This is a genomic window from Methylophaga sulfidovorans (assembly GCF_900114205.1).
GTDB classification, from domain to species: Bacteria; Pseudomonadota; Gammaproteobacteria; order Nitrosococcales; family Methylophagaceae; genus Methylophaga; species Methylophaga sulfidovorans.
Map to the genome: position 1 here is coordinate 114,649 of NZ_FOSH01000008.1, position 50,016 is coordinate 164,664.

The 50,016-nt window shown below is 40.0% G+C and carries 48 protein-coding genes (1 of these 48 only partly in view); 42 read left to right on the plus strand and 6 right to left on the minus strand.

Annotated elements, in window-relative coordinates:
* A protein-coding gene (locus BM232_RS08530; protein WP_091713513.1) for a site-specific integrase crosses the window boundary here: on the minus strand, positions 1-36 show its beginning. It extends 285 nt beyond the left edge of the window; only the first 36 of its 321 coding nucleotides appear in the window; its start codon is at positions 34-36; its stop codon lies off the left edge, out of view.
* Between the two features lie 163 nt (positions 37-199).
* On the opposite strand from BM232_RS08530, the gene rz1 reads away from it, so the two are divergent.
* Positions 200-328: a lysis system o-spanin lipoprotein Rz1 gene (gene rz1, locus BM232_RS15260; RefSeq protein WP_245752860.1), complete on the plus strand. Its 129-nt coding sequence runs from the start codon at positions 200-202 to the stop codon at positions 326-328.
* A 38-nt stretch (positions 329-366) separates the two neighbouring features.
* Here the strand turns inward: rz1 and BM232_RS08540 are convergent, their stop codons facing one another.
* The gene (locus tag BM232_RS08540) at positions 367-1,152 is read right to left on the minus strand and encodes an FkbM family methyltransferase (protein ID WP_091713519.1); all 786 of its coding nucleotides are present in this window, start codon (positions 1,150-1,152) and stop codon (positions 367-369) included.
* Positions 1,153-1,539: 387 nt separating this feature from the next.
* Here BM232_RS08540 and rfbB point away from each other — a divergent pair, with 387 nt between their 5' ends.
* The 24 genes from rfbB to BM232_RS08660 all read left to right on the plus strand — a co-directional run bounded on the left by rfbB (position 1,540) and on the right by BM232_RS08660 (position 27,180).
* Positions 1,540-2,613, plus strand: a complete 1,074-nt coding sequence (gene rfbB / locus BM232_RS08545) for a dTDP-glucose 4,6-dehydratase (protein WP_091713521.1) — start codon at positions 1,540-1,542, stop codon at positions 2,611-2,613.
* Entirely contained in the window at positions 2,610-3,494 is an 885-nt protein-coding gene (rfbA, locus tag BM232_RS08550) for a glucose-1-phosphate thymidylyltransferase RfbA (RefSeq protein WP_091713524.1), read from the plus strand. The genes rfbB and rfbA overlap by 4 nt, the downstream gene beginning before the upstream one ends.
* Complete coding sequence (gene rfbC / locus BM232_RS08555; RefSeq protein ID WP_091713526.1) at positions 3,495-4,043, plus strand: dTDP-4-dehydrorhamnose 3,5-epimerase; 549 nt, start codon at positions 3,495-3,497, stop codon at positions 4,041-4,043.
* Positions 4,043-4,921, plus strand: coding sequence for a dTDP-4-dehydrorhamnose reductase (rfbD, locus tag BM232_RS08560; RefSeq protein ID WP_091713528.1), 879 nt, complete (start codon positions 4,043-4,045; stop codon positions 4,919-4,921). The genes rfbC and rfbD overlap by 1 nt, the downstream gene beginning before the upstream one ends.
* A gap of 92 nt (positions 4,922-5,013) precedes the next feature.
* Positions 5,014-6,909, plus strand: coding sequence for a polysaccharide biosynthesis protein (locus tag BM232_RS08565; RefSeq protein ID WP_245752858.1), 1,896 nt, complete (start codon positions 5,014-5,016; stop codon positions 6,907-6,909).
* 75 nt (positions 6,910-6,984) lie between these two features.
* Entirely contained in the window at positions 6,985-8,850 is a 1,866-nt protein-coding gene (gene glmS, locus BM232_RS08570) for a glutamine--fructose-6-phosphate transaminase (isomerizing) (RefSeq protein ID WP_091713531.1), read from the plus strand.
* Between the two features lie 4 nt (positions 8,851-8,854).
* Positions 8,855-10,024 (plus strand): nucleotide sugar dehydrogenase, encoded by a 1,170-nt coding sequence (locus tag BM232_RS08575; protein WP_091713533.1) that lies wholly within the window; start codon positions 8,855-8,857, stop codon positions 10,022-10,024.
* A gap of 497 nt (positions 10,025-10,521) precedes the next feature.
* Complete coding sequence (gmd, locus tag BM232_RS08580; RefSeq protein WP_091713536.1) at positions 10,522-11,640, plus strand: GDP-mannose 4,6-dehydratase; 1,119 nt, start codon at positions 10,522-10,524, stop codon at positions 11,638-11,640.
* A gap of 69 nt (positions 11,641-11,709) precedes the next feature.
* Positions 11,710-12,780 (plus strand): GDP-L-fucose synthase family protein, encoded by a 1,071-nt coding sequence (locus tag BM232_RS08585; protein WP_091713538.1) that lies wholly within the window; start codon positions 11,710-11,712, stop codon positions 12,778-12,780.
* A 95-nt stretch (positions 12,781-12,875) separates the two neighbouring features.
* Positions 12,876-14,234 carry a flippase gene (locus BM232_RS08590; protein WP_091713541.1) on the plus strand — a complete coding sequence of 453 codons (1,359 nt, stop codon included), beginning with the start codon at positions 12,876-12,878 and terminating at the stop codon, positions 14,232-14,234.
* Entirely contained in the window at positions 14,231-15,664 is a 1,434-nt protein-coding gene (locus tag BM232_RS08595) for a hypothetical protein (protein ID WP_091713543.1), read from the plus strand. The genes BM232_RS08590 and BM232_RS08595 overlap by 4 nt, the downstream gene beginning before the upstream one ends.
* Positions 15,657-16,706: a polysaccharide pyruvyl transferase family protein gene (locus tag BM232_RS08600; protein ID WP_091713545.1), complete on the plus strand. Its 1,050-nt coding sequence runs from the start codon at positions 15,657-15,659 to the stop codon at positions 16,704-16,706. The genes BM232_RS08595 and BM232_RS08600 overlap by 8 nt, the downstream gene beginning before the upstream one ends.
* Complete coding sequence (locus tag BM232_RS08605; RefSeq protein ID WP_091713546.1) at positions 16,703-17,809, plus strand: glycosyltransferase family 4 protein; 1,107 nt, start codon at positions 16,703-16,705, stop codon at positions 17,807-17,809. The genes BM232_RS08600 and BM232_RS08605 overlap by 4 nt, the downstream gene beginning before the upstream one ends.
* On the plus strand, positions 17,806-18,765 hold the full coding sequence (locus BM232_RS08610; RefSeq protein ID WP_091713547.1) for a GDP-mannose 4,6-dehydratase: 960 nt from the start codon (positions 17,806-17,808) through the stop codon (positions 18,763-18,765). The genes BM232_RS08605 and BM232_RS08610 overlap by 4 nt, the downstream gene beginning before the upstream one ends.
* Before the next feature lie 17 nt (positions 18,766-18,782).
* On the plus strand, positions 18,783-19,886 hold the full coding sequence (locus BM232_RS08615; protein WP_091713548.1) for a glycosyltransferase family 4 protein: 1,104 nt from the start codon (positions 18,783-18,785) through the stop codon (positions 19,884-19,886).
* Positions 19,887-20,696, plus strand: a complete 810-nt coding sequence (locus BM232_RS08620) for a glycosyltransferase family 2 protein (protein ID WP_091713550.1) — start codon at positions 19,887-19,889, stop codon at positions 20,694-20,696.
* 4 nt (positions 20,697-20,700) lie between these two features.
* Complete coding sequence (locus tag BM232_RS08625) at positions 20,701-21,453, plus strand: glycosyltransferase family 2 protein (protein WP_091713552.1); 753 nt, start codon at positions 20,701-20,703, stop codon at positions 21,451-21,453.
* Positions 21,450-22,067, plus strand: a complete 618-nt coding sequence (locus BM232_RS08630; protein ID WP_091713554.1) for a DapH/DapD/GlmU-related protein — start codon at positions 21,450-21,452, stop codon at positions 22,065-22,067. Before BM232_RS08625 ends, BM232_RS08630 begins: the two co-directional genes overlap by 4 nt.
* Positions 22,051-22,971 (plus strand): glycosyltransferase, encoded by a 921-nt coding sequence (locus BM232_RS08635; protein WP_091713556.1) that lies wholly within the window; start codon positions 22,051-22,053, stop codon positions 22,969-22,971. The genes BM232_RS08630 and BM232_RS08635 overlap by 17 nt, the downstream gene beginning before the upstream one ends.
* Positions 22,971-24,233: an oligosaccharide flippase family protein gene (locus BM232_RS08640; RefSeq protein WP_091713558.1), complete on the plus strand. Its 1,263-nt coding sequence runs from the start codon at positions 22,971-22,973 to the stop codon at positions 24,231-24,233. The genes BM232_RS08635 and BM232_RS08640 overlap by 1 nt, the downstream gene beginning before the upstream one ends.
* A gap of 1 nt (position 24,234) precedes the next feature.
* Positions 24,235-25,266 carry an EpsG family protein gene (locus tag BM232_RS08645; RefSeq protein WP_091713560.1) on the plus strand — a complete coding sequence of 344 codons (1,032 nt, stop codon included), beginning with the start codon at positions 24,235-24,237 and terminating at the stop codon, positions 25,264-25,266.
* Between the two features lie 21 nt (positions 25,267-25,287).
* Positions 25,288-26,238, plus strand: coding sequence for an NAD-dependent epimerase/dehydratase family protein (locus tag BM232_RS08650; protein WP_091713562.1), 951 nt, complete (start codon positions 25,288-25,290; stop codon positions 26,236-26,238).
* Positions 26,235-26,786: a sugar transferase gene (locus BM232_RS08655; RefSeq protein ID WP_091713564.1), complete on the plus strand. Its 552-nt coding sequence runs from the start codon at positions 26,235-26,237 to the stop codon at positions 26,784-26,786. Before BM232_RS08650 ends, BM232_RS08655 begins: the two co-directional genes overlap by 4 nt.
* A 124-nt stretch (positions 26,787-26,910) precedes the next feature.
* Positions 26,911-27,180 (plus strand): ComEA family DNA-binding protein, encoded by a 270-nt coding sequence (locus tag BM232_RS08660; RefSeq protein ID WP_091713566.1) that lies wholly within the window; start codon positions 26,911-26,913, stop codon positions 27,178-27,180.
* A 42-nt stretch (positions 27,181-27,222) separates the two neighbouring features.
* Here the strand turns inward: BM232_RS08660 and glnD are convergent, their stop codons facing one another.
* A complete protein-coding gene (gene glnD, locus BM232_RS08665; protein ID WP_091713568.1) occupies positions 27,223-29,841 on the minus strand; it encodes a [protein-PII] uridylyltransferase in 2,619 nt (872 codons plus the stop codon).
* Positions 29,842-29,856: 15 nt separating this feature from the next.
* Positions 29,857-30,624, minus strand: coding sequence for a type I methionyl aminopeptidase (gene map / locus BM232_RS08670; protein WP_091713570.1), 768 nt, complete (start codon positions 30,622-30,624; stop codon positions 29,857-29,859).
* A 271-nt stretch (positions 30,625-30,895) separates the two neighbouring features.
* Here map and rpsB point away from each other — a divergent pair, with 271 nt between their 5' ends.
* From rpsB to lpxA, 13 genes are all read left to right on the plus strand, one after another.
* On the plus strand, positions 30,896-31,648 hold the full coding sequence (gene rpsB, locus BM232_RS08675; RefSeq protein WP_091713573.1) for a 30S ribosomal protein S2: 753 nt from the start codon (positions 30,896-30,898) through the stop codon (positions 31,646-31,648).
* Between the two features lie 106 nt (positions 31,649-31,754).
* Positions 31,755-32,636, plus strand: coding sequence for a translation elongation factor Ts (gene tsf, locus BM232_RS08680; protein WP_091713628.1), 882 nt, complete (start codon positions 31,755-31,757; stop codon positions 32,634-32,636).
* 3 nt (positions 32,637-32,639) lie between these two features.
* Positions 32,640-33,365: a UMP kinase gene (gene pyrH, locus BM232_RS08685; RefSeq protein ID WP_091713575.1), complete on the plus strand. Its 726-nt coding sequence runs from the start codon at positions 32,640-32,642 to the stop codon at positions 33,363-33,365.
* Positions 33,366-33,373: 8 nt separating this feature from the next.
* Positions 33,374-33,931 (plus strand): ribosome recycling factor, encoded by a 558-nt coding sequence (gene frr / locus BM232_RS08690; protein WP_091713577.1) that lies wholly within the window; start codon positions 33,374-33,376, stop codon positions 33,929-33,931.
* 33 nt (positions 33,932-33,964) lie between these two features.
* Positions 33,965-34,711, plus strand: coding sequence for an undecaprenyl pyrophosphate synthase (locus BM232_RS08695; protein ID WP_091713580.1), 747 nt, complete (start codon positions 33,965-33,967; stop codon positions 34,709-34,711).
* Positions 34,704-35,534 (plus strand): phosphatidate cytidylyltransferase, encoded by an 831-nt coding sequence (locus BM232_RS08700; RefSeq protein ID WP_091713582.1) that lies wholly within the window; start codon positions 34,704-34,706, stop codon positions 35,532-35,534. Before BM232_RS08695 ends, BM232_RS08700 begins: the two co-directional genes overlap by 8 nt.
* Positions 35,531-36,718, plus strand: coding sequence for a 1-deoxy-D-xylulose-5-phosphate reductoisomerase (gene ispC / locus BM232_RS08705; RefSeq protein WP_091713585.1), 1,188 nt, complete (start codon positions 35,531-35,533; stop codon positions 36,716-36,718). The genes BM232_RS08700 and ispC overlap by 4 nt, the downstream gene beginning before the upstream one ends.
* Positions 36,706-38,043, plus strand: a complete 1,338-nt coding sequence (gene rseP / locus BM232_RS08710) for an RIP metalloprotease RseP (RefSeq protein ID WP_091713587.1) — start codon at positions 36,706-36,708, stop codon at positions 38,041-38,043. Before ispC ends, rseP begins: the two co-directional genes overlap by 13 nt.
* Before the next feature lie 58 nt (positions 38,044-38,101).
* Positions 38,102-40,375, plus strand: coding sequence for an outer membrane protein assembly factor BamA (gene bamA, locus BM232_RS08715; protein ID WP_091713589.1), 2,274 nt, complete (start codon positions 38,102-38,104; stop codon positions 40,373-40,375).
* A 20-nt stretch (positions 40,376-40,395) separates the two neighbouring features.
* Positions 40,396-40,902, plus strand: a complete 507-nt coding sequence (locus tag BM232_RS08720) for an OmpH/Skp family outer membrane protein (RefSeq protein ID WP_091713592.1) — start codon at positions 40,396-40,398, stop codon at positions 40,900-40,902.
* Between the two features lie 9 nt (positions 40,903-40,911).
* Positions 40,912-41,928: a UDP-3-O-(3-hydroxymyristoyl)glucosamine N-acyltransferase gene (lpxD, locus tag BM232_RS08725; protein WP_091713595.1), complete on the plus strand. Its 1,017-nt coding sequence runs from the start codon at positions 40,912-40,914 to the stop codon at positions 41,926-41,928.
* A gap of 88 nt (positions 41,929-42,016) precedes the next feature.
* Complete coding sequence (gene fabZ / locus BM232_RS08730; protein ID WP_007145904.1) at positions 42,017-42,466, plus strand: 3-hydroxyacyl-ACP dehydratase FabZ; 450 nt, start codon at positions 42,017-42,019, stop codon at positions 42,464-42,466.
* A complete protein-coding gene (gene lpxA, locus BM232_RS08735) occupies positions 42,463-43,233 on the plus strand; it encodes an acyl-ACP--UDP-N-acetylglucosamine O-acyltransferase (RefSeq protein WP_091713597.1) in 771 nt (256 codons plus the stop codon). The genes fabZ and lpxA overlap by 4 nt, the downstream gene beginning before the upstream one ends.
* A 28-nt stretch (positions 43,234-43,261) precedes the next feature.
* Here lpxA and BM232_RS08740 read toward each other — a convergent pair whose 3' ends face one another.
* Positions 43,262-44,446, minus strand: coding sequence for an ammonium transporter (locus tag BM232_RS08740; protein ID WP_091713599.1), 1,185 nt, complete (start codon positions 44,444-44,446; stop codon positions 43,262-43,264).
* Between the two features lie 280 nt (positions 44,447-44,726).
* Between BM232_RS08740 and BM232_RS08745 the strand changes: the two genes are divergently transcribed.
* The 3 genes from BM232_RS08745 to der are packed head-to-tail and all read left to right on the plus strand — an operon-like array spanning position 44,727 to position 47,939.
* On the plus strand, positions 44,727-45,368 hold the full coding sequence (locus BM232_RS08745) for a YfgM family protein (protein WP_091713602.1): 642 nt from the start codon (positions 44,727-44,729) through the stop codon (positions 45,366-45,368).
* Complete coding sequence (gene bamB / locus BM232_RS08750) at positions 45,358-46,533, plus strand: outer membrane protein assembly factor BamB (RefSeq protein WP_091713604.1); 1,176 nt, start codon at positions 45,358-45,360, stop codon at positions 46,531-46,533. Before BM232_RS08745 ends, bamB begins: the two co-directional genes overlap by 11 nt.
* Positions 46,530-47,939, plus strand: a complete 1,410-nt coding sequence (gene der, locus BM232_RS08755; protein ID WP_091713607.1) for a ribosome biogenesis GTPase Der — start codon at positions 46,530-46,532, stop codon at positions 47,937-47,939. Before bamB ends, der begins: the two co-directional genes overlap by 4 nt.
* On the opposite strand, the gene BM232_RS08760 is transcribed toward der, so the two are convergent.
* The gene (locus BM232_RS08760; protein WP_091713610.1) at positions 47,936-48,274 is read right to left on the minus strand and encodes a hypothetical protein; all 339 of its coding nucleotides are present in this window, start codon (positions 48,272-48,274) and stop codon (positions 47,936-47,938) included. The two genes, der and BM232_RS08760, sit on opposite strands and share 4 nt — an antisense overlap.
* A 114-nt stretch (positions 48,275-48,388) precedes the next feature.
* Between BM232_RS08760 and BM232_RS08765 the strand changes: the two genes are divergently transcribed.
* Positions 48,389-49,927, plus strand: coding sequence for an ABC transporter transmembrane domain-containing protein (locus tag BM232_RS08765; protein ID WP_245752859.1), 1,539 nt, complete (start codon positions 48,389-48,391; stop codon positions 49,925-49,927).
* Positions 49,928-50,016 lie beyond the last annotated feature (89 nt).

The window sequence follows — 50,016 nt, forward strand, 5'->3', positions numbered from 1 at the left end:
CCCCTTATCATCAAAGAGGATAGGCGGATTAATCATTGTTACTTTAGCTGACTTAAGTAGCTTTTTACGCTTTATTATTAACTTTCTTAAATCTGTGCCACAGCTGAAGCAATTCAACACAGGAAACTACGTGATGCAGAAAATGAAATTGATCAGCTTCGCAATGATGTTGCTTCTGGGGGTAAGCGGCTGCTCGTCAATGCAACCTGTCCAGCCGATAGCGATAGATTGCCCGAAACCAGCGCCAGCACCAGCATGGATAATGGAGACGCCCCCAGACTTACAGAAGATGCTGAACGCAATTATTACGCCCTCAGAAATGGAATAGAGCGAGTAACCAGCCAGCTGCTCGCTTGTCAGGCTAGACTAAGATAATATATCTATTGCTTTTTGTTTTATCTCTTGAATTCTTGATTCATGAACAGCAAAATAATTTGTTGTTCGCCTAGGGTATTCGTGTGAATCCAGAAATCCGTCAAGACTAAGTGGTTTTGCATTGTGAGCTAAGCGGTTCGGAATAAAAATCTTATAACCAATGTCATCAAAAAATTGCCACATTTGTTTTTTTGTATAACCCAAAACTTCACTAGGCGCTGATTCAAACATAATTGTTGGATGACATTTATTGATTAACTTTAACCCACCCCTTAAAGCACCAAGCTCAGCCCCCTCAATATCAATCTTTATTACATCAACATTATCATCATCGACTAGTGTGTCTATAGTGCTAACATCAACATCAATTTCAACTGTGTCAGTAGATTTATTCAACGAGCTATATCCGCTTAGTTTTTCGTTTATATAAAACTTAGCTTTTCCGGAAGCATCCGATACAGCATAGTTAAAAACGGTAACGTCTGGAAATTTTTTAATTAGATTTTTTGCTTTATTTGGTATTGCCTCAAAAGCCATTATTTTTGATTTTCTGTGGTGCTTTACTTCTGATATTACAGATCCTATATGTGAGCCAACATCAAGAAACGTCTTATCATTATCACACAATCTGACAAGTAAATAAGTTGCTAAATAGTCATTAAGCTCAGTACCTATTGATGGCGATGATTTCAATGAACTAGCAACTAAAGACAATCGCGATCTCATCTCAAGTAGAAAGCAATCAAACCCAGTACCAATAACCAATTCCTTAAACATATTAAATCCTTATAATTTAGTGCTTAATTACTTTCGCCACAAAACAAATAAGCATTATTAAACAAAATGATAAAAAAATGAAACACTAACTTTGGCGAAAGTGGATTAGTTACTAACTATCTAATTTTGTGTGAATACTTGGCGGCCTTCTAAGCTGAGGGTAGCAGGTTCGAGTCCTGCCGGGCGTACCATATTCTTTTCTCTCCATCACTAGACCTTTATTCTCAAAAAATCAACCAAATATGATGGTGGTTTGATGTGGTATTCTATTACCAAAATTTAATACGTTGACTTATGTAAAAAGACGGCTTCTGCGTTGCTTCCAAGTCCGACTAATGCTACTTTTAGCTGGCAAATATTCAATTCACTCAAATAGAAGAGCTATCTGTGTCAAGGAAAACACTTTTTGTTACTGGGGGGGCTGGATTCATTGGTTCAGCTTTAATTCGTCGTCTTATTCAAGTCAGTGATTACCACATTGTTAATATTGATAAACTGACCTACGCAGGTAATCTGGAATCGCTTCTTTCTGTTGCAGACAATGCTCGTTATCACTTTGAACAAGCTGATATATGCGATGCTGAAAAAATGACTGCATTGTTTAAACAACATCAACCTTCTGCCATTATGCATCTAGCAGCTGAGTCTCATGTCGATCGCTCGATTGATGGGCCGGCTGATTTTGTGCAAACTAATTTAGTGGGTACCTACGTTTTATTAGAAGCCGCGAGACAGTATTGGAAAACACTCGATAAAGAAGCGGCGACGCAGTTTCGTTTCCACCATATTTCTACCGATGAGGTCTATGGCACTTTAGGTGAGTCAGGATTATTCGAAGAGACAACGCCTTATCAACCTAACTCGCCATATTCTGCAACCAAAGCAGGTAGTGATCATTTGGTTCGTGCTTGGCATCATACTTATGGCCTGCCTGTCGTTATGACCAACTGTTCCAATAATTACGGGCCTTATCAGTTTCCTGAGAAATTGATTCCACTGATTATTAATAATGCCTTGGTTGGTAAACCCTTACCGGTTTACGGAAAAGGCGATAATATCCGTGACTGGTTATTTGTCGATGACCACGCTGAAGCCCTACAAGTTGTTCTGGAAAACGGTAAGTTAGGGGAGAGTTACAATATTGGTGGTTTTAACGAACACACTAATTTGGATGTGGTACACCGCGTTTGTGACATCTTGGATGAATTATTGCCAGACTCTGAGTTCTGCCCTCATCGTAATTTGATTACCTTTGTTACCGATCGGCCAGGTCACGATCAGCGCTATGCGATTGATGCCAGCAAAATTAATCGTGAGTTAGGCTGGAAACCTAGAGAAACATTTGCCACAGGCTTAAGAAAAACAGTTGAATGGTATATCAATAACCGTGAATGGAATGAACGCGTTATGGACGGTAGTTATCAGCAAGAACGTCTTGGTCTGGGAGAGCATGAATCATGAGTCAGCGCAAAGGTATCATCTTAGCCGGAGGCAGCGGTACGCGTTTACATCCTGTCACGCAATCTATTAGTAAACAGTTATTGCCTGTTTATGATAAACCTATGATTTATTACCCGCTGTCGACATTGATGCTGGCAGGAATGAGAGAAATCTGCATTATTTCAACGCCTCAAGATACACCACGACTACAGCAATTATTAGGTGATGGTAGTCAATGGGGGCTTGAGTTAAGTTATGTCGTACAGGAAAAACCAGAAGGTATTGCTCAGGCATTTACCTTAACAAAATCGTTTATAGGTGATAGCAGTACTGCCTTAGTTTTGGGTGATAATGTCTATTATGGACATGACCTTGCAGATTTAATGTCTGAAGCGGACGATAGACAGGATGGAGCAACCGTATTTGCCTATCCTGTATTTGATCCTGAACGTTATGGCGTTGTTGAGTTTGATGATGCTGGAAAAGCGTTAAGTATTGAAGAAAAACCGACCAAACCTAAATCCCGTTATGCCATTACCGGACTGTATTTTTATGATAATCAGGTTGTTGATATCGCAGAAAGTCTTAAACCGTCAGCGCGTGGCGAATATGAGATAACGGATGTTAATCAGTGTTATCTCGACATGGACAAGCTACATGTAGAAGTAATGGGCAGGGGAATGGCCTGGCTGGATACAGGTACACATGATTCTCTACTAGAAGCATCACAATTCATTCAAACCATAGAAAAACGCCAAGGTTTGAAAGTGATGTGTCCGGAAGAGATTGCCTATCGCCAAGGTTATATTGATGCTGATCAGTTATTAGCCTTAGCAAAACCCCTGGTAAAAAGTGGTTATGGCGATTATCTGATGAATCTAATTCACGAAAAGATTTATTAAATGCAAGTGATAGAAACGACTCTAACTGATGTAAAAATTCTTAAACCCAGAGTGTTTGGTGATGAACGTGGGTTTTTTATGGAAAGCTTTAATAAAAAACAGTTCGCAGCCCTCACTGGCGTAGAGACTGAATTTGTTCAGGATAATCATTCACGCTCTTCACAAAATGTATTGCGTGGACTGCATTATCAGATTCAACATGCACAAGGTAAATTAGTACGTGTTACCGCCGGTGAGGTTTATGATGTTGCTGTCGACCTGCGACAGTCATCATCGACATTTGGTCAGTGGGTCGGTGTACACCTTAAGGCAGAAAACCATGAGATGCTATGGGTACCACCAGGGTTTGCCCATGGCTTTTTTGTGTTAAGTGAATCTGCTGATTTTTTATATAAAACCACAGATTATTATGCGCCTGAGCATGAACGCTGTTTGTTATGGAATGATCCTGCTTTAGATATTGATTGGCCTTTATTAGGACAATCGCCCTCCCTATCTGCAAAAGATCAGCAGGGATCACATTTTAACGAAGCGGAATTTTACGATTAATGCGTATTTTAATAACTGGAAAGAATGGTCAGGTTGGTCATGAGTTAATAAGAAGTCTGTCGTGTCTTGGTGAGGTTATTGCTACAGACAGTCAAACGCTTGATTTAAGTAAGATAGATGAGTTAGCTGAAAAAGTAGAACATCTGGCGCCAGATTTAATTGTAAATGCTGCAGCTTATACGGCTGTTGACAGAGCAGAAACTGAACAAGAACTCGCTTATAAGATCAATGCACTTGCCCCCCAAATATTAGCTGAAGTCGCCAAAAGTCGTGATATCCCGCTTATTCATTACTCAACCGATTATGTATTTAATGGCAGTGGTGATAAAGCCTGGATCGAAGACGCGGAAACGCAGCCTCTCAATGTTTACGGCAGAACTAAACTGGCTGGTGAGTTAGCTATCAGCAGCGTGGCAGATAAATATCTGATATTCAGAACCAGCTGGGTCTATGGTGAGAGAGGCGCTAACTTTCTTAATACTATGAAAAGATTAGCGATTGATAAAGTTCAGCTATCTATAGTTCATGATCAAATAGGCACACCAACTTGGTCTCGACATATTGCAGATGTGACGGCACAAGTGATTTCACAAAGTTATCAGCAAGCGGATTTTTGGCAAAAGCATAGTGGTATATACCATTTATCTGGTGCAGGTCGCGCCAGTTGGTTTGATTTTGCCCAGCAGATATTTAATTTGATGGCTGCACAGGGACATTCTGTGCCTCAAGTACATCCAATTACTACTCGTGATTATCCTACTCCGGCCAATCGTCCTGCTCATTCGTTATTGGATAATACAAAGTTAAAACAGCATTTTGGTCTCAACTTACCAGACTGGCGAATCAGCCTTGAGTGGGTGATGAGCGGACAGAACTGATAAAATTCTGCTTCTGCACGTGTCAGTAAAACTTATTTGAGTGTATTACTTTGACTTATCCTTCAATTCTTAAAAAGCTGGGTTTATGGTTTTTGAATAAACCTCGACCAATAAAAAGAACGATCAGTGTCATACTGGACTTTTTAGCCATTCCATTCTCATTATGGTTAGCTTTTTCTTTACGATTAGGTGAGCTTTATATTCCACCTAGTAAGCAGTTGTGGATATTCTTTCTTGCACCACTTATAGCTATTCCAATTTTCATAAAATCAGGTTTATATCGGGCTATTATTCGCTATATCGGTATGGATGCTATATGGACAATTGCCAGAGCGGTGCTACTGTTTACCTTGATTTTTTCTGTCATTGTTTTAACGGCAAATGATCTGGCAGGGCTTGTTCCAAGAACAGTTTATGCCATTCAGGCAATTATCTTAATGTTGTTTGTGGGTGGTAGTAGAATGATGGCAAGATGGTTGATTGTTAAAAGCGATCACCACCTCTGGAAAGAGCTCAATTCGGTTCGTTATATTCCCCCTGTCCTGATTTATGGTGCTGGGCGGGCGGGGGCACAAGTGGCAGCGATGATGAAACTAAGTAATCAAATGCGTCCTGTGGCTTTTATTGATGATAACGCAACATTATGGCGACAACAAATTAACGGCATGACGGTTTATGGTGTTGATCAGCTTGCCAAGTTGATTGAACGTTTTAAGGTCAGAGACATCTTGCTGGCGATGCCATCGGCTGGTCGTCGTCGTAGGAGTGAGATATTAAAACTGTTGGAACATTATCCGGTTCACGTCAGAACATTACCTGATTTGATGGATATTGCTGAAGGGCGTTTGGAAGTTTCTGATATTCAGGAAGTCGATATTGCTGATTTATTGGGGCGTGAACCTGTCGCGCCGAATAATGATTTACTAAGTGAAAATATTACTGGGAAAGCGGTTATGGTGACCGGCGCTGGTGGTTCTATTGGCTCTGAGCTCTGTCGGCAAATTATTCATCTATCACCATCGTGTCTGGTTCTTTACGAAGCCAGCGAAATTAATCTTTATCAAATCGAACGTGAATTGGAATCATTGAAATTAGATATTCCTGTTTACTCAATTTTGGGATCAGTGCTGAATCAGCAGCGTGTTGAGATGGTATGTCGACGTTTTGGGATTAATACGATTTATCATGCTGCAGCGTATAAACATGTTCCTATTGTAGAAAGAAATACCAATGAAGGTATCCGCAATAATGTGTTTGGCACATTGCATTGTGCTCAGGCTGCGATTGATGCTGAAGTTGAAACCTTTGTGCTGATCTCAACCGATAAAGCTGTGCGACCAACGAATACTATGGGCGCTACTAAACGCTTGGCAGAGTTAGTACTACAGGCTTTTGCCGAATCAAAAACGTTGTATAACAAAACACGTTTTACCATGGTGAGGTTTGGTAATGTATTAGGGTCATCGGGATCTGTGGTGCCATTATTCCGAGACCAGATTGCCAAAGGTGGCCCGGTAACAGTTACTGACCCTGAGATCATTCGTTATTTTATGACCATTCCTGAAGCTGCAGCTTTAGTTATTCAGGCAGGCGCCATGGGCAAAGGCGGCGATGTTTTTGTTCTTGATATGGGCGAACCGGTTAAAATCCTTGATCTAGCCAGACGCATGATTCATTTAAGCGGTTTTACCATACGAGATAATGATAACTCTGATGGTGATATTGAAATTGCCTATACCGGTCTCAGACCGGGTGAAAAGCTTTATGAAGAGTTACTCATCGGCGATAATGTGTCAGCAACCAAGCATGAAAAAATTATGCGGGCAGAAGAATGTGTTATTGAGTGGTCAGCACTGGTGTCAATTATTAGAGAACTGGAACTGGCTAATAAACATGATGATAGTCAAAAAGCGCGGGCTATATTATTAGACACGATTGACGGCTTTATCCCTCAATGTGAGTTAAGTGATTGGCTTGGGGAAAGGTAAAGGCAAGATCATTCTTTATGATTAGAATCTCAGTTAAACTCTATATAGTGCTATATTTCAAGAGGATTTAATTAAGTGTGTGGAATAGTCGGCGGAATCGCTGAAAGAAATGTTAGCCCTATCTTGATGGAAGGGTTACGAAGACTGGAATATCGCGGGTATGATTCGTCTGGAATGGCGCTACTCGACGATACCAACGCACTTCATCGTGTTCGATCTCTAGGTAAAATACAGCAACTACAGGATAAGGTGGATCAGTTAACCGAGCCTTTCACTGGTCGAATCGGTATAGCTCATACACGTTGGGCAACGCACGGAATACCTTCTGAAAATAATGCACATCCCCATATTTGTAATAACCAAGTGGCGATCGTACATAATGGAATAATTGAGAATTACCAATCATTAAAGCAAAAACAGCTCACACAAGGCTACCGCTTTACTTCTGAAACGGATACAGAAGTCGTTGCCCATGAAATCCATGCTGAACTGCAACAGGATAATGATCTTTTACAGGCGGTTCTGCGTTCTCTGAAAGTTTTTGATGGGGCATACGCTTTAGGCGTAATGGATAAGTCTCATCCTGATATGTTAGTGGCTGCCAGAAAAGGTAGTCCGCTGGTTATCGGTATCGGCATAGGCGAACACTTTATAGCCTCTGATGTTTCGGCATTGCTTCCCGTTACACAGAATTTTATTTTTCTAGAAGACGGTGATGTTGCCAAGTTAACCCGGGACAAGGTCGAAATTTATAGTGCGGCAACAGGTGAATTAGTTGAGCGCCCTGTTAAACAGTCAAGCCTCAATATTACGTCGGTTGAGCTGGGTGAGCATCGCCATTACATGCACAAAGAGATCTTTGAACAGCCCCAAGCTGTGATTGACACGTTAGAAGGGCGTATCACTCAAGAGCAGGTTTTGGTATCGAGTTTTGGCCCCAAAGCTGAGCAAATCTTTAAAACGGTTGAACAAATTCACATCATCGCTTGTGGAACAAGCTATCACGCAGGTATGGTCACCAAATATTGGATGGAAGACATTATCGGTTTGCCATGTCAGGTTGAAGTGGCCAGTGAGTTCCGTTATCGCAATCCGGTGATTCTGAATAACACCTTGTTTGTAATGATAAGTCAATCAGGCGAAACCGCTGATACACTGGCTGCACTGCATCAGATTAATCATTACAGAAAAGCTCATGAACTTGATGGCATTACTACATTGAGTATCTGTAATGTGGCTGAGAGCAGTCTGACACGTGATGCTGATATGACTTATCTGACGCATGCCGGGCCCGAAATTGGTGTGGCGTCAACCAAATCATTTACTACTCAGCTTGTTGTACTGGCTTTACTACTCACCAGCTTAGGTAAAGTCCAAAAAAGATTAAGTAAAGAGCGTGAATCTATGATCGCAGGTGGTTTGCAGAAACTACCTAATTTGATTCGTATGGCCCTCGAACATGAAGAGGAGATTCGTGATATCTCCCAGTTATTCGCAGATAAACAACATGCTTTATTTCTAGGGCGTGGAACGATGTTCCCCATAGCTCTGGAAGGGGCTTTAAAGTTAAAAGAAATCAGTTATATTCATGCAGAGGCCTATCCTGCAGGTGAATTGAAGCATGGTCCTTTGGCTTTAATCGATGAAACCATGCCCGTTATTGCTATCGCCCCTCTAGATGATTTATTGGAAAAGTTAAAATCCAATTTACAGGAAGTCAAAGCGCGTGGCGGGCAGATGATTGTGTTTGAAGATGAACGCAGTGATATCAGCTCAGAAACCAGTTTCAAAGTCGTGAAAGCCACGACCAATGTCGGTCGTATTACCGCACCAATCACATACAATATCTTATTACAGTTACTGTGTTACCACGTTGCCTTAATCAAAGGCACTGATGTGGATCAACCGAGAAATTTAGCCAAATCCGTTACAGTTGAGTAAAAATATGAAAATAGCAATCGCAGGGACAGGGTATGTTGGCCTCTCTTTGGCCGTCTTATTAGCTCAAAAGCATCAAGTCGTGGCGTTAGATATTATTGAGGAGAAGGTAAACCTACTCAATAACAAAAAATCGCCAATCGTTGATGCTGAAATTGAAGATTTTTTACAAAATAAAACCCTAGATTTTAGGGCAACACTGGATAAAGCGGATGCCTATAACGGTGCTGATTATGTCGTCATTGCCACACCAACCGACTACGACCCAGATACCAACTATTTCAATACAAAGTCTGTAGAAGCGGTTATTCAGGATGTAAAAAGCATTAACCCTGATGCGGTAATGATAATTAAGTCTACTGTGCCAGTTGGGTATACTGCAGAAATCAAGCAACGATTTGGTGTTGAGAATATTTTCTTCTCACCAGAGTTTTTAAGAGAAGGGAAAGCGCTTTACGATAATTTATATCCTTCACGGATTGTGGTGGGAGAGAAAAGTGAGCGTGCAGAAATCTTTGCTAATTTACTTGTTGAAGGCTCGCTAAAACCTGATGTCCATGTTTTGGTGACTGATAGTACCGAAGCCGAAGCGATTAAGTTATTCTCGAATACTTACCTTGCTATGCGGGTGGCGTACTTTAATGAGCTTGATAGTTACGCAGAAGCCCACGGTTTGGACTCACGTCAGATTATCGAAGGTGTCGGTTTAGATCCACGCATTGGTAGTCACTATAACAATCCTTCTTTTGGCTATGGTGGTTATTGCTTGCCAAAAGATACTAAACAATTATTGGCCAATTACGAAGATGTGCCTAATAATATTATCAAAGCAATTGTTGATGCCAATACTACGAGAAAAGACTTTATTGCCAACTCTATTATCAACAGAAATCCCAAAGTTGTCGGCATTTACCGATTAGTGATGAAGTCAGGTTCTGATAATTTTAGAGCTTCAGCTATTCAAGGTGTAATGAAACGTATTAAAGCCAAGGGTATCGAGGTTATAGTTTATGAGCCTGTACTTGAGGATGCTGAGTTTTTCAGATCAAAAGTCGTGAATGATCTCAATCAGTTTAAATCTCAGGCGGACGTAATTTTAGCTAATCGCGTCACTGAAGATATTATAGATGTGAAAGATAAAATTTATACCCGAGATTTATTTGGTGGTGATGCTTAGAATGAGAAACTCATCACTGAGTTAATATTTCACTGGTCATAAAATATTTAATGGCACGGATGCCAATACGAAATATCTGAGTAGACTGCCATGGATGGCGGGGAAAGTTTATTTCTGGCATCTGTGCCACCTTCTTAAATCATCAAGTCAGCTTATCCTAATGAGTTGGCGCATGGATGAGTCTAGAGTCTACACTTCCTTTTGAAGTTATTAATTAATTTTTTTCTGCCAGTCAATTATTAAAGATTTCTACTTATCCTCGGCATGATACCTGAATCGAGTTTCGCAAAAGTACATTAAGACGACATGTTTTTGTGATGGCTTTAGTCTGATTTTAATTTTAAATAGATCATAACTATCTATTTTGTATATAAATATGAAGTTAAAACTTGATTGTTAGGAGGTATTATTAATACTAAGTTCTGTATGATAGAGTCTTTCCGTTTATACTTAGCCGTTATTTTTAATAAGTTTCAGAAGAATAATCAGGATAGTCAATGAGTAAAGTCGCATTAATCACTGGCATTACAGGGCAAGATGGATCTTATTTAGCCGAGTTTTTACTTGAAAAAGGCTATATCGTTCATGGGATAAAACGACGTGCGTCAAGTTTTAACACACAACGTGTCGATCATATCTATCAAGATCCTCACGTCGACAATAAAAACTTTATATTGCACTACGGTGATTTAACAGACTCCTCTAACCTGACTCGTATCCTGCAACAAGTTAAACCTGACGAAGTCTATAATCTTGGCGCCCAATCTCATGTCGCAGTCTCTTTTGAGTCACCTGAGTACACAGCTGATGTTGATGCGATGGGTACGCTTCGACTCCTGGAAGCTATCCGATTGTTGGGGCTTGAAAAGAAAACACGCTTTTATCAAGCCTCTACTTCTGAACTTTATGGTTTAGTTCAAGAAATACCCCAAAAAGAAACAACGCCTTTCTACCCTCGATCTCCTTATGCTGTTGCTAAACTCTATGCCTACTGGATTACGGTCAACTACCGGGAGTCTTATGGTATGTATGCCTGTAATGGCATTTTGTTTAATCATGAATCTCCCCGTCGTGGTGAAACCTTTGTCACCCGTAAAATTACCCGTGGTTTAGCGAATATTGCTCAGGGGCTCGAAAAGAAACTCTATATGGGCAATATGGATGCATTACGTGACTGGGGGCATGCAAAAGATTATGTGCGGATGCAATGGATGATGTTGCAACAAGAGCAGCCAGAAGATTTTGTTATAGCGACCGGAGTGCAATACTCTGTCCGTCAATTTATTGAATGGGCAGCCAATGAGTTGGGTATCACTCTACAATTTGAAGGTGAAGGTGTTTCAGAAAAAGGTATTGTTGTTTCTATAGAAGGTGACCATGCTCCTGCTCTCAGTATAGGTGACGTCATCGTTGAGGTCGATGAACGTTATTTCCGACCTGCAGAGGTGGAAACTTTACTAGGTGATCCTGGAAAGGCTAAACGAGATTTAGGCTGGGAGCCTGAAATTACCATACAAGAAATGTGTGCTGAGATGATTGTTGAAGATCTTAATATTGCTAAGCGTCACGCATTACTTAAATTACATGGGCATGATATTCCCGTTAGTATCGAGTAAACAAATCAGTAGATTTTTGTTATTGCTAAACAATATGGCGTTGTCAGTCAGCCCTAATTGAGTTTAAAAATGAATAAAAAAGATAAAATTTATGTGGCAGGTCATCGCGGCTTAGTTGGTTCGGCATTAATGAGAAGGCTTGAACAACAAGGCTATGAAAATTTGATCGTGAGAACTCATAATGAATTGGACTTGACAGTTGAATCAGACGTTGCAAGTTTTTTCCAAAAAGAAAAACCTGACTATGTATTCTTAGCTGCAGCTAAAGTCGGTGGTATTCATGCGAATAATACTTATCCGGCTGAATTTATCCGTGATAATTTGGCAATTCAAACTAATCTTATCCACCACGCGTATCTAAATGATGTAAAACGTCTACTTTTTCTTGGCTCTAGTTGTATTTACCCTAAAAATGCTCCACAGCCCTTAAAAGAAGAATGCCTCCTAACTGGTCCTCTTGAAGAAACTAATCGACCGTATGCTCTGGCCAAAATTGCCGGCATTGAGATGTGTTGGAGCTATAACCGGCAGTACGGAACACAATTTCTTGCAGCTATGCCAACTAACCTTTATGGACCTGGCGATAATTATGATCTCAATAATTCTCACGTTTTGCCAGCACTCATCCGTAAATTTCATCTGGCTAAACTAGCTGGAGAGGGTAATCAAAACGCAATACTGCAAGATGAGAAAAATTACGGAAAGCTGCCTGAGCCTCTTAAAACAGAGTTACTCGATTGCTGTGCCTCACAACGTTTGCCAAATGTGGTCATATGGGGAACAGGCACCCCAAGACGAGAGTTTATGTATAGCGAAGACATGGCTGATGCGTGTATACACTTAATGAATCTTGATGACGAACGTTACAAGCCGCTATTGGGGGGGGATCGTAATGATGGTGTGGCGCCGGTAGTGAATATTGGTGTAGGTGAAGATCTCACCATTAAACAACTGGCTGAAATGATTAAAGATGTAGTTGGGTTTGAAGGTAATTTGAGGTTTGATGAAACGAAACCTGATGGAACTCACCGAAAGTTAATGGATGTTACAAGATTAGAAAAAATTGGTTGGAGCCAAAGATGCTTTCTTTTTGAGGGGATTTCTCAAGCCTACCATGAGTATGTGAAATACTTTAAATAACATTATTAATGTTAGAGCTAATTTGATACGCATTAATGTCAAGATTTTGTAAACGTATAAATGAAAGCTATAAGCAATATTTCAAGGGAATTTAATTGCAATCAGAAAAAGATAGTTATAAGAATTCCGGAAACTCAAAGATAGATCATGCTTTGATATCTCATGGGGCTAAAAAATATTTGTCTAATGCTTTTTTATCATCAATAGAGCAAGTCCTTAGGCTAGTAGTTTCGTTTTTCATATCAATTCTCATAATTCGTCAATTAGGGCCAAGTGATTTTGGGCTTTATGCATATGTCACTTCTTATGTGGCAATATTCAGTATTTTGGCTAGACTTGGATTGAATAACCTGATAGTTAAAGAGCTTGTTGAACAAAATAAACGTGTTAGCGAAATAATGAACACGGTTTATACACTCAGAGTATTAGGTGCACTACCAATTATATTTTTAATGGTAGCTGTATCGTATTTTATTGAAGATGATATTAATACAGTAATTTTAGTATGCATAACAAGTATTGGCTTGATATTTCAGAGCGCAGAGATCGTTGATTGTTTTTTTCAATCTAAAGTTATCGCAAAACCTGTTGTGGTGCTAAAAATTGCTCAACTAGTGATATCTAGCCTCACAAAATTATACCTTTTGACGATAGATGCTGGTGTTGATGCATTTTTATATTTAGTGCTGTTCGATGTGATCATTTTAAGCATTTTTTATTTTGTATCTTATCGTAAACAAACCAACCAAAACCTTTCTTTTAACTTCAACTGGAAATACTTCAGGCAACTTCTTAAATTAAGTTGGCCAATTGCGATTTCAAATTTAGCTATGATCGCATACTTTAAAATGGACATGATTATGTTGTTTTCAATGGTGGATAATGAAGCTGTTGGAATTTATGCTGCGGCAAGTCGTATAAGTGAGGCTTGGTATTTTATTCCAACTATTCTGACTACTACACTCTTCCCCGCAATATTGCATGCCAGATCTCAGTCCATTTTAGATTATAAAAAGAAAATACGAGGACTCTTCAGTCTTTTGATATGGATGGGAATTACGATTGCCATTTTGGTAACATTAATGGCTGACTGGATAATAAACACCCTATATGGTGAAAGTTTTGAGGAGGCTAGTAAAGTATTAATGATTCATATATGGGTAGGAATTTTCATAGCGCTTGGTATGGCGGCTAGTAGATGGTTCATTGCAGAAAATTTACAACATTTATTTGCATTAAGAACTTGGTCTGGTTTAGTTGTGAACATTTTTCTAAATATGGTTCTAATTCCTAAATTTTCGATCATTGGAGCTGCAATTGCTACTTTGATCTCGGTAATATTCGCTAACGTAATTTCATATACATTCAATAAAAAACTATGGCCAATTTTTAATTTAACAATGGTTTCTTTTAACCCTTGGCATTTGGTGAAATCACTTAAGGAACTGAGATGAAAATGTTTATTTTTGGCATTGATGGCCTTGGGCACGAATCAATCAAAGGGCTTGGTCTAAAAAAACTAGCTACTCGGATTGAAAGTGGGATTATAGGTACACCAAAGATTCTCAATGTGGTAAGCAGAGGATGGCCAGAAATATATTCAGGAAAAAATGCATACCAAACTGGTGCATTCTATCAGGTTCCTGAATACCAAGATGGCAAAATCTACGCTAGTCAACGAACAGGTTTATCTCTAGTAAAAAAAACGATTGGAAGTGGCGAGCTATTATGGAATAAGTTGGAGAAGCTTGGTTATAGTGTTGGTATATTTTCAGTTCCAACGGTGACTGCCCCAGAAAAACTAAATGGATTTTCTGTTGGGGCGACTGGTGCTGGGAAGTTTGGAAATAGTATGTCTGATGAAGATGTTTTTCCGAGTGAGTTGCTTAAAGGTCTTCACATAAAAGATATCGACCTTGGTTTTAGAATGGGGTATGGGGCATTTATCCCTCAATCAATATCAGAGTTTGAAGCTACTGCGAATAAACATTTAGCAGATTATTTTTACATGCTTGAGAGACTTTTAGATAAGAATCCAGTGGACATATGTTTTGCTGCAACAAGATTTATTAACGAGATGGCTTATAAATTCTTAGGTCTTTGTGAGAGAAATCCTAAAAATGAATTTGAGAAACAGCTAAGAAATACTGTATTGGATCTGTGTGAAAGTTTTGATGAACAGCTTGATGCTCTGATAAATAAAATTGAACCACAACAGTTATTCATCGTTTCTGATCATGGCATTGGTAAGTTTGAGTATGAGCTAAATTTAAATGAGTTGCTTGTAGATATTGGTCTGCTTAAGCGAAATAGTGAAAGGCAAAATATCAAAGATTTTATCAGGCCAGCTTACCATTGGTTTCGTCGAAAATTGTTGAATAACAAGATTCCAAAATTTGCACCACGATATTTACTTGAAGATTCAAAGCTGTTTTCGATTGGTTTTACCAATGTACTCTATTTAAATGACCATCGCTTTGGAGGGTGTACATACTCAGAAAAAGAGCGAGAAATACTAATAAAAGGATATGTTGAAGAGCTAAATAATCAAGTTAAATTGTTGTCACTTGATAGCCTAATAAGCTTTAGAGCAATAAATAATATTAATAGAATGCTAGATGAAGTAAACATTACTATTCCAGATATTTTATGTGAGATGTCATCAGGAATAACGAATACTCAGAGACAAAGAGAAGTTTTTACACCAAAACAAAATGACTTCGAAAGTATGTTCGTAAAAGGCTTTCATGGTGAGTATTCGGGTTGTAAAACTGAGGATACCATTGCGGCCTACATTGGAGGTTCAGGTTCATCTATTAATTTTAGCAATTTGACAAATGTTTATGATTCTATTATCGCAGTAGCTGAGGTGACACTTGATTAGGACGGTCCAAATAGTCAGTTTTGTAAAGGGCGGGAATCATGGACAGTATCTTCAAGCGCTGGGATTGAAGGTGTTATTGCAAAGTGTTCTGCCTGAATCTAGTGTGAAGCACTTGAATTATGAAAACCATTTTTGGAAAGAGTTAAAGCAGCAAACAAAGACCGGAATGTTGCCTAAGTTTATAATGATGAGATGGTTCTGGCAGAGAAATTTCTGTTTTGGTCAGATGGGTGAGCAAATAGATTTAGCGGTTTATGGCTCGGATATGATATGGCATATGGGATCGACACTTTTTCCACTGGATAGAAACTTCTTTGGTTTTATGCAAAATGCAAAAAAGAAAATTTCATATGCGCCATCTGTGGGACCAAGAGTCTCAGATGAACCATATTGGCTTGGAAACCAGTTTAAAAATTTCTTCGCGCTGAGTGTTCGTGATCACAATACTCAAAATTTAGTTTTGGAACATTCGAATATACATGCTGAATTAGTAATAGATCCTTGTTTTTTTCTAATTGACTCACCTTACTCTGAATGGTTTGTTGGCCAAAAGAGGTATGATAAGGTTTCTGTTTACTCACCATCTGCAGCCGTTATTGCCGAAGTTATAAACTCTAACAGTGCTTTAAACAAAACGCTCAATCTAAAGAGTCTCAAACCACAACTCCTTGGTTATTTCCCCAGAAAAAGTTTTTTTCGCCACTTAGTGAAACAATTGAAAGATCCGCTTTGGACAGTCCAACAGGTTGCACAGTCAAAGTTATTAGTTACCTCTACTTTTCACGGTGTCATGATGGCACTAATGACAGGAACGCCTTTCATTGTAATTAAAAATCCAAGTTTGGTGGCAAGGCTAGAAAGTCCAATAAGTAAAACCTTTTCTTCAGAACGAGTTTTGAATATTGATGAGCTGAGTGTCATTGACTCTAAGAAATTGGACCTTCTAATGAGTACAGATGATCTAAATTTTCAACTTATAGATAGTTATATCAAAAGTTCAAAGGCCTGGATTTTAAGTGTGTTAAGTAGAATCAAAGAATGAAAATAATATTTGACAACCAGATTTTTAATACTCAAGTTCATGGAGGCATTTCAAGGTATTTTTGTGAGCTAGTAAATAACTTGGACAAACTTAATTCAATGTCACATATTTATGCTGGTATTCATATTAATCAATATCTGATGGGACTATCGCGAGACTTATATACGGGTCAAAAGATAGAGTCATATTTGCCAATGACTAGGCGTTTTTTTCGGTACATAAATGCTTTATGCGCAAAACGATTTGCAAAAAAATATCTTCCAGACATTGTTCATGAAACTTACTATTCTCCTAATACAATCGCTCCCAAAAGCGTAAAAAAAGTGGTCACCGTCTATGACATGATTCATGAGAAATTTCCAAATCAATTTTCATCAAATGATAGAACTAGTGAATTAAAAGCGGTTTCAGTTTCTAGAGCTGATCACGTCATCTGTATTTCTGAGCAAACGAAAAAAGATCTAATTTGTTATTTTGGCACTCCTGAAAATAAAATATCGGTTGTGTATTTAGGTCATGAGTTATCTGTGGATAAAAGTGACGTGCCCGCAAATTTTACACAAACATTACGCCCTTTTTTATTGTATGTTGGGCAACGAAATGGTTATAAAAACTTTATGACGTTTATAGAGGCTTATGCTGAATCTCAAGATTTGAAGACGAATTATGATGTTGTATCTTTTGGGGGAGGATGCTTCAACGATGTGGAAAAAAAAACATTTGCAGATCTGGGACTGTCTGAAAATCAGGTTAGACAAGTTTCAGGTAATGATGAATTATTAGCCTCTTACTACAGTCAAGCGAGTTTATTCGTTTATCCATCATTATATGAGGGGTTTGGGATTCCTCCACTCGAAGCAATGAATTACGACTGTCCCGTAGTCTGTAGTAGTACTAGTTCTTTGCCAGAAGTAGTTGGGAATGCTGCACATATGTTCATTCCAGAGAGTTCAAAATCTATAAGACTAGCGATGGAATCCGTCATTAACGATCCCGAGTATAGAAGTCAACTCATTAACCTTGGCAGAGAGCGAGTTAAAATGTTTTCTTGGGAAAAGTGTGCTTTGGAGACTGCTGCTGTATATAAGATGGTGACGTCATGAGGGCGCTTATTTGTGGTATTAGTGGGCAGGATGGCAGCTATCTAGCTGAGCTATTGCTAGGAAAGGGCTATGAAGTTTGGGGCAGTTCACGTGATGCTCAAGGAACGGGTTTTTTGAACCTAAAAAAACTCGGCATTTATGACAAAGTCAGGCTTGTTAGTATGGTCCCAGAAGATTTCAGAAGCGTTTTAGTTGCGTTGAATCGCTCAGAACCGGATGAGGTTTATTACTTAGCCGGACAATCATCAGTCGGACTCTCTTTTGAGCAGCCAGCAGAAACAATTCAAAGCATCGCATTGGGCACGTTAAATGTGTTGGAAGCATGTCGCATGCTTAATCCTTCACCCAAAATTTATCATGCTGGTTCGAGTGAATGTTTTGGGGATACTGGCCGTTTATCAGCAAATGAATCCACCCCCTTTCATCCACAAAGTCCTTATGCTGTGGCAAAATCCTCGGCATTTTGGTTAGTGGATAATTATCGAAATGCGTATGACATGTATGCCTGCACCGGTATTCTTTTTAATCATGAATCGCCACTTCGACCTAAGCGTTTTGTTACACAAAAAATAGTTTCTACAGCGTCAAGGATTGCCAATGGCTCAAATGAGGTCCTTGAACTGGGACGAATGGATATTTCAAGAGACTGGGGATGGGCACCGGAATATGTGGAAGCAATGTGGTTAATGCTTCAAACGGATAACCCCGAAGATTACGTTATTGCTACCGGTGAAACAAACACGCTAGAACAGTTTGTTAGTGCGGCATTTGCATATTTTAATCTTGATTATAAAGAGCACGTGAAGCAAAACGATGCATTTATACGTCCATCGGAACTGTTATACAGCGTAGGCGACCCAAGCAAAGCAAAAGAGAAATTAGGTTGGGGAGCACGATTTGATATGCAGGCTGTAATAGCAAACATGATCAAAGGTGGCATTGATGATAAAGGCTGAGTAGGACGTCTCGTTGAATGAAAATTTATTTCGATCATCAAATTTTTGCTTGGCAAAAATTTGGTGGAATATCGCGTTATATTGCTGATTTGTCGGTGAGTCTCAGTAAGACTAGTCATAAAATTTCCGTTATTAATCCTTTATATGTCAATCATTATCTAGATGAATGTCGTAAAAAAGCAGCATTAAGTGTAACTGGTTTGAAGGTGCCGGTATTTCCGATAAGTGGTCGTATCTATCGGCTCATTAATTATGTTCTAACTGCGCCTTTTTATTATTGCTTTCCCCCAGACATTGTTCATGAGACATATTATTCCGCATTACGCGTGGCTAAAAAAAAGACAAAAACAGTTTTAACTGTCTACGACATGATTCATGAGCGTTTTCCAGAAAACTTTTCGCAAAAAGATCCAACCTCAAGAGAAAAATATCAAGCGGTTGAAAGAGCGGATCATGTGATTTGTATTTCGAATCAAACCAAAAAGGATTTGATTCGTTTTTTTCATGTGGCAGAAGAAAAGATTTCGGTTATTTATTTAGGGTTTACACCACTCCCCACGCCATCGGCTCAGCTGAATAGAAAGCCTTATTTACTTTATGTGGGCAGTCGTAAGACATATAAAAACTTCAAGCAATTCCTAGTTGCATATTCATTGTCTAAATTTTTGAAAGAACAATACGAAATTGTTTGTTTTGGCGGTGGTGCGTTTACTCAAGATGAACTTTCTTGGGCAACGCAGCATGGAGTCAATATCAATTCTATGCATCATGTTTCCGGGGACGATAAATTACTTGCAAGTTATTATGCGGCAGCATCTTTATTTATTTATCCTTCCCTATACGAGGGGTTTGGAATTCCGCCATTAGAGGCGATGAACCTCGATTGTCCGGTAGTATGCAGCAATATTAGTTCTATTCCAGAAGTGGTAGGAGATGCAGCAGTACTATTTGATCCTGAGAGTCATGAGTCAATGACGAATGCGATGGAAAAGGTTTTGACAGGAAAGAAATTAAGAGAGGCATTGATAGTTAAAGGTAAAGAAAGAGTGAAACACTTTACGTGGCAGCGATGCACACGAGAAACGCTGCAAGTCTATTCCGAAGTTCTTCGTGATAATTAAATGATTAAATTTACAATCATTACATCAACCTACAATTGCGCTGATCTCCTTCGTAAAACGGCTGATTCAATACGAAATCAAACTTATCCATTTAAACAGTGGATTATTGCTGATGGTGCCTCTGAAGATAGAACGCTTGAGGTGGTTAACCAAAATAACGATGTTGTTACAAATTTAATTAGTGAGCCTGATACGGGAATTTATCAAGCATGGAATAGAGCTTTAAAGCTCATTGAGGGAGATTGGGTCATTTTTTTAGGGGCGGGGGATTATTTTTATAGTCATCAGACCTTGGAGAAGATCGCTGGCAAGTTGACGAATATCGACCAAAATATTCATCTTGCATATGGTGATGTGCATTTAATCGATAAAAATGACCAGCAGTTATGTGTTTATGGCCAGATATCGGAGGGATGGGAGTTCTTGCGACCTAAGCTTCCGCCCCATCAAGGTACCTTTCAGAGAGCAAAGTTATTTGAATCTGAAAAGGTGTTTGATGAGAGCTATAAAATTGCGGCAGATAGTAAATTTCTAATTAAAGCCTTGGTAATTTCAACTTTAGAGTATTTATCTGAACCTATAGTTTGCATGGATGCTTCGGGGGTTAGTTCGAATATTCCTAACACTAGGAATACTTATATCGAGTTGAATAGGTTACGAAAGGAAATGAATCTGTCTACACCCTATTCACACCGGATTTTTTTCTGTACATACATATACGCAAAAATATTGGCTTATAGAATTTTCCCTAAGCGATTGTGTTCCATGTTATTACAGTTAAAAAGAAGGATATTTGGGTTTCGGTTTTAAATAAATGTTAAAAATATCTATCATTACTGTCTGTTTCAATGCCGCTGAAACAATAAAGTCCACGATTGAATCAATCGCTTCACAGAATTATCCGATTATTGAGCACATCATTGTTGATGGAGGATCTACAGACGGTACACGGGAGATAATCAATAAATCTACATCCGTTTCAAAATATATTTTTGAACCTGATGATGGTATCTATGATGCAATGAATAAGGGGATAAAAGCTGCTACAGGCGATATTGTCGGTATTCTCAATGCTGATGATTTTTATGAGAATGAAAATGTACTCAGTGATGTTGCTGCCGCCTTTTTTGATCCCTTAATTGACGTTGTATATGGTGATCTTGTTTATGTTGATAAAGAAAATACGGATAAGATCATAAGATACTGGAAGTCACGATGCTTTGTTCCTGGGCTTTTCCAACGAGGCTGGATGCCAGCACATCCCACATTTTTTGTTAGAAAACATTATTTTGATGAGCTTGGGTATTACGATACCGAATATAAAATTCAGTCTGACTTTGAGCTCACCATGCGCTTTTTAGAAATTTACCGTCTTACATCAGTGTACCTTCCTAATATAATGATAAAGATGCGAATAGGTGGAGCGAGTAATAACTCGTTAAGAAATATTATTAAAGGGAATATCGAGTCTTTTAAGGCATGTAAAAAAAATAACCTGAAAATTCCTTTTTATTTCAATTTAATAAAAACAGCATCACGACTACCTCAGTTCTGGCAGCGTCCATGAGACATTTATTGAAGCGTTATGGTTTTTTTGGCTCTATTAGGTTAGCGAGTGCATTAGTCGTAACCAAGATTTTTTATAAACCTGCTCGCCTTATACGCTTGCCTTTTTATATTCGCGGACGTTCTGCCGTTAAATGGGGGAAACATTTTACAACGGGTGTTGGGGTCCGAATTGATGCGCTTGGAACAAAACCACATCAGATCGTAATTGGTAATCGAGTGCAACTTAATGACTATGTTCACATTGGTGCTGTTGATCAAGTGGTGATTGGTAATGATGTTTTGATTGCAAGTAAGGTCTTCATTACTGATCATAATCACGGCTGCTACAGTAATGAACATATTGAATCATCACCAAGTGAGAATCCAACAGACCGGGAACTGTATTCTGCCCCGGTAATTATAGAGGATAAAGTCTGGATTGGAGAGTCTGTGTCAATCATGCCTGGAGTAACAATAGGTCAAGGTGCCGTCATAGGGGCTGGTTCAGTTGTTACTAAGGATGTTGATAAAAATACTATTGTAGTAGGTGTTCCAGCTAGAATAGTCAAAAAATACTGTTTCAATACAAAACGATGGATCAAAGTAAGAAATCAGGATGAATCTACCAAATAAAAAAGTAGCAGTGCTTCTGGCTACTCATAATGGAATAAACTGGATTGAAGAGCAAGTTCATTCAATACTGGAGCAAAGGGATGTTGATGTCAGACTGATCATATCTGATGACGGTTCAACTGATGGGACATATCCCCTTGTAAAGCAGCTTGCAAAAACTGATGCAAGAGTGACTCTGTTATCAGACCATTCTGCAGTAAACGGTGCCGGGAAAAATTTTTATCGGCTAATTAGGCAGGCTGATATTTTAGATGCTGATTTTGTAGCTTTTGCTGATCAAGATGACATATGGCTGAGTAATAAACTTGAATATCAGATTCATACATTAATTAAACGAAGTGTTGATGCGACATCTGGCAATGTGGTCGCGTTCTGGGATGATGGGCAGCGCGCTTTTATTAATAAAGCACAACCTCTCAAGCAATTAGATTATCTATTTGAGTCAGCTGGACCTGGCTGTTCCTTCTGTGTAACTAGAGCATTGTTTGATGAGCTTCATAACTTTGTTCAGAAACATGCAGATGAAAATCTTCCAGATCTTCATGATTGGCTAATTTATGCGTATGCAAGAGCGGCTAATTATCAATGGTATATTGAACAAAGACCACTCTTAAAATATCGACAGCATCAACACAATGTGGTGGGTGTACATAAAGGCTTCCGAGCATCTATAAAAAGATTAGTAACTGTAAAGCAGCGATGGTATAGAAATCAGGTTCAATTACTTTCATACTTACTTTTAAGCTATTGTCAGGAAAAAAAAACATCTTCATCTCTTATGCAGCGTATGGTTAGATTAAATTTCTCTGACAGGCTTGTACTGGCATTTAATGTCAGTAAGTTCAGGAGGGAACGCTCTCATCAATTAGTATTATCATTAATGCTAATTACATATGTATTCTGATGAAGTTATTTGATTTTATTAGTAAAAACTCATTGTGGAGTTTATTGGGTGGTGTTTTACCCGCATGCGCAGCTGTTATTTGTCTGCCTGTATTAGCTCTTCTACATGGAACTGAGATTTTTTCTTATGTTTCTCTTTTGTGTTCTATTTTTTTGTTCTTAGTTGTGTATGACTTTGGTTTATCGAGAAGCCTTCATCACTTTATACCCTCATTAGAGTCAGAGAAGGATATTAGTGAGTATCTCAAATCAGGGATGTTTATCGGGGGGCTCGTAGGACTCGTAGGAATGGCAACAATTTATTTCTTCTCTGAGCCTTTTATAACTGGCTGGTTAAAACCTGCCGAAAAAATTCAGAATGAGTTGATTAACTCATTCAAGATTGTTGCTCTTGGTCTCATCCCATCAATCTTAATTTCGGTGTATAGGGGAGCTTTAGAGGGAAAAGGTGAATTCAGAGTAGCTAATATTGCAAAAATGGTGTCTGGATGTAGCCTTTTTTTATTTCCCCTTCTTGTATATCCGCTCTCATCTTCGGTTTTTGCAGTAGCTGTTGCCTTGGTGACCTCTCGAATCTTTTCTTTCTATTTTTATTATTTATTATCCAGTAATTATTTACCTTCAATATTTAGGGTGGGAGGTGTTAAGAAGTTAAAAAATATAATTAATTATAGTTTTTATGCCGCGATAGCTGGATTTATATCATCAGGTTTTATTTTCTTAGATAGATTCTTTGTCGCAGGATATCTTTCAACGAGTGAATTATCTGTTTATATATTAAGTCAGGACATTATGAGCCGTTACCTTCTTTTACCTTGGTCTCTCGCTATTGTTTTAGTGCCCATTATGGCTAAGCCTGATAAGAGTCGTGAACAAGCGTATGCAGTTACTAACTGGTATAAAAAGGTTAGCTTGCTCAACTTATTTTACCTTTTAGGATTACTGTTGTTTTCTTTCATTATCACCACTGTTTTTGCTATGGAAGTGATTGATAAATCAGCTAGTATTATTGTACTTGTCTTAGCTGTCGGTGTTATGGCTGCGGCCTATTCGCAGTTACCTTTAGTCAGTTTGTTTGCGAAAGGTAAAGTTAAATTACTCATGTTCGTTTTTTTGTTTGAGAGTTTTCTATATGTGTTGATCGCACCTAATGTATTTCAGACTTATGGCGTCCTAGGTGCTAGCTTTGTATGGTCAGCGAGACTCGTTTTTGAAGCTTTGCTTTTGCGTAGCATGCTAAATAGATATATCCGGAATAAATAAAGTGGAATTTATAAAGTTTCAATTAAAGCGAAATCAAGTACTAACTAATACCATCTATCTCACCTTGGGTCTTATTGCATTTTTATTAATGATCTCTGCGTCAAAAGACTGGAAAGATTACAAATGGTTATTTTTGTTTATTGAAGAAAAAAGCTGGATGGACTTGATTCTCTCATTTTCATTAACTCATGAAGTTGTATATTTCTGGAGCAGTAAGTTTTGGGGTGAGTTGATCGGTTTTAAATCATTTATCTTATTGACGACGAGCGCCCTGTTAACGCTAAAGTTAAATTTCTACCAGAAAATGAGTGATAGAGCATGGCTAACCATTTTCTTTTATTGCTGTTTCTACCTTTTTTTATTGGAAGGAACTGTTCTCAGAGTTGCTTATGCCACCGCTCTAGTGATAATGGCGATTTATACTTTGTACGATAAGAAGCCAGTATTAAGCTTCTGCCTAATTCTCTTGTCATCACAAATTCACTTCACTTGCTTAGTTTTCTTGATTATATTTCCAATTTTCTATAGCAAACATTTTTTTACTGCTTTGGTAATAGTCTTCGTGCTATCACCCTTATTTATTTTTTTTAATATTTCACTCTTCCAGATAATAGAATTATTGTCGGCTTATATTAATCAAAAATATTTATTTTATGCTGATCCTACTATCGTTAGTGAGCAGAACCGCACTGGGCTATTCTTCTACTTTTTAGCGATATTTTATGCATTAAACCTTTTTGTGGTTTATACACTTAGAAACTCTATTTTTTCTGACCCTAAAAAGAGAGTTTTAGTTGGAACAGGACTTATGGGTATTATATTTATGTCAACGATGTATACTCATGTCGCTCCTGCCACGCGGTTAGCGGAGTTGATGATGATTACGCTACCACTCTATTTGACGAGTGTTTTTTTGGAGTGGCAGAAAAATAAATATTATTGGGTATGTTATTTAATAATCACCTTTGCAGTGCTTTACGCTTTAGCAAGATTTGTTTATCTGTACCCCTCACTAATTCCTTTTCTCAAATAAAACAGTTGTTACATTAAATAAATGCGAATTTTAATTACGGGTGCAAATGGCTTTATTGGGCAGAATGTACTTGCTTCATGGTCTAAAGAGAAGGAAGTTGAGCTTGTCGCATTACAGCGAACAGCCTCAGATAAATCTATCCCCGAAATTGAATATTGGCTTTATCCAGAAATAAACAGCGAAACTATTTCATCACTGGATTTGAGTTCAATTGATGTGATTATTCATGCCTTGGCTGCTATAGATATTCCGAATAAAAACGAGGATAAGGCAAGAGCCGTATATCAAAAAGTAAACGTGGAGTTAACTCGAGTTTTAGCAAGTAGAGCTGCTATTGTGGGGGTAAAACACTTTATTTTTATAAGTTCAATCAAGGTAAACGGTGAAGAAACGAGTGATACATTAAAGCCTTTCTGTGAGACTGACATACCATTACCTGAGGATGAATACGCTCATTCGAAATTAGCCGCCGAAAATCACTTAAAAACTATCTGTCATGCATCCAATATGGCATACACGATAATACGTCCACCTTTGGTTTATGGGCCTGGGGTTAAAGGTAATTTCGAGAAACTGATAAAGCTTGTAGGAAAAGGAGTCCCACTTCCTTTCGCAAAAATGAAAAACTGGCGATCAGTACTTGCAATTGACAATTTGACTGACTTTATATGGACCTGTATTGAAAAGCCAAAAGCAAAAAATGAGACTTTTCTGATTGCTGATAAGGATGATGTGTCTACAACGGGTTTACTCATTGCCATTTCTGAAGCCTACAAGAAGTCGCTAAGGCTTTTTTATATACCAAAAACGCCGTTGCGATGGTTACTGGTATGTATAGGAAAAAACAACATATATAGAAAGTTATATAGTTGTCTAATAGTCAGAAAAGACAAGGCAAAGGTGTTACTTGGCTGGGAACCGATCTCTGATTTACCTAGCCAATTAAGAAAAATGGTAGAGAGAGAGAAATGATAAGAATTTTAGATGTTTTTTTTGCTTTAACTGGACTGATTATATTCTCTCCTTTACTTGTCATATTGTTGTTTTTGGGAATTTTTGATTCTGGTAGCCCGTTATTTTTTCAGCAAAGGGTCGGAAAACAGAAAACGATTTTCACATTGGTTAAGTTCAGAACTATGCGGAAAGACACGGCTCATGTGGCCACACATTTGGCGGCTGAGTCTTCAGTGACACCTTTCGGGCGGTTCCTCAGAAGGACTAAACTCGATGAACTTCCTCAGCTTTGGAATGTATTAAAAGGTGATATGAGTTTGGTTGGTCCAAGGCCATGCCTGGAAAGTCAGCATGAGTTGATTGAAGCGAGAAACAAACTGAATGTGTTCTCAGTACGCCCTGGTATTACTGGCTTAGCTCAGGTCAATGATATTGATATGTCGACTCCTGAGTTACTTGCTGAAACAGATGCCAAAATGATTGCCTCGTTTTCAGTCAAACAGTATTTCTATTTAATTTTTCTCACTTTGACTGGCAAGGGAGCGGGGGACCGTATCAGGAAATGAGTTGTGAGCCAGCTCACACAATGCAAAAAGTTTGTTTGATTTCCGTTTGTTTTTTCATCTAATCTAAAGCTTCAGTTTCAGGAGAAACTGTTTATGGACTTAGTTTTAACACGGAGTATGGATTATGTTACGAAAATCACTTTTTGCATTGGTATTATCTCTTTTTCTAAGCAGCTCTTTTGCTTTTGCTGCCGACAAGATTGATCTCAACACGGCAACCTCTGAACAGTTGCAGATGTTAAATGGTGTTGGGCCGTCGACTGCGGAGGCCATTATTCAGTATCGTGATGCTCATGGTGAGTTTAAAACCGTTGATGAACTCACCAATGTCAAAGGTATCGGCGAGAAGAAACTACAACAGCTTTCTGAAGATCTGATGGTCTCCAAAAAGTAATAGTATCTGATGCAGAAAACGGCATGTCATACATGCCGTTTTTTATTGGGACAGACTACTCAAAAGTTGCTCTTTAAGTTCATTTTCTTCCAATTCATCAAGTGCATTTTCATTGGCTGTGGTGATAAAAAAGATGTCTTCCACCTGGTCACCTAATGTATTAATTTTGGCGTTGATTAATTGCACTTTGCATGCCAGAAACACTTGTGCGATAGCTGATACCAGACCTGGTCTGTCATGCGTATGTAAAGACATCACTGTATGATTTTGCTGAAGGTTTGTTTCGAACTCAATATTTGGTTGTGTTTTAAACAGCTTCATGGTTCTGGGGGTAATGGTTGGACTATATGGCTTCACATGAGAAGTATTGGCTAATTGCTTTTCAAGCGAGCGGGTAATCTGTCTGGTATCAAGCCTGTCACCGTTCACGATGAAGGTATTTAAAGCATCATGTTCATTAGTGACGTTGATTTTAGCATCGAGAACATTCAGTTGGCATTGCTCCAGAGCAGCCGTTATAGCAGCAAAAATACCGGCTCGATCATGAGTGACAATAAAAATTTCCAGCGTCTGTTGATCGTTGTGTTTTCTTAGTGCAATTAATGGATCTTCATCAATATGGTCTAAGCGTTGTTCTGATTGCCAGACAAGTTCGTCGACGGAATGCCGTAGAAAATAATCCAAATCATACGCATGCCAGAGTTTGCCGATATCTTCCTGGATACGGCCTTTAGCAAGCAGTTTTTGCATTGCTTCCTGATATTTTTTGTAACTTTTCTCGCGGGTACTTTTTGCCTGAGCCTCGGTGTGTTCAATCCATTGATGAGTGCTGTGATAAAGCTGTTTCAGTAAAGAGTCGCGCCAGCCATTCCACAAGTTATTATTGGTAGCTCTTATATCGGCAACGGTTAATAGGTAGAGATAGTTGAGTCGCTCTGTGGTTTCGACTAACTCGGCAAATTTTTTGATGACGTTTGGATCTTCCAAGTCACTTTTTTGGGCTGTGGTTGACATAGCGAGGTGCTGGCGGATCAGAAAAGCCACAATATTCGTATCATAATCACTGAGATTATGGCGTTGACAAAATGCTTTTGCATCAACCACACCTAAAACGCTGTGATCACCGCCTCGGCCTTTGGCAATATCATGGTAAATGCCGGCGATATAGAGTATTTCCGGTTTAGGAAGTTGCTTGAATACTTCTGAACAGAAAGGAAATTCTTCTCTGTTCTCTTCACAAGAAAAACGTCTTAAATTACCAACCAGAAACAGCGTGTGTTCATCCACCGTATAGGCATGAAATAAATCATGTTGCATCTGGCCAACGACGCGACCGAATTCAGGCAAGTAGGCGCCTAAAACACCTAATTCATTCATACGCCGAAACTCATGGGTCACACCTTTAGGCTGACGGATAATTTCCATGAATAAGGTTCGGTTTTTTATATCACGGCGGAAACTATCATCAACTAGGTGTAAATGGGCATGAATCTGACGAATAGTAGAGGCTCTGACTCCTTTGAGTTCAGGGTTCTGCTGAAGAATAAGAAAGACTTCTAGCAGTGCATAAGGGTAGTAAGCAAAAATGCCAGGATTGATTGTTTCAAGATAGCCATTATGAGACTGAAAGCGGCGATTAATCACTTTCACTTCACGGGGCTCATCAGCGAGGATAATCGTTTCTTCAAATAGCTGCAGTAATAGGCTATTCATTTGCCGGACGGAGCGGGCACAACGATAATAATCTTTCATGAATTTTTCGACGGCAAGCCGCGAGTCATCGTCTTTATAACCTAGCTTTTTAGCTAGTTCACGCTGAAAGTCGATCATCAATTTTTCTTGTTTACGACCAGCAAGGTGATGTAGAGCAAAACGAATTGTCCACAAAAAGTTTTGTGCTTTTTGTAAGGTTTCATATTCGCTATTGGCTAAAAAGCCTTTTTGACGTAGTCCTTCCAGGTTTTTGACATCAAAATGTTGTTGAGCCACCCAGTTTACGACTTGAATATCCCTAAGCCCGCCCGGCGATTCTTTAATATTCGGTTCAAGATTATTGGCAGTATCGTTGTAGCGTTGGTGGCGATCTAACTGTTCTTGTCGTTTTAATTCAAAAAAGCGTCTTGTATCCCAGGTTTTATTGGTAACAGTCAGTTTTTGTAGTGATTCGAAGAGTTCACAGGCACCACACAATAAACGGGCTTCAAGTAAATTAGTGGCAATCGTGATGTCATCTTCTGCTTGCTGACGACACTCTTGTATGGTTCTGACACTGTGGCCAATTTCCAGTCCCACATCCCAGAGTTGGGTCAGAAAACTCGAAAGAGAATCTGGCGGAGTGTCAGAAATAGACTCATCAAGTAAGATTAAAACATCAATATCAGAAAAGGGGTGAAGTTCGCCGCGGCCATAACCACCTACAGCAATTAAACTAACTGGTGTGTCATCAGAAATATGTTGTTGCCAAATCTGATTAAGAATTTCATCAACAAACGAGGCACGTTGATACACTAGTTCTTCAATTGGGCTACCAGAATCAAACTGTTGCTGAAGGTATAGCTGACTTTGTTTTAAAGCTTCCCGACAAATTTCATTGGTTACCTCTGCATCAGAAGGAATAACTAAGTTACCAACTTCCCAGATAGATAGATTCTGCTGAGGCATACAACACCTTATAGATTAAACGGTTTCTTCTTCACGTAGAGTCAGAATCTCATAACCGTTATCAGTCACTAAAATTGTGTGTTCCCATTGTGCTGATAAGGAACGGTCTTTTGTCACCACTGTCCAGCCATCAGGCAGTTGGCGGACGTGGCGTTTACCCGCATTAATCATCGGTTCGATAGTGAAGGTCATGCCTGCTTTAAGTTCAAGTCCGGTATCTGGTGTGCCATAGTGAAGTACTTGAGGATCTTCATGAAAGACTTGACCGATGCCATGACCACAGTATTCACGAACAACTGAGAAGTTTTCTTTCTCGGCATAAGTCTGAATAGCGTGACCAATATCGCCCAGACGAATACCAGGCTTGACCATTTCAATTCCCACAAACATCGATTCACGAGCAACACGACAAAGACGTTGAGCTAAGATAGATGTTTTGCCAATCTGAAACATTTTACTAGTATCACCGTGGTAACCGTCTTTGATGACGGTGATATCGATATTGATAATATCGCCATCTTTCAGTTTTTTATCACTGGGAATGCCATGACAGATAACATGATTCACTGAGGTACAGATGGAACGGGGGAAACCATGGTAATTTAACGGGGCAGGAATGGCTTGTTGTTCGTTGACAATATAGTCATGACAGATTTGATTGAGTTCTTCGGTGGTAATTCCAGCCTGAACATGTGATTCAATCATTGTCAAAACGTCAGCGGCGAGTTTTCCCGCTACACGCATTTTTTCAATTTCTTCGGCAGTTTTTATACTGACAGCCATTTAAATTCCCTGCTAATTTTGAAATGAAGTTTCTGATATCAGACATAGTTTGCCGTAAATCAGCTTTAGTCACCAGTGATCATTCCTGATGATACTGTTAATTGTTCTTTTAGCTTTGTTTTGTTGCTTAAGTATGGAATAATATGCGCGCCGAAAGAAGGCAAAATCACACATGTGCCGTCACAGGTGTCGGGGTGCTATTAGGTCTGACCTAAATTAGTCGACAGCTGGGGTACGTGGAGGATCAACCCCATACTATAAAGGTATACTCATGGCTAAAACAACAATGCGCCAAATGCTTGAAGCAGGCGTTCATTTCGGGCACCAAACCCGCTACTGGAACCCAAAAATGGGCCCATTCATTTTTGGTAAACGTAACAATATCCATATCATCAACTTAGAACATAGCTTACCTATGTTTAACGACGCCCTTAACTTCGTAGGCAAAATTGCTTCTAAAAAAGGTCGTATCATGTTCGTTGGTACTAAACGTGCAGCACAAGATGCGATTCGTGAAGATGCTGAACGTGCGGGCATGCCATACGTTAACCGCCGTTGGTTAGGTGGTATGTTGACTAACTTCCAAACAGTACGTCAATCAATCAAACGTCTGGATGCAATCCAGGAAATGATCGAGTCTGGTAAAACTGAAGGTCTGAAGAAAAAAGAAGTTTTGGATCTGGCTCGTGAACAAGAAAAATTAGAAAAAAGCATTGGTGGTATCCGCAAAATGGGTGGCTTACCAGATGCAATGTTTGTTATTGACGTTGAACACGAACGCATTGCTATTCAAGAAGCTAAAAAATTAGGCATTCCTGTTATCGCTATCGTCGATAGTAATAGCAACCCAGATGGCGTTGATTACGTTATTCCAGGTAATGATGACTCAATGCGTGCAATCCGTCTTTACACTGCAAATATTGCTGATGCAATTCTGGAAGGCCGTGCTTCTGTTACAACTGCAGATGCAAAAGAAGAATTCGTAGAAGTTGCTGAAGAAAGTGCTGAATCAGCCAGCGAATAATTTCTACTAGTTTAATTCAGCAGGCTCGCCCGAGGGTGGGCCTGTGTTGTATATGAGCTCAGTGATGAGCATTCATAAAACAATTCAGATTAAAAGGGTTAGAGCAATGGCAATTACTGCAGCTTTAGTAAAAGAACTACGTGAGCGTACAGGCTCAGGCATGATGGAGTGCAAAAAAGCACTTGTTGAAGCAAATGGTGACATTGAAGTCGCTATCGAAGAAATGCGTAAATCAGGTTTGGCAAAAGCCGATAAAAAAGCAGATCGTATCACTGCTGAAGGTATTATCGGAATTGAAGTCAGTGCTGATAAAAAACACGCTGTGATGGTTGAAGTGAATTCTGAAACTGACTTCGTAGCAAAAGCAGACGATTTTGTGAACTTCGTTTCTGCTGTAGCGAAAAAAGCGTTGGAAGCTCAGCCAGCTGATTTAGATGCTTTAAAACAATTAACGCTAGACTCTGGGGATTCAGTTGAAACTGTGCGTCAGGCACTGGTAGCTAAAATTGGTGAAAACATTCAAGTTCGTCGTTTTACAACATTAAATACTGATGATGGCATTATTGGTTTTTATCGTCATGGTGACCGCATCGGCACAATGGTTCAGTTGAAAGGTGGTAACGAAGAATTAGCTAAAGACTTAGCTATGCATGTTGCGGCTAATCGTCCACAAGCGATTTCTCCAGATGAATTATCACAAGAATTACTGGATAAAGAACGTGATATCGTGGCGACTCAAGCTCGTGATAGCGGCAAGCCTGAAAACATCATCGAAAAAATGATTGAAGGCCGTATGGCGAAATTCGTTAACGAAATTAGCATGGTTGGCCAACCATTCGTAAAAGATCCGGATGTGACAGTTGAAAAACTGATCAAACAAGCTGGCGCTTCAATTGACGCTTTTGAGTTCTTTGAAGTCGGTGAAGGTATCGAAAAAGCAGAAGATAATTTTGCTGAAGAAGTAATGGCACAAGCCAGAGGGAAATAATTTATGACACAAACGGGAAGTCAGCCAGTTTATAAGCGTGTCTTGCTCAAACTGAGTGGCGAGGCATTAATGGGGGATGCGGAGTATGGCATCCAGCCAGAAGTGATTTCCCGTTTTGCCAAAGAGATATCTGAGCTGAGCGCGCAAGGCGTTCAGCTCGGTGTCGTGATCGGCGGAGGGAATATTTTCCGTGGTGCGGGTCTGGCCGCTAGTGGTATGGACCGCGTCAGTGCTGATCATATGGGCATGTTAGCGACAGTAATGAATGCCCTGGCCTTACAAGACGCTCTGGAGCGTAATGGCACATTCTGTCGTGTCATGTCAGCAATAAGAATTCACGAGGTTTGCGAAGATTATTTACGTCGTCGCGCCATCAGACATCTGGAAAAAGGACGCGTAGTTATTTTCGCTGCCGGTACCGGTAATCCTTTTTTCACCACAGATTCAGCGGCAAGTTTACGTGCTGTAGAAATCGGTGCTGAATTGATGTTAAAAGCGACGCAGGTAGATGGGGTTTATAATGCTGATCCCCGTAAAGATCCGAATGCTGTTCGTTATGATGAACTCAGCTACGATGAAGTCATCAATAACCGCCTTGCTGTAATGGATACTACAGCTGTCGTCATGTGTCAGGAACAAAAAATCCCTTTACGTGTGTTTGATGTACACACAAAAGGTAATCTGACAAAAATTATCTATGGCGAACAAGTTGGAACATTAGTGAAATAGGATTGATCATGATTGAAGATATCAAGAAAGATGCTGCTGATCGTATGAAAAAGAGTGTTGCTGCTCTTGGTACAGCAATGGCGAAAATTCGTGCAGGACGTGCTCACACCAGTTTACTGGATCACCTGCAAGTCCCCTATTATGGTTCTAATGTCCCGTTAAGCCAGATAGCTAATGTTGGTGTTGAAGATTCAAGAACATTGACTGTAACACCTTGGGAAAAAGATATGGTCTCTGTTGTTGAAAAGGCCATCATGACATCTGATCTTGGTGTTAATCCTAACAGCGCCGGTATGACTATCCGTATTCCTATTCCACCGCTGACAGAAGAACGTCGTCGTGACTTGGTTAAAGTGGCAAAAAACGAAGCAGAAAATGCACGTATTGCAGTACGTAATATTCGTCGTGATGCAAACAGTACACTTAAAGACCTACTGAAAGAAAAAGAAATCTCTGAAGACGAGCAACGCGGTGCAGAAGAAGATATTCAGAAGCTCACCGATGCTACCATCAAGCAAATTGATGATGTGCTTGCAGAAAAAGAAACGGATTTAATGGAAGTGTAACCTTGTGGTTACACTCTCATTGACCATTCTTGAATGAATACCCCCCCCAAAGACAATATTCCTAAACACATTGCCATCATTATGGATGGTAATGGCCGTTGGGCAAAACGTCGATTACAGCCACGGTTTATGGGGCATCGTGCTGGTGTGAAAACTGTAGCTGATGTTGTAAAACGCTGTGCAGAACTTGGCGTCGAGGTTTTAAGCTTATTTGCTTTCAGTAGTGAGAACTGGCGCAGACCTGGTAAAGAAGTATCACTATTGATGGAGTTATTTAGCCATGCACTGGATAATCAAGTTAAAAAGCTACATGACAATAATATTAGATTGTGCATTATTGGTGATATAGATAAGTTTTCGCCGACATTACAGCAAAAAATAGCTGAGGCGCAGACACTCACTCAAAATAATACTGGGTTGATAGTCAATATCGCTGCTAACTACGGTGGCCGTTGGGATATCACTCAATCAGTTCGCCATCTTGCACAGAAAGTCGCTGCTGGTGAACTGAAGCCGGAAGATATCAATGAAGAGGATATCGGCGCGTCATTATCGACTTCAGCATTACCTGAACCCGACTTGTTTATTCGTACCGGTGGTGAGCAACGTGTGAGTAATTTTCTGTTATGGCAGATGGCGTATACAGAATTTTTCTTTACAGACGTCTTATGGCCCGAATTTGATAGCAAACAATTAGATGCTGCTATCAGCTCATTTTCAAAACGTGAAAGACGTTTTGGCCGTACTTCTGAGCAATTGCAAGGTCAATCTGATGCTTAAACAACGTTTAATCACTGCTGCTATTTTAATTCCTCTTGTTGTCTGGGCAGTTTTTGCCAGTTCATTAACTACTTTCACTACATTGATTGTTGCTGTTGCATTATTGGCTGCCTGGGAATGGCATCAGATGATAGGTATTCAAAGTCCTGGTATGCGCGTGATGCTGGCTGCCGATCTTCTTATCGTTTTATATCTTGCTATCACTCAACTCAATCCTTATTTCATTATCAGTATTGGCATCTTTATCTGGCTTATTGCATTAGTTGTGATCCTTGGCTTTTCAAGTAAATCACTGTCAGCGTGGTTGTCACAGGTATTCAAAAACAAGGTTTTCGGGGCGATTAGCAGTATTCTGATATTAACCGTCTTTGTGGTTTCATCCATTACACTCAAAGCCTTTAGCGAGATGGGCGCATTTTTATTCTTTTTTGTGATGGTCTCAGTGTGGTTAGCTGATACTGGTGGTTACTTCGCGGGTAAACGCTATGGAAAACATGCCTTAGCACCCGCAGTCAGCCCAAATAAAACATGGGAAGGTGTGGCTGGAGGTGTAGTGCTCGCTTCGGTTTGGGCCATCGGTTTTTATTTGGTAAAAACACCAACAACAATAACTTTGTTTGAATGGCTTTTACTTTCCGTAGTTACAGTGGCGGTATCCATTATTGGTGATTTGTTTGAGAGCCTGTATAAGCGTGCATTTTCAGTAAAAGACAGTGGCAGTTTATTGCCTGGGCACGGTGGGATATTAGATAGAATTGACAGTTTAATAGCGGCAGTGCCTGTTTTCACCTTCCTTGTCTTATTGATGGGCGGTTATAAATGAAATCAGTGACGATTCTTGGGTCGACTGGTTCAATAGGCTTAAGCACACTTGATGTATTAAGTCTTCATCCTGAAAAATTCAAAGTCTATGCTCTAACAGCCAATCGTTCTGTCGAATCGATGCTGCAGCAGTGCCTCCAGTTCAAACCAGAAATTGCTGTGATGTTAGACGCTGCAGCTGCAGATAAACTGGCTGAAGCACTTAAAAAAAATCATTGTAAAACCGTTGTTAAAGTCGGTGATAAAGCGCTTGAAGAGGTATCCTCTTCAGCCAATACCGATATTGTTGTAGCAGCAATTGTTGGTGCAGCGGGCTTATTACCGACCTTGGCGGCAGCAAAAGCAGGTAAGCGTATCTTACTTGCCAACAAAGAGGCACTAGTGATGAGTGGTGCCTTATTTATGAAAACGGTTGCCGATAATGGCGCAACTTTACTTCCTGTAGATAGTGAACATAATGCTATCTGGCAGTGTCTTCCTGTGGCAAATACTCAGCATCATGATTTCAATGGTAAAGGTGTGAGAAAAATTATTCTTACAGCCTCAGGTGGCCCATTCAGAGATTATGAGCTTGAGCAGCTAGAAGATGTCACTCCTGAACAAGCGGTTGCACATCCTAACTGGTCAATGGGACAAAAAATTTCAGTTGATTCAGCGACGATGATGAATAAAGGGCTGGAAGTAATTGAAGCGCACTGGCTGTTTGGTTTGGAAAGTCAACAAATTGAAGTGGTATTGCACAGACAAAGTGTTATTCATTCTATGGTGGACTATGAAGATGGATCAGTGTTAGCACAGATGGGTAATCCCGATATGCGTACCCCAATCACGAATACTCTGTCTTGGCCTGAAAGAATAGCATCAGGTGTGGAACCACTGGACTTAGTAAAGGTTGGCAGACTGGACTTTAGTGCGGCTGATTTTGCACGATTCCCTTGTCTACGCTTAGCTTATAAGGCGTTAAATGATGGTGGTACTGCGACGGCAATTTTAAATGCTGCTAATGAAATAGCTGTGCAAGCCTTTTTAGATGAGCAAATTCGTTTTACTGATATTGCCAGAATTATCGAAGAAGTTTTAGCCGAACTCCCTGTTAATGACGCCAACACACTTGAGCAGATCCTGGCTGATGATGCCGCGGCGAGAACGTTAGCTAAAAGTAAGATTGGTTTATGCATTCATTAATTTTCTTTTTAATCGCTTTAGCTATCCTGATTATTATTCATGAATATGGTCATTTCTGGGTAGCCAGACGTTGTGGTGTTAAAGTCCTGCGTTTTTCTGTCGGTTTTGGTAAACCTATCTGGCAAAAAGTAGGTAAAGATGGCACTGAATATGTGTTAGCACCTATTCCGATGGGTGGTTATGTCAAAATGCTGGATGAACGGGAAATGCCCGTGAGCGAAGAGCAAGCTCAGTTTGCTTTTAATCGTCAGTCTCTGGCGAAGAGAGTAGCCATTGTTTCTGCCGGACCAATCGCAAATCTGCTTTTTGCCATCGTTGCCTATTGGATTTTATTAGTTGTCGGTGTTTCAGGTATTAAACCGTTCATTGATGATGTTCGACCTGCATCAATCGCTGCAGAAGCCGGATTACATGCGGGAGATGAAATCCTGCAAATAGATGGTAGTGATACACCAACATGGAATAGTGTTTATAAAGCGCTGATTCAAAAAGCTGAGTACGGCGAAAAAATTGCGATTACTGTCAGTTCTACAGGTATTAAACAAGAGTATTCACTTACTCTCCCTCAAGTTGGTCTTGATCAAGTTGGCAATATTCTCCAAAAAATAGGGATTGAGCCACTTCGTCCTGCGGTGAAACCAATTCTCGGTGAAGTGATGCCGGACTCGCCTGCAGAAAAAGCAGGATTAAAGCCGGGAGATACACTTCTGTCAGCACAACAAAAAACGATTCCAAACTGGAATCAATGGGTTGAGTTGATTCAGCAGAGCAGCGGTAAAAAACTGGATATTGAAGTTCAGCGTGATGATGAGCGCTTGGGGCTGACCTTAGTGCCGGAAACTGGCGAGGATGGTAAGGGCCGCATTGGTGCTGCTGTGGATGCAAGTAAAACCGCCATACCACAAGATCTTAAAGCTGACTTACGCTATGGACCTATCGACGCCGTCAAATATGCGGTGATTCAAACTTGGGATTTTTCCTCATCGACATTAAAAAGCTTGTGGGGAATGATTACCGGAAAGGTTTCCACAGATAATTTAGGTGGCCCAATCAGCATCGCACAAATCGCTGGAAGTTCTGCTGAGCAAGGTGTGATGTCATTTATCAGTTTTCTTGCCATGATAAGCATTACTCTTGGAATCCTGAATTTATTACCCATTCCTATGCTGGATGGCGGACATCTGGCCATGTTTGCATTTGAAGCAGTCAGAGGTAAACCGCTTTCCGACACTGTACAAGTCCAGATTCAAAAAGTGGGCTTCCTTGTTTTGATAATGGTAATGTTTATTGCCTTTTTTAATGATCTATCAAGAGTGTTTGGATAATCAGATTAATTGCAGGTACACTTACTCTTTCGTCGACGGATAGTTATTGCTGATAACAATGAAAAAATTACTGCCTATACTCCTGTTCTTGTTTATCTCAGTCGTAAAAGCTGAGCCCTTTACCATCGAAGATATCCGTATAGAAGGATTACAGCGTATTTCAGCTGGCACAGTCTTTAACTATCTCCCTGTGAAAGTAGGGGATACGATGACCGATAATGATGCTAAAGGCATTATTCGTTCCTTGTTTAAATCAAAGTATTTCAACGATGTTGAATTAGAACGACAAGGCAATGTACTGGTCATTAAAGTAAAAGAGCGTCCAGCGATATCCAGTATCGAGCTTGTTGGTAACAAAGACATGGATTCTGCAGAGTTACTGAAATCACTTCGTGAAATAGGCTTTGGTGAAGGCCAGGTATTTGAGCAAGCCATGCTTGAACGTGTCGAACTGGAACTGGAACGTCAATATTTCAGCCGTGGTAAATATGGTGTTGCCATCAGCTCAGAAGTGACACCGCTACCAAGAAACCGAGTTGCTATCCGTATCACCATGGCAGAAGGTGTCGTCGCTACAATCAGTGAAATTAACATTGTCGGTAATCATGCTTTTGATGATGAAGAGTTGATGACAGATTTTCAGACGACGACCGGTTCATTACTGTCTTTCCTGACAAAAGATAATCAATACTCTCGTCAAAAATTATCTGCTGACCTAGAAACACTACGTTCTTTTTATCTTGACCGTGGCTACGTTGACTTTACTGTTGAGTCGACCCAGGTATCGATTAGTGATGATAAAAAACACATGTTTATCACTATCAATATCAGTGAAGGTGAAAAATATAAAATTCATCAGGTGCGTCTGGCAGGTAACTTGATCGTCCCTGAAGATGAACTATTCAAATTAGTTACGATTAGAGAAAATTCTGTATTTTCGCGTAAGGCGATTACAAAGAGTACTGAAAATTTAACTAATCGTTTGGGTAATGATGGTTACGCCTTTGCCAACGTGAATGCGGTACCTGAAATTGACCGCGAAAACCGCGAAGTAGATTTGACCTTCTTTATCGATCCGGGTCGCAGAGCTTATGTCAGACGTATTAATATCTCAGGCAATAGCAAAACACGTGACGAAGTCTTACGTCGTGAATTCCGTCAACAAGAATCTGCCTGGATTTCAACTGAAAAAGTAGAGCAGTCAAAAGCACGTGTATCTCGTCTTGGTTATTTCGAGAATGTTAACGTTGAAACCATTCCGGTCGCAGGTGTTCAGGACCAGGTTGATTTAGACTTTGGTGTCACAGAAACACCGTCTGGTAGTCTTTCTGCCGGTATCGGTTTTTCTCAATCAGATGGTTTGATTTTCAATGCTAATGTGACGCAGAAAAACTTCCTGGGTAGTGGTAAGCATATCCGATTTGGTTTTAATAACAGTAGTATCAATACCGTTTATAGCTTCGGTTACACTAATCCGTTTGTAACCGTTGATGGCATCAGTCAAGGTTTTAATGCTTTTTATCGTAAAACCGATGCTGATGAAGCGAATATAGCTACCTATACACTTGATGCCTTTGGTGGTGATATAACATTCGGTATTCCAATTTCAGAAGATAATCGTATTAATCTCGGTGTAGGTTATGAGCGTACTGAAATTGACTTGCCATCAGACAATACCATTTCACGGTATTCTGATTTTATTAAGCGAGAAGGCGATTCTTTTGATACTGTCACATTGAATCTGGGGTGGTCGAGTGATGATCGTAATAATGCCTTATTACCTACAAGTGGTATCTTGCAAACACTGACTGGTGAGTTTGCTGTGCCAGGCCCATCATTGCAGTACTACAAGTTAAAATATAAAGCTAATGCTTATCACCCTATTAATGACACATTTACTTTCTCTCTGAGAGGTGAGTTCGGTTATGGTGACTCCTATGGTGATACAAAAGAATTTCCTTTCTTCCAGAATTTCTATGCCGGTGGTATCAGAAGTGTCCGCGGCTTCCAGGCAAATACACTGGGTGTGAAAGAAGATGATGAACCATTAGGTGGTAATATGCTGGTGAGTGGTGGTGCTGAAGTGATTTTCCCAGTACCTTTTATGAAAAAAACGTTAAAATCTTTCCGTCTTAGTGCGTTTACTGACTTCGGTAACGTCTACGATGTTAATCAAGATTTTGATGCAGGTTTATTGAGATATTCAGCCGGTCTATCAGCTATATGGATTTCACCATTCGGTGCAATGTCGTTTAGTATAGCTGCACCGTTGAAGAAAGAAGACGGCGATGAGACTGAAGCATTCCAGTTCTCATTAGGTTCGACGTTTTAATTAATTATTTGGAGTTGAGTGTGAAGAATTTGAAGTTTATTTGGCTAGTATTTGCATTGTTCATCGCCGCACCTTCTGCTTATGCAGCAGATTTAAAAATCGGTGTTGTAAATGCAGGCGTGGTGCTTGATAAATCACCGCAGAAAGCAGCAGCACTCGCAAGGTTAGAAAAAGAATTTTCAGCAAGAAGTAAATCTTTAGAAGCAAAACATAAAGCATTAAGAGCCGCTCAAGAAAAATTGAAAAAAGACGGCGCCATTTTAAGTGCTGATCAACGTCGTGATAAAGAACGTGACTTATTAAGTGACCAGCGTGAGTTACAACGTCTTCAGGATGAATATAGTGAAGATTTATCTATTCGTCGTAACGAAGAATTAAGAAAGCTTGAAAAAGACATCGCAGAAACTATTGTTGATTTAGCGAAAAAAGAGTCCTATGACCTTGTTCTTTACCAAGGTGTTATCTTTGCCAGTGATAAAGTTGATCTGACTGATAAAGTTCTGGAAATGTTAAAAACTAAGAAATAGAGTGCGCCTGTGAGTTTGACTCTTGCTCAAATAGCGGAACATATCAATGGTAATGTTATCGGCGATGCTAATTATATAGTTAGCACCGTCGGTACATTATCAAATGCTAAATCAACCCAGCTTAGTTTCTTATCCAATCCAAAATATAAAAAATTCTTAACTCAGTCTCAGGCTGGTGCCATTATCGTTTCGAATGGTATGGCCGAGTATGTCACGACCAATGCTATTGAAGTTGATGATCCCTATGTTGCATATGCAAAAGCAGCAAGTCTTCTTCACCCCACAGAAAAAAAACTGCCTGGTATTCATCAGTCGGCATCAATTGATCCTTCTGCAAAGATTGGTCGTAATGTCAGCATTGGTGCAAACGTCGTCATCGAGCAAGCAGCCATCATAGAAGATGATGTCGTGATTGGAGCGGGCTGTGTTATCGAACATGATGTGATTATACGCAAAGCCGCAAAACTGAGACCCAATGTGACATTATGTTTTGGTGTGGTCATTGGTGAACGGACGATTATTCATCCTGGTGTTGTCATTGGTGCCGATGGTTTTGGTATCGCCAACGACAATGGACACTGGATAAAAGTACCTCAGGTCGGCTCTGTTAATATTGGCAATGATGTGGAAATTGGTGCCAATACTACAATTGATAGAGGGGCCATCGAAGACACGGTTATTGCTGAGGGTGTGAAACTCGATAATCAAATACAGATTGGCCACAATGTCACCATCGGTAAACATACAGTAATTGCCGGTTGTACAGGGATTGCGGGTAGTACTTCTATTGGTGAATATTGCGCTATAGGTGGTGGAACCGGCATGGCAGGGCACATCAATATTGCTAGCGGCGTACAGCTGACAGGAATGAGTATGGTCACCAAGTCTATCAATGAGGCAGGAATCTATTCCTCTGGAATTCCTGTTGAACCTGCAAAACAGTGGCATAAAAACGTGATTAGATATCGCCAAATGGATAAATTATTTGATCGTGTTAAACAGCTTGAACAACAAACTAAAGATTGATTCCAGTGTTGTTTTGCTTTACCAAAATGGCGACTCAAAGTAAGATTGTCGGTCTTTATTAATATAATAATAGTCAAGGGATATTAGCTTGAACACGATTGACATACATGAAATTCAACGCCTGTTACCTCATCGATACCCTTTCTTACTGATCGATAGAGTCATTGAGTTTACACCTGGCGAGCATTTAGTCGGCATCAAAAATGTCACATTCAATGAACCGCATTTTACAGGTCACTTCCCTCAGCGCGTTATTATGCCTGGCGTGTTAATCCTTGAATCCCTTGCTCAGGCAACTGGTTTATTGGCATTTAAAACAGCTGATGAGATTCGATCAGATGAGGCCTTATATTATTTAGCAGGCATAGACAACGCCCGCTTCAAAAAACCAGTTGAGCCAGGCGATCAATTAAGACTGGAAGTTAAACTGGTAAAAAATAAACGTAACTTATGGAAATTTACAGGTGAAGCAAGTGTTGATGGCGAAGTTGTTGTCAGCGCAGATATCATGTGTGTTAACCAAGAAATGCCAAAGTGATTCATCAGACAGCTATTATTGATTCAACTGCCGTTATTGCTGATAACGTCAAGATTGGTCCTTTTTCTGTAATCGGCCCAAAGGTCGAGATTGGCGAAGGCACTGAAATTGCTTCGCATGTAGTGATTAATGGACCAACAAAAATTGGGAAAAACAACCGCATATTCCAGTTTGCCTCAATAGGTGAAGAGCCCCAGGATAAAAAGTTTCATGGTGAAGATACTTTACTTGAAATCGGTGATAACAACCTTATCCGTGAATCTGTGACTATTAATCGTGGAACGGTCCAAGGCGGTGGAATAACACGTCTTGGAAGTAATAACTGGATTATGGCGTATGTGCATATCGCACATGATTGTCTTATCGGTAACGATAATATTTTTGCTAACAATGCTTCGTTGGCAGGTCATGTCATCATCGACGATTTTGTTATTTTAGGTGGCTTTACTTTAATCAGCCAATTTAACTATATGGGATCTCACTCTTTTAGTGCGATGGGTAGTGTTATCTCGAGAAATGTTCCACCTTATGTTTTGGTTTCAGGACATATGGCGAAACCTTTTGGTATTAATGCTGAAGGTCTGCGTCGACGTAATTTCAGCGATATACAAATAAAAAATATTCGCCAAGCCTATAAAGTTTTATACCGTTCTGGGCTAAAACTTGAAGAGGCGGAATTGCGTATTGATAGCATAGAACAAGAATCAGATGAGATTTCTTTATTAGCTGATTTTCTGAAGAAGCAGGAAGGTGGCATAATCCGATAACAACGGATTATGCCTTATCCAATTTAAGCTAATCGTTATTGGGTGTTGCTGTAATTTTATGAATGCTTAAGTCCGCACCTTCATACTCTTGTTCTTGAGATAATCTCAGTCCAAGTAATAGTTTGAGTAAACCGTAAACGATAAACCCACCGACAAACGCAATCATAATGCCAAGCGTCGTGCCAATAAGCTGAGACATCAAGCTGACACCACCCATACCACCTAGAGCAACCTGGCCGAATATCCCCGCAGCTATACCACCCCAAACACCGCATAGTCCATGTAGTGGCCAAACACCTAAGACATCATCTATTTTCCATTTATTTTGTGTCAGGGTGAATGTGAAAACAAACAATGAACCTGCAACAAGCCCAGTGATAAGTGCACCTAGCGGATGCATAATATCTGAGCCAGCACAGACAGCAACAAGACCAGCTAACGGTCCATTATGAACGAAGCCAGGGTCATTTTTTCCTGCTAAACATGAAGCAAGTATGCCGCCAACCATCGCCATTAATGAGTTAATTGCTACTAAACCACTTATGCCTTCAATGGCTTGCGCCGACATAACATTAAAGCCAAACCAACCAACAGTTAAGATCCATGCACCTAATGCCAGAAAAGGTATATTCGAAGGTGGGTGAGCAAAAATCTCTCCCTTTTTGCCATAACGCCCATGCCGTGGACCTAAATGTAAAACAGCCGCTAGAGCAATCCAGCCACCGACGGCATGTACGACAATTGAACCAGCAAAATCATGAAAGTTGGCACCATAGGTAGAATTCAACCAGTCCTGAATACCAAATGCACCGTTCCAGCTGATCCCTTCAAAAAAAGGATAAATAAAGCCGGCAATGAAAAAAGTAGCGATTAATTGAGGATAGAATTTTGCTCTTTCTGCGATACCACCAGAAACAATGGCAGGAATAGCTGCTGCAAAAGTCAGTAAGAAAAAGAATTTCACCAGGCCGTAGCCATAGTTCTCATTAAGTGTGGGGGCCGCATCAAAGAAATGTAAATTATAGGCAATGCCATAACCAATAAAGAAATAAGCGATAGTCGATATAGCAAAATCAACAATAATTTTAACCAGCGCGTTGACCTGATTTTTTTTGCGAACTGTTCCGACTTCCAGAAATGCGAAGCCAGCGTGCATGGCCAGCACCATTATGGCGCCAAGTAATATAAATAAAACATCATTTGCAGTATGCACTATCTTATCCCCTCGTTGGTTTAGATATAAAGCACCAAAATAGCAAGACTCGCACCAAAATTGAAAGATGTTTTAAATCAATGGTGTAGATACGGTGATGTTCGATTATGGACTGTGCGGTGATTTATTTTGGTGCGAAATCAAAGTTTTAAGCACTATATTGGTGCTATTGATGAATTGCATGAAAATTGTTCATTGAATTGTTGATCCACAAGCTGCTGATAAAAACGTATAATCAACCGCTTTATATTGATGATAAAACTGATGTTGAGGAGACCGCATGGATATCTATGCATCTGATGAAGAAAAAGCAGAAGCAATAAAACAGTGGTGGCGTGAAAATGGTCGCTCTGTGTTTATAGGCGTGATTTTAGGGATCGCCGGTATTTTTGGGGTCCGTTACTGGATGAACTATCAACAGGTTCAAGACCAGCAAGCTGCTTTAACTTATCAGCAAGCCATTGTCTCGGTAAGCAATCAAGACGATGCAGCTGCTGAAATGAGCACTGAAAAGTTAATGCAGGATAATAAAAATAGTGCATATTCCGTATTTGCAGCATTACAAATGGCTGAGAAAGCCAGTGAAGCGGGTGAGTTTGATAAATCAAAAGATTACCTGACATGGGTAATTGCCAATGCAACATTATCAGGACATAAAGCGTTAGCAAAACTCAGACTGGCAAAGGTCGAATTTGATCATGGACAGTTAGATGAAGCATTGAAGCAAGTGACATCCAATGATGCTGCAGCGTTTGATTCACTATTTGCTGAGTTGGAAGGTGATATCAAAACTGCACAAGGACAAGCTGAAGAAGCTCACGCTGCTTACCAAAAAGCATTAGTTGGTCTTAATTCAGGTGAGCCGAGACAGACCTTAATTGAAATGAAATTAGATGACGTGGCAGCAGCACATGAAAGTTAATTTGCGTTTACTGACGATAGGTTTATCTCTAAGTATTTTCTTATCAGCATGCAGTACAGTGAGTGGTTGGTTTGCTGATGAGTCCTATGAAGAACCGCCAGAACCATTAACTGAATTTACCAGTGAAATTAGCCCAAAAATTTTATGGGATAAAGGTGTTGGAGATGGTGCCGGTGACAATAAAGTCAAGCTGTCATCATGGTGGCAGAATAATAAAATATTCGCTGTTGATCATGAAGGTGAGGTGACGGCATTAAATGCTGAAACAGGACGTGAACTCTGGGATGTAGATCTTGATTTCAATGTAGTTACCGGTATTGGTGGCGGCATGAATATGATCTATGTTGGTTCAGACAAGGGTGTGGTAGTTGCCCTGAATGAGGCCGATGGGAAAGAGTTATGGCGTAGCCAATTAACCAGTGAAGTCTTAGCACCTGTGACATCGGCAAATGGTATTGTTGTCAGCCGAACATCAGATGGTCGTGTTAGCGGCATTTCAGCTGAAGATGGAAAAGTACTCTGGTCATACCAGCGTGCTGTACCGTTGTTGAGTTTACGTGGTGCTGGCCGACCAGTGATTGCTGGCAGTGAGGTCATTGCTGGATATGATAATGGTAAGTTGGTGGCATTATCGTTAAATGACGGCAAAGTGTTGTGGGAAAATAGTATTGCTATCCCACGTGGTCGCACGGAATTGGAACGTTTAGTTGATATTGATGCTGATCCTGTTGTTATCGATGATACGGTTTATGTGGTGACTTATCAGGGACAACTTGCTGCCGTTGATATTAATTCTGGTCGTGTTTTATGGTCACGTGATATGTCTTCACAAGTAGGGCTGGATGCAGCTTATCATGATGCCGTGTATGTAACTGATGACGAAGGTTATGTCTGGGCTATACAGGATGGTAGTGGTGATGCTTTATGGCGTCAGACAAGATTGTTAAGACGCCAGCCGACAGCACCTGCGATCGCTGGAAACTACATTGTCGTTGGCGACTTTGAAGGATATATCCATTGGATTGGCAGAGATGATGGCCGTTTTGTGTCACGTCAGCAAATTAGTGACGGACCAATCTACAGTAAGCCATTGGTTGTTGATGGTGTTGTTTATATTACTGCAGCTGATGGCAGTATTACCGCTCTGAGAGTACCCGAAAATTGAAACCTGTAATCGCGCTGGTTGGCCGCCCCAATGTTGGCAAGTCAACGATTTTTAACCGGCTGACACGAAGTCGTGATGCATTGGTCGCAGATTTTGCTGGCCTGACGCGTGATCGTATTTATGGAACGGTGAAAGAGCCTGGCTTTGATTTCATATTGATTGATACCGGTGGACTCACTGATCAAACTGACAATATGTCAGACTTGATGCGTAAGCAAGCTAAGTTAGCGATTGATGAAGCTGATCTTATTTTATTCATTGTTGATGGCCGTGCAGGCCTGATGCCAACTGATTCAGATGTGGCTCAGCAGTTACGAAATGATGGAAAACCTGTTTGTCTTGTTATCAACAAAACAGAAGGGGAACGCCGCGAAATTATATCGGCTGAATTTTATGCATTAGGCTTGGGTGAACCTCAAGTGATTTCTGCGACTCAGGGCAGAGGAATTGATACCTTATTAGCTGAAATTAAAGAACGTATCCCGGCCGTTGAGAAAATTGAATCTGATGAAGTAGCGGATACCTTTGATGAAAATGAAATCCGTCTGGCAGTATTGGGTAGACCTAATGTTGGTAAATCAACATTAATTAATCGGCTATTAGGTGAAGAGCGTGTGGTGGCTTTTGATGAGCCTGGAACAACACGCGATAGTATCCACATTCCATTTGAAAAAGACGGTGTTAATTACACATTAATCGACACGGCAGGTGTCAGACGCCGATCAAAAGTGTCTGAAAAACTTGAAAAGTTTAGTGTTTTAAAGACATTGCAAGCCCTGGAAGATGCCAATGTAGTGATGTTAGTGCTTGATGCTCATGAAGGAATTGTAGAGCAGGACTTGCATCTGGCAGGACTGATTATCGAAAGTGGACGTGCGGTTGTTATTGCTGTCAATAAATGGGATGGTCTAGAAAAAAGTGAACGGGAGTGGGTCACGACCAATATCGAACGTCGTTTACCTTTCCTGAATTTTGCCAAGACACATTTTATTTCGGCATTACATGGTAGTGGGGTCGGCCTATTATTTAAGTCGGTGAGACAGGCATTCCAATCAGCCATGACCAAAGTGCCAACGTCACGTTTAACACGTGTATTGGAAGATGCGATTGCTGATCATCCGCCGCCGTTAGTAAGAGGTCGACGCATTAAGTTTCGCTATGCGCATTTGGGAGGAAAAAATCCACCCAGAATTATTATTCACGGTAATCAGACAGAATCGACTCCAAACAGTTATAAGCGATATCTGGAAAATACATTCAGGGAAGCACTGAAATTACAGGGAACGCCAGTGATGATTGAGTTCAAAACCAGTGATAATCCATACCGTGATAAAGCAATAAAAAGCGCTACTCAGAACACGCCACAAAAAAAACAGCGCCCACCTAGAAAGAGTCGCAAAAGTTAGAGTAATCCGGGATCATCACTCATCAGGTCTTCAAGGCTATTGAGTTGATCCCTGACTTTTTCACGATTGGCTAGTTTTTCTCTTGCAGCAAGAGGCAAGTCAGTGAATAGAATGACTTGTTTATCGATCAGAGTATTGATTAAATCTTCTAGTACCCTTATTAATGATAGGTCTGATGCGCTTAGCGCGGAGAGACTATCCTCTTTTTTTTCCGATTGTGTTAAATAATCCACTAATTCAGTTGAGTTTATTGATAATTTTTCTGTAGCATCAGCTTGAGGCCTATCATAGACAGCAACGATTTTTGCTGACTCATCTCTTTTTACGTAAACCATTTTATTTAAACCCTATAAACCCATGCATATAGCAGGTTACGACAAGCAATGCTTTACAGTAAACTAAAAAACTGTGAAACTCATCAAGTTTATTAATAACAACAAGTAATAAAGATGTATACGGAGCCTGTCATCAATACCACTGAAAATGAGCAATGGGATGCTCAGGATAGCTACCGTACGCATGATAATCCTCTATTGTCTTGTCTGACTTTGCTGGCCAAAATTTTGAACAAACCGCATAGCCCAGAGTCACTGGTCGCAGGTCTTCCCTTAGTTAATAATAAACTTTCACCATCATTATTTAGCCGTGCAGCGGAACGTGCAGGTTTATCTTCACGAATAGTAAAGCGAAAGCTGACAAAAATATCTAATCTGGTTTTGCCAGCTATTTTATTACTGGACAATGCGGATGCCTGCATTCTCCTTGAAATCAATAAAACAAAAGCCAGAGTTATTTTTCCTGAAACAGGCGAAGGGGAATCAGAGCTTTCACTTGATGAGTTAGAAGAACAGTATTCTGGATATAGTATTTTTATCAAACCTGTTCATCAATTTGATAAACGTACTGAATTTTCAGCTATACCACGGGCGAACCATTGGTTTTGGGGTACGATTATGCGATTTTGGCCTATTTATGGCCAAGTATTTATCGCCTCTATCTTAGTGAATAGTTTTGCATTAGCTTCACCGTTATTTGTGATGAATGTCTATGACCGGGTTGTACCTAATAGTGCTATCGAAACCCTTTGGGTATTAGCGATTGGGGTCGCTACCGTCTTCGTTTTTGAATTGTTACTACGCACGCTCCGTGCTTATTTTATTGATATCGCCAGTAAAAAAGCTGATGTCATTCTATCCTCCACCATTTTTGAGAAAGTGATGGCGGTGAAAATGTCTGCCCGATCCAATTCAGTTGGTTCCTTTGCTAATAGCATGCAGGAGTTTGAATCCTTCAGAGAGTTTTTTACCTCGGCAACGTTAACCACGCTGGTCGATTTGCCCTTTTCATTATTATTTATAACGGTTATCTGGTTAGTAGCTGGTCCTGTTGCTTTTATTCCTTTAGCGGTAATCCCTTTAACGATATTGGTAAGCTTGATTATTCAGATTCCCTTATCAAAAACGATTCAACACTTATTCAGACATTCAGGCCAAAGAAGCTCAACCTTGATTGAGACGTTAACTGGCCTGGAAACTATTAAAAGTATTGGTGCTGAGACACCTATACAAAGGAAATGGGAACAGACGATTGGCTTTATGACGAAATACAGTCAACGTGCCCGGATTTTATCTGCAAGTGCAATTAACTTTTCTTCATTTTTACAGCAAATGGCTTCTATCTCAGTCGTTGTTTTTGGTGTCTACATGATTACTGAAAATGAGCTCACGATGGGGGCTCTTATTGCCAGTACGCTGCTAACAGGCCGCGCATTAGCGCCTATGGCACAGCTTGCCGGGCTTTTAACTCGTTATCATCAGTCCAAAGCAGCATTAAGTTCATTGAATAGTCTTATGGCATTACCTGTTGAGAGACCGTCAGGACGCGAGTTTCTTCATCGCCCTGAATTTAAGGGTGGGATTGAGTTTAAAAAAGTGAGTTTTCGTTATCCTGAACAGCCTATTGATGCCTTAACCGATGTGTCTTTGTAGTGGTCAACTAATTCCGGACACGGGTTTAGACAGAACTTCCGCCTTTGCAGGTGGACATCCATCGTTAAATTGATGCGGCCGTTGCCAGT

What these genes read in the sequence shown, in the direction of transcription:
- rz1 (WP_245752860.1), top strand. Translation starts at nt 200, where the DNA reads ATGCAACCTGTCCAGCCGATAGCGATAGATTGCCCGAAACCAGCGCCA.
- BM232_RS08540 (WP_091713519.1), bottom strand. Translation starts at nt 1,152, where the DNA reads ATGTTTAAGGAATTGGTTATTGGTACTGGGTTTGATTGCTTTCTACTT.
- rfbA (WP_091713524.1), top strand. Translation starts at nt 2,610, where the DNA reads ATGAGTCAGCGCAAAGGTATCATCTTAGCCGGAGGCAGCGGTACGCGT.
- rfbC (WP_091713526.1), top strand. Translation starts at nt 3,495, where the DNA reads ATGCAAGTGATAGAAACGACTCTAACTGATGTAAAAATTCTTAAACCC.
- rfbD (WP_091713528.1), top strand. Translation starts at nt 4,043, where the DNA reads ATGCGTATTTTAATAACTGGAAAGAATGGTCAGGTTGGTCATGAGTTA.
- BM232_RS08575 (WP_091713533.1), top strand. Translation starts at nt 8,855, where the DNA reads ATGAAAATAGCAATCGCAGGGACAGGGTATGTTGGCCTCTCTTTGGCC.
- gmd (WP_091713536.1), top strand. Translation starts at nt 10,522, where the DNA reads ATGAGTAAAGTCGCATTAATCACTGGCATTACAGGGCAAGATGGATCT.
- BM232_RS08585 (WP_091713538.1), top strand. Translation starts at nt 11,710, where the DNA reads ATGAATAAAAAAGATAAAATTTATGTGGCAGGTCATCGCGGCTTAGTT.
- BM232_RS08595 (WP_091713543.1), top strand. Translation starts at nt 14,231, where the DNA reads ATGAAAATGTTTATTTTTGGCATTGATGGCCTTGGGCACGAATCAATC.
- BM232_RS08605 (WP_091713546.1), top strand. Translation starts at nt 16,703, where the DNA reads ATGAAAATAATATTTGACAACCAGATTTTTAATACTCAAGTTCATGGA.
- BM232_RS08610 (WP_091713547.1), top strand. Translation starts at nt 17,806, where the DNA reads ATGAGGGCGCTTATTTGTGGTATTAGTGGGCAGGATGGCAGCTATCTA.
- BM232_RS08615 (WP_091713548.1), top strand. Translation starts at nt 18,783, where the DNA reads ATGAAAATTTATTTCGATCATCAAATTTTTGCTTGGCAAAAATTTGGT.
- BM232_RS08620 (WP_091713550.1), top strand. Translation starts at nt 19,887, where the DNA reads ATGATTAAATTTACAATCATTACATCAACCTACAATTGCGCTGATCTC.
- BM232_RS08625 (WP_091713552.1), top strand. Translation starts at nt 20,701, where the DNA reads ATGTTAAAAATATCTATCATTACTGTCTGTTTCAATGCCGCTGAAACA.
- BM232_RS08630 (WP_091713554.1), top strand. Translation starts at nt 21,450, where the DNA reads ATGAGACATTTATTGAAGCGTTATGGTTTTTTTGGCTCTATTAGGTTA.
- BM232_RS08635 (WP_091713556.1), top strand. Translation starts at nt 22,051, where the DNA reads ATGAATCTACCAAATAAAAAAGTAGCAGTGCTTCTGGCTACTCATAAT.
- BM232_RS08640 (WP_091713558.1), top strand. Translation starts at nt 22,971, where the DNA reads ATGAAGTTATTTGATTTTATTAGTAAAAACTCATTGTGGAGTTTATTG.
- BM232_RS08650 (WP_091713562.1), top strand. Translation starts at nt 25,288, where the DNA reads ATGCGAATTTTAATTACGGGTGCAAATGGCTTTATTGGGCAGAATGTA.
- BM232_RS08655 (WP_091713564.1), top strand. Translation starts at nt 26,235, where the DNA reads ATGATAAGAATTTTAGATGTTTTTTTTGCTTTAACTGGACTGATTATA.
- BM232_RS08660 (WP_091713566.1), top strand. Translation starts at nt 26,911, where the DNA reads ATGTTACGAAAATCACTTTTTGCATTGGTATTATCTCTTTTTCTAAGC.
- glnD (WP_091713568.1), bottom strand. Translation starts at nt 29,841, where the DNA reads ATGCCTCAGCAGAATCTATCTATCTGGGAAGTTGGTAACTTAGTTATT.
- map (WP_091713570.1), bottom strand. Translation starts at nt 30,624, where the DNA reads ATGGCTGTCAGTATAAAAACTGCCGAAGAAATTGAAAAAATGCGTGTA.
- rpsB (WP_091713573.1), top strand. Translation starts at nt 30,896, where the DNA reads ATGGCTAAAACAACAATGCGCCAAATGCTTGAAGCAGGCGTTCATTTC.
- tsf (WP_091713628.1), top strand. Translation starts at nt 31,755, where the DNA reads ATGGCAATTACTGCAGCTTTAGTAAAAGAACTACGTGAGCGTACAGGC.
- pyrH (WP_091713575.1), top strand. Translation starts at nt 32,640, where the DNA reads ATGACACAAACGGGAAGTCAGCCAGTTTATAAGCGTGTCTTGCTCAAA.
- frr (WP_091713577.1), top strand. Translation starts at nt 33,374, where the DNA reads ATGATTGAAGATATCAAGAAAGATGCTGCTGATCGTATGAAAAAGAGT.
- BM232_RS08695 (WP_091713580.1), top strand. Translation starts at nt 33,965, where the DNA reads ATGAATACCCCCCCCAAAGACAATATTCCTAAACACATTGCCATCATT.
- BM232_RS08700 (WP_091713582.1), top strand. Translation starts at nt 34,704, where the DNA reads ATGCTTAAACAACGTTTAATCACTGCTGCTATTTTAATTCCTCTTGTT.
- ispC (WP_091713585.1), top strand. Translation starts at nt 35,531, where the DNA reads ATGAAATCAGTGACGATTCTTGGGTCGACTGGTTCAATAGGCTTAAGC.
- rseP (WP_091713587.1), top strand. Translation starts at nt 36,706, where the DNA reads ATGCATTCATTAATTTTCTTTTTAATCGCTTTAGCTATCCTGATTATT.
- bamA (WP_091713589.1), top strand. Translation starts at nt 38,102, where the DNA reads ATGAAAAAATTACTGCCTATACTCCTGTTCTTGTTTATCTCAGTCGTA.
- BM232_RS08745 (WP_091713602.1), top strand. Translation starts at nt 44,727, where the DNA reads ATGGATATCTATGCATCTGATGAAGAAAAAGCAGAAGCAATAAAACAG.
- bamB (WP_091713604.1), top strand. Translation starts at nt 45,358, where the DNA reads ATGAAAGTTAATTTGCGTTTACTGACGATAGGTTTATCTCTAAGTATT.
- BM232_RS08760 (WP_091713610.1), bottom strand. Translation starts at nt 48,274, where the DNA reads ATGGTTTACGTAAAAAGAGATGAGTCAGCAAAAATCGTTGCTGTCTAT.
- BM232_RS08765 (WP_245752859.1), top strand. Translation starts at nt 48,389, where the DNA reads ATGTATACGGAGCCTGTCATCAATACCACTGAAAATGAGCAATGGGAT.